Consider the following 57077-nt stretch of genomic DNA (forward strand, 5'->3'; position numbering starts at 1 on the left):
AGCCCGCACCCACCTCCCGCACGAAACCGACCTCGCCCTTGTCCAAGGCGTCCTCACCTTCGCCGACACCCAGATCACCCGCCGCTACACCACCCCCGACAACCGCCCCGCCGCCCACGCCACCCTCACCGACCTCTGCCGCGACCTCATCCGCCGCACCGAGGACGGCGCCAACCCCGGCCTCCGCCTCACCGCCGTACGCCACTACATCGACGCCGCCACCCAACCCGACACCATCCAGGACTGGCTCACCAACGACAGCGTCCCTGGCGGCCCCGAACTCGACCCCGAACTCCGCTGGCGCATCCTCACCCGACTCGCCGTCCTCGGCGCCACCGACGAAACCACCATCGCCACCGAACTCGAACACGACCCCAGCGCCACCGGCCAGGAAGGCGCCGCCCGCTGCCGCGCCGCCCTCCCCACCCCCGAAGCCAAAGCCACCGCCTGGCACAGCCTGTTCAACGACGACACCCTCTCCAACTACCTCTTCAGCGCCACCGCCCAAGGCTTCTGGCAACCCGAACAGGCCGACCTCGTCCACACCTACGTCCCCCGCTACTACCCCGAAGCCACCGCACTCGCCGCCCGCCGCGGCCCCGCCATCGCCGAAGCCGCAGGCCGCTACGCCTTCCCCCACTACGCCATCGACACCGACAACCTCCACCACGGCGAACAAGCCCTGAACGACCCCACCCTCATCCCCGCCCTCCGCCGCAAACTCACCGACCAGATCGACGACCTGCGCCGAGCCCTCGCCGTACGCAACGCCCACTGACCCACCACACCCCACACACCGCAGCACCCGTGCCCGGCGCCACCCCAAGGGGAGACGCCGGGCACACCCATACCACCAGCACCCCCGACAACCCCCCCACCCCCCACCGCCCGTCCCCCTTTCGAGTTCAGATCACCACGCTCACCGGCCGCGCCACCAGAAACCCGGACAAGCTGGCATGTCCACCCATGCGCGCACCCGAAGGGCCCCACCACCCATGCCCACCCCACCCCTCGCCGGATCCACCACCGGACCCGACGCCCTCCGCCCCCTCCTCGACACCGTCCTCACCGCACTCCACGACGGAGCCCACCAACGAAACGGCCCCATCCCCGCCGGCGGACCCCCGACCACCACCACCCGCATACACGCCGCCACCCACCCCGTCATCCCCGACCACGGCACCGGCCCCCACCACGCCCTACGCACCCTCATCACCGCACTCACCCAAGGCTCCGCAGACCCCGCACACCCCCACTGCGCAGCCCACCTCCACACCCCACCCCTCGCCCTCGCCACCGCAGCCGACCTCGCCGCCTCCGCCCTCAACCCCTCCATGGACTCCTGGGACCAAGCACCCGCCGCCTCAACCCTCGAAGCCGCCACCACCACCGCACTCGCCCACGAGATCTACCCCCACCACCCCCACCCCGACGCCCTCATCACCACCGGCGGCACCGAAGCCAACCAACTCGCCCTCCTCCTCGCCCGCGAACGCCACGGCCCCGTACAAACCATCTGCGCCACCAACGCCCACCACAGCATCAACCGCGCCACCTGGCTCCTCGGCCTCCCCGAACCCCTCACCATCCCCGCCCCCACCGGCGTCATGGACCTCACCGCACTCGAAGAAACCCTCACCCGACACCACCACCAGCGCCTCCTCGTCACCGCCACCGCAGGCACCACCGACACCGGCCAGATCGACCCCCTCGACGACATCGCCGACCTCTGCACCACCCACGGAGCCGAACTCCACATCGACGCCGCCTACGGCGGCCCCCTCCTCTTCAGCCCCACCCACCGCACCAAACTCCACGGCCTCCACCGCGCCCACAGCGTCACCCTCGACCTCCACAAACTCGGCTGGCAACCCGCCCCCGCAGGCATCCTCGCCGTCCCCGACCACCACCACCTCCAAGCCCTCCACCACCAAGCCCCCTACCTCAACAGCCACGACGACACCGAAGCCGGCCTCCCCGACCTCCTCGGCCGCTCCCTACGCACCACCCGCCGACCCGACACCCTCAAAATCGCCGTCACCCTCCAAGCCCTCGGCCGCACCGGACTCGCCGACCTCATCGACCGCACCATCAACACCGCCCACCACCTCGCCGACCTCATCACCCACACCCCCACCCTCGACCTCTACGACCGCCCCACCATCACCACCGTCCTCTTCCGCCCCACCCACACCGACGACAACACCGTCGCCACCATCCGCCGCACCCTCCTCACCAACGGCCAAGCCGTCCTCGGCCGCGCCCACACCCACAACGGCCTCTGGCTCAAAGCCACCCTCCTCAACCCCCACACCACCCCCGACGACCTCCAAACCCTCCTCGACCACGTCACCCACCTCACCCACGACCTCAAGAAAGGCAACACACCCCGATGACCGACCGACCCAGCCCCAACCCCGACCAGCCACACGACCTCGTCGGCATCGGCATCGGCCCCTTCAACCTCTCCCTCGCCGCCCTCGCACACGGCATCCCCGGCAACCCCCACCCCCTCGCCGCGACCTTCTACGAACAACGCCCCGCCTTCCACTGGCACCCCGGCCTCCTCATCGACGGCGCCAGCCTCCAAGTCCCCTTCCTCGCCGACCTCGTCACCCTCGCCGACCCCGCAAGCCCCTGGACCTTCCTCAACTACCTACGCAGCCGCGACCGCCTCTTCCCCTTCTACTTCGCCGAGCGCTTCCACATCCAACGAGCCGAATACGACGCCTACTGCCGCTGGGTCACCGACCAACTCCCCGGCCTCCACTTCAGCCACCAGGTCGACGCCGTCCGCTGGAACCCCGAACGCCAACTCTTCGAAGTCGACTTCACCCAACTCGACACCCACGGCGAAGCCGAAGCCCTCGGCCGCGCCTACACCCGCAACATCGCCCTCGGCATCGGCACCGAACCCTTCATCCCCGAACCCCTCAAACCCCTCGCCGACGCCGAAACCGTCCCCGTCATCCACTCCGCCGACTACCTCCACCACCGCCGACAACTCCTCGAAGCCGAACACATCACCGTCATCGGCTCCGGCCAGTCAGGCGCCGAAATCTTCCTCGACCTCCTCCGCGCACGCCCCGCCGGACACGAAAAACTCCACTGGCTCGCCCGTACCCACGCCTTCGCCCCCATGGAGTACTCCAAACTCGGCCTCGAACACTTCACCCCCGACTACAGCCGCTACTTCCACGCACTCCCCGAACACGTACGCGACGAACTCGTCCCCCACCAATGGCAACTCCACAAAGGCATCGACGCCGACACCATCGCCGCCATCCACGACGAGCTCTACCGACGCACCCTCCACGGTGGCTGGCCCGACACCACCCTCACCCCCGGCGTCCACGTACGCACCGCAGGCCGCCTCGCCAACACCCGCGTCGAACTCCACCTCGAACACACCCAACAAGGCACCCGCACCCGCCTCACCACCGACGCAGTCGTCCTCGCCACCGGCTACCGCGAACGCCCCCTCGACCGCATCCTCACCGGCCTCGCCCCCCACATCCGCCGCGACACCGGCGGACGCCCCAGCATCGACGACCAATTCCGCCTCGAACTCGACCCCACCGTCACCGGCAACGTCTACGTACAGAACGCCGAACGCCACACCCACGGAGTCGGCGCCCCCGACCTCGGACTCGCCGCCTGGCGCAGCGCCACCATCCTCAACAACCTCACCGGCACCAACGCCTACCCCCTCCCACAACGCACCGCCTTCACCACCTTCGGCCTCACCCCCCAGAACACCCCCAAAATCCCCCACCAGCACCCCGGCCTCATCCCCCTCGTACAAGGCAACTGACCCACCGCACACAAAAAAGCGGCCGCCTCCCGGAAAGGAGACGGCCGCTCGACCAAAGAACCGCTAGAACACCGGCTTACCGTCCCGCGTCAGCCGCCAGTCCACCGAAGCGAACTGCGAACCATCCACCGAACCCTTCGCCTGCACCCACGCAATGATCGTGTTACGGATCTCCTCCGAATTCGCCCACAACTGCTTCGCACCCGGCACATGCGGGAAGTTGCCGCCACCGCTCGCCCGATAGTTGTTCACCGCCAGCACGAACTGAGCCGCCGGATCGATCGCCTTGCCCTCGAACGACAGATCCACAATCCGCGAACCGTTCGGCTTCGCGATGTCGATGTCATACGTCAGACCCGACACCGCGTCATAGTTGTAGTCCGGCGTATTGTCCGCATTCGTCAACTTCGCCGTATCCACCGGAACATCAGCCGCCGTCTGCACGTAATACCGCGCCGAGAACTCCAGGTAGTCCTTGATCTGCGCACCCGTCAACAGCCGGGCCTCAAGCGTGTTCTCGAACGGATACAGCCCCGCCGCATCCTTGATCGTCACATCGCCGGCCGGAATCTGCGCCGTACGCGAGAAACACGACGCCTGCGACAGCACCGGAAGCGACGCATACTCGCCACCGGCCAGCGCAGCCTTCACCGTCTCCGCCTGAACCACATTGATCAGATCAATGATCGGCTCGTCCTTCCACGCCGCCTCCGCCGTCGTCATCGCCACCGTCGACGAACCGATGACCTGATTGACGTACGCCACGACCTTCTTGTGCTCGTCGGCCAGCAGACCAGTGATCTTCGAGTCCTCGGCCACCGTGTTCGAGTTCAGCACCTGCGAACCCGCACGCTCCACCACCCAGCGGCCCTTCTCCCACACCAGATCGAAGTCGAACAACGTCAACCGCTGCCCCCACTTCAACGGCTCGGAGAGCACCACCTTCTTACCCGTCTCCTTGTTCTCCACGAAGTACTCGGGGATCTCCAGATGGGCATGGCCGACCAGAATCGCATCGATACCCGGCACCTGCTCCGCCACCAGAGCCGCCGCGTTCTCCACATACGGAACCTGATCACCGTACGACGACGTCCCACTGGTCCCCGAATGCGCCGACACGATCACGACATCCGCACCCATGGACCGAAGTCGCGGCACGAACTTCGCCGCCTGCTCCTCCAGCCCCGGGAACACCATCTTGCCGCTGACATTCACCTTGTCCCAGATCGCGATCCCCGGATTCGTCAGACCCAGAATCGCCACCTTGACATCCGGACCGTGCGGCGTACGCATCCGCTTGATCACATACGGAGCGAACGCAGGCCGCAACGTCTTCGCATCCAGCGCATTCGCACCCAGCAGCGGGAAATCACACTGCTCCTCGAACTTCCGCAGCACCGGAATGCCGTAGTTGAACTCATGGTTGCCCAGCGCCGCCGCGTCGTACCCGATCGCGTTCATCGCCTGCGCCATCGGATGCACCGGACCACGCTTCGCCGTGATCGGATCGATCTTCGCGTAGTAGTACGACAGCTGCGTGCCCTGGATCGTGTCACCCGCATCGATCATCAGGGTGTTGTGCCGGCCCTTCTCCGCACGGACCTGGTCCACCAACGTCGAGATCTTCGCCAGACCCACATCGTTGTGCGCCTTGTCGTCGAACTCCTTGTCCGTGAAGTAGTCCCAGTTGAAGACATTCCCGTGCAGATCGGTCGTGCCCATCACCGTGAACGAATACCGCTTCGGCGGACGCCCATGACCACGACCGTGGGCCTCGGCAGGCACAGCCACACCCCCAGCCATCGCCACACCGGCCCCGGCCGCAGCCGATGTGCCCAGGAACGTCCTACGGTTCAGCGGCATCTTGTCTCCCACAGATCAGATCTCGTACTACACAACGCGCGTAGATAATGACCCACCAGCCGCACCTTGCAACACCCCTCGCAGGTTTCTATCTGATGACCACACGTGCCACACCCCGAAGCGACCGCGGACCCCTGCCCCCACACCAGCCCCCAACGGCACCCCGAAACTCTGATCAGAATGCTCATCAGAGCGCCCCCATGCACAATTCAACCCTTGTCAATAACCCTTCACCCAAAGGTTGTTGAGTCGACACGCAGACCCAAATCGCTACCCGTAGGTAAGGTCTAGGCTCAAACCATGCGCCGAGCAAAAATCGTCTGCACCCTGGGCCCAGCCACCGACACATACGACCAGATCAAGGCACTCGTCGAAGCCGGAATGGACATCGCCCGCTTCAACCTCAGCCACGGCTCCTACGCCGAACACGAACAGCGCTACCGCCACGTACGCAAAGCCTCCGACGAAACCGGACGCAGCGTCGGCATCCTCGCCGACCTTCAAGGCCCGAAGATCCGCCTCGGCCGCTTCCGCGAAGGCCCCGTACTCCTTGAACGCGGCGACACCTTCACCATCACCGTCGAACCCACCGAAGGCGACCGCAACACCTGCGGCACCACCTACGAAGGCCTCAACACCGACGTCACCACCGGCGAACGCATCCTCGTCGACGACGGCCGCGTCACCCTCGAAGTCACCCACGTCGACGGCCCCCGCGTCCACACCACCGTCATCGAAGGAGGCATGGTCTCCGACAACAAAGGCCTCAACCTCCCCGGCGTCGCCGTCTCCGTCCCCGCACTCTCCGACAAAGACATCGAAGACCTCCGCTGGGCCCTGCGCACCGGCGCCGACATCATCGCCCTCTCCTTCGTACGCAGCGGACAAGACATCGACGACGTCCACCGCATCATGGACGAAGAAGGCCGCCGCCTCCCCGTCATCGCCAAAGTCGAAAAACCCCAGGCCGTCGAGAACATCGACGACATCGTCGCCGCATTCGACGGCATCATGGTCGCCCGCGGCGACCTCGGCGTCGAAATGCCCCTCGAACAAGTGCCGATCGTCCAGAAGCGCGCCATCAAACTCGCCAAGCGCAACGCCAAACCGGTCATCGTCGCCACCCAGATGCTCGACTCGATGATCGACAACTCCCGGCCCACCCGCGCCGAAGCCTCCGACGTCGCCAACGCCATCATCGACGGCACCGACGCCGTCATGCTCTCCGGCGAGACCAGCGTCGGCAAATACCCCATCGAAACGGTCCGCACGATGTCCCGCATCGTCGAAGCCGCCGAGGAAGACATCCTCGCCAAGGGCCTGCCCCCACTCACCGACCGCAACAAGCCCCGCACCCAGGGCGGCGCGGTCGCCCGAGCAGCCGCAGAGATGGGCGACTTCCTCGGCGCGAAATTCCTCGTCGCCTTCACCCAGAGCGGCGACACCGTCAAGCGACTCTCCCGCTACCGCTCACCCATCCCACTCCTGGCCTTCACCCCCGACCCGGCCACCCGCTCCCAGCTGAACCTCACATGGGGCGTCGAGACCTTCCTCGGCCCGCACGTCGACTCCACGGACGCGATGGTCGCCCAGGTCGATGAGGAACTCCTGCGGATCGGCCGCTGCGAGAAGGGCGACGTCGTGGTCATCACGGCCGGCTCCCCGCCCGGCGTCGCGGGATCGACGAACCTGGTACGCGTGCACCACATCGGCGAGGACGACAGCCCCAAGTAATCCGGTCGTCAGTGCTTCGGCCCGACGTGAGCGTCCATGAGTGCGACGGACGCCCGTCGGGCGACGGAGATGTTGTATTTCCTGCCCGCCCGCGTGCAGTGCTTCCACTCGACGCCCAGCTTGTCGAGGGTGTCGGTATAGAGCTGCCTGATGTCGTCCGAGACGTTGGTGAACCAGTACCTCGGGTACTCGTAGCGCTTCCGCTCGCCACCCACGATGCGGGTTGTCCAGTTCATGTTGCGACACCCGTCGGAATGGATCAGGCCTCGGACGAAGTCCCACGGGTGCGTGTCGATGATTTCTTGCTGCCAGGGTTCGAGGGCGATGAGACGTTCGTGCTTCTTGCCGGGGCCGTGCTGCGGGAAGAGGCACCAAAGGTGTTTCGAGTTCATCTTCACTTCGTGGCAGCCTTTCCGTCTGACTCTGCACACGGAGTTCTCGGGAAAGACGGCGCGCATGGCCTCTTCGCACAGGTCCATGAGGCCAGGCCACGAGTCGGCACAGGTAACGGACAGACTGGGCGTCCGCATCGCCCTGTTCTGGATTATGTGTCCGTCGCCCAGGTAGAGGCCGAGAAGGTAGGCGTACGCCGACTGATCCAGCTGCCCGTCGCATCTGGGGCAGAGTGGGCGATGCGCTCCAGGGCACTCGCCGCGTTTGGCGCGGTCCATGTGCTTCCAGTAGCTGATGGTGCCCGCGGGCACATTCAGCTTCCGTGCAACGTCTGCGTTTTTTGCGCCACCTCGGAGGAGGGCGATTGCTTTGTGTCGAATCTCCGGTCCGTGGAAGTTCATACGGACACCATGAGTTACTGATCGCCACCGAGGGTAGCAAAAAGCGGATGTTCACGAGAACGTGAGCATCCGCTTTTGGGTGTGCCGGGTGCGGGAGTCGAACCCGCACGTCCTTTCGGACAGATGTGTTTGAGACATCAGCGTCTGCCATTCCGCCAACCCGGCTGGCTAACCTCGGGCGAGTCTACCGGGTCACCGCAGGTCCTCGCAGCTAGGTAGGCTGCAGGAGCAGCAGCATCTGCCCGGTCCGCAACGAGGAGCCCCGTGACCACGCCCGAGTCGCCCCAGCCCGTCGCCGACGACGACAAGTCGCACGTCCCGCCGCTGACGACCCGCGTCGTCATCGCCGAGGACGAGGCTCTCATCCGCCTCGACCTCAAAGAGATGCTCGAAGAAGAGGGCTATGCGGTCGTCGGCGAGGCCGGTGACGGTGAGAAGGCGGTCGAGCTCGCCCGGGAGCACCGGCCCGACCTCGTCATCCTCGATGTGAAGATGCCGATCCTCGACGGTATCTCCGCCGCCGAGCGCATTGCCGAGGAGTCCATCGCACCGGTTCTGATGCTCACCGCGTTCTCGCAGCGTGACCTCGTGGAGCGGGCCCGGGATGCCGGGGCGATGGCGTACCTCGTGAAGCCGTTCAGTAAGAGCGACGTGGTGCCGGCCATCGAGATGGCTGTGTCGCGGTTCGCGGAGCTGAAGGCGTTGGAGACCGAGGTCGCGGATCTTTCGCAGCGGCTGGAGACGCGGAAGCTGGTGGATCGGGCGAAGAGCATTCTGCAGACGGATTACGGGCTGTCGGAGCCGGCTGCGTTCCGGTGGATTCAGAAGACGTCGATGGATCGTCGTCTGTCGATGCAGCAGCTTGCCGAGGCGTTGATCGAGGATGCCGAGGAGAAGCGGCGGGCGTCGAAGGACGGCGCGTAGTCGCGCAGGCGCGTACGGAAGAGGCCCGCATCCCGGATCGATCGGGGTGCGGGCCTCTTCGGTGTGCAGGGTGGGTCAGTCCTCGCCGAGGTACGCCTTGCGGACGGATTCGTCGTGGAGGAGGTTCTGGCCGGTGCCGGAGAGGACGATCTTGCCGACCTCCATGACGTGGCCGTGGTCGGCGAGGGAGAGTGCGGCCTGGGCGTTCTGCTCGACGAGCAGGATGGTGGTGCCCTGGGCCTTGAGCTCGACGATGGTCTCCATGATCTTCTGCATCATGATCGGGGAGAGCCCCATGGAGGGTTCGTCGAGCATGAGCAGTTTGGGCTGGGACATGAGGGCGCGGCCCATGGCGAGCATTTGCTGTTCGCCGCCCGAGAGGGTTCCTGCGGCCTGCTTCCTTCGTTCTCCGAGGATGGGGAAGAGGTCGTAGGCGCGCTGGATGTCCTTTTCGATGCCTGCTTTGTCGTTGCGGAGGTAGGCGCCGAGGAGGAGGTTCTCGGTGATCGTCAGCCGGGGGAAGATGTGGCGTCCCTCGGGGGAGTGGGCGAGGCCCAGGGAGACGATCTTGTGGGCGGGGATGTTGGTGAGTGGTTTGCCCTCGAAGAGGATCTGGCCGCCGATGGGCTTGAGGAGGCCGGAGAGGGTGCGCAGGGTGGTGGTTTTTCCTGCGCCGTTGGTGCCGATGAGGGTGACGACCTGGCCGGCTTCGACGGTGAAGGAGATGCCTTTGACGGCTTCGATCTTGCCGTAGGCGACGCGGAGGTCTTCGACCTGGAGCAGTGCGGTCATCGGGTGTCCTCCTCTTCGGTGCGGGTGGTGCTGGTGTCGTCGTCGGTGGCGGTTGCCGCTTCGGCGGGCTCCGCTTCCGTGGTTTCGGCTTCGGCGTGTGCTTCGGCTTCTGCGGCTTCGACTTCGGCGACTTCTTCGGCGCCGGGGGCGCCTTCGAAGGGGGTGCCGAGGTAGGCGGCTACGACGCGTTCGTCGCTCTGGACGACGTCGGAGGTGCCTTCGACGAGTTTTTCGCCTTGTACGAGGACGGCGACTCGGTCGCAGAGGTTGAAGATGAAGCGCATGTCGTGCTCGATGACGAGGACGGCGATGCCTTGGTCCCGGATGGCGAAGATGAGTTCTTCGGTGACGCGGGTTTCCTGGGGGTTCATGCCTGCGGTGGGCTCGTCCAGGAGGAGGAGTCCGGGGTCGCTGGCGAGGGCGCGGGCGATTTCCAGCTTGCGCTGGTCTCCGTAGGGGAGGTTGCGCGCGAGGTGGTCGGCCTTGTCCTGGAGGCCGATGAACTCGAGGAGTTCCATGGCTCGTTCGCGGCTGGCGTTCTCGGCTTTGGTGAAGCCGGGGAGGCGCAGGAGCGCGGACCAGAGGCCTTCTTTGGTGCGGGTGTGGCGTCCGACGAGGACGTTTTCCAGGACGGACATGTTGGCGAAGAGCCGGATGTTCTGGAAGGTGCGGGCGATGCCTGCCTGGGTGACGAGGTGGGGCTTGGGCGGCAGGACGGTGCCCTTGTAGCTGACTTTGCCTTCGGTGGGGACGTAGAGCCCGGTGAGGCAGTTGAAGAAGGTGGTTTTGCCGGCGCCGTTGGGTCCGATGAGGCCGACGATTTCACCTGCGTTGACGGTGAGGTCGACGTTGCGTACGGCGGTGAGCCCGCCGAAGCGCATGGTGACGCCGCTTGCGTCGAGGACGGTGGTGGCGGTTTTTGTGGTGGTGGTCATGGTGGTCACGCCCCCGCCTTGGCGATGCCGGCGCCGGTTTCTTCGGACTGCCGTGGTTCGGGTACGTCGATGGTGTCGTTCTCGTGGAATTCGAGCTGCTTCCTGCGGTCGGCGATCAGGCCTTCGGGGCGGAAGCGCATCAGGAGGATGAGCGCGATGCCGAAGAGGAAGAGCTGGTAGTCCTGCATGAACTGGAGTTTGGCCGGGATGAGGTAGAGCAGTGCGGCGCCGACGAAGGGTCCGCTGAGGGTTCCCATGCCGCCGAGGATGACGGCGGCGAGGAGGAACGCGGAGTTCGGGGGTACGGAGCCGGCGAACTGGTACTGCTCTGGTGTCACGGTGTAGTTGACGTGCGCCTGGACGGTGCCGGCGAGGCCGGCGAGGGTGGCGCCGAGGGCGAAGGCGAGCAGCTTGAGCCGGAAGGCGTTGATGCCCATGGCGGTGGCGGCGGTTTCGTCTTCGCGGATGGCGACCCAGGCGCGGCCGATGCGGGAGTCTCCGGAGCGGCGGAACACGAGGACGACGACGGCGGTGACGACGAGCATCAGCAGGTAGTAGTTGGCGGGCCTGCTGAGGGTGAAGGGGCCGATGTCGTGGCTGAGTCCGAAGTCGATCCCGAAGAGGTTGAGGTCCGGGATGCTGGGGATGCCTTGGGAGCCGTTGGTGAGGTCGGGTCCGCTGTTGCCGTTGAGGTTGTTGACGGTGACGCGGAAGATCTCACCGAAGCCGAGGGTGACGATGGCGAGGTAGTCGCCGCGCAGTCGGAGGGTCGGGGCGCCGATGAGGACGCCGAAGATCAGTGAGACTGCGGCTCCGGTGAGGACGGCGGCCCAGAAGGGGAAGTGGACGCCGATGGCTGAGAGTGGTGCGCCGGAGACGAGGGCCGCGGTGTAGGCGCCGACGCCGAGGAAGGCGACGTAGCCGAGGTCGAGGAGGCCGGCGAGGCCGACGACGACGTTGAGGCCGAGTGCGACGGTGGCGAAGATGAGGATGTTGGCGCCGATGAGGGCGTATTCCGCGGTGTCCTGGGTGAAGGGGAAGCAGAAGGCTGCGACCAGGGCTGCGGCGAGGGTGACGTTGCGGTGCTTCGTGGTCAGCGCGGTGATGCGGGAGATGAGTCCTGCACGGGTGAGCGCGGTGAAGGCGAAGCCTGCGGTGATGAGGAAGCCGATGAACTGTTCGGATTCTTCGGTGGGGATGTCGATGCCGTAGGTGAAGACGTACAGCGCGGCGCCGAAGGAGCCGGCGATGATGAGGATTTCGGCCCAGGCGGGGAGGGTTTTGGCGCGGGTGGCCGCGGGTGCGGTGAGGCTGTTGCGGAAGCGCTGCCAGATGCCCGGCTGGGGTTGGTCCTGGGGGAGTGGGTCGTCGCTCGGGAGTCCGAGTGCGGTGAGGGCGGCGATGAGTGCGCCGATGCCGCTGACCCAGGCTCCGGGTTCGAGGTTGACTGCGCCGCCGAGCTCGTAGGAGATGGCGCCCATGGCGTAGCCGGTGGTGCCGAGGGTGCCGAGGGCGAGGAGTCGGACGGGGCTGTTGGTGCCGCCGGGGGTGAGCCAGCGCAGTCCTCGGATGCCGTATCCGCAGAGTGCGAAGACGAGGGTGAGGATGGCGCCGGTGAGGGTGAGGATCTGGAGGCCGCCGGGGTAGCCGGTGACGGTGAGGTCGCCGGGGAAGTCGGTGGTCCAGGTCCAGGGGAGGAAGGTGCCGGCGAGTGCGATGGCGGCGCCTGCGATGGTGGCGAGGCGGGCGATCGGTGCGGGCAGTGGGATGAGTGTGTTCTGGGTGGTCATCCGTATCACGCCCGATCCGCGACGCGTTCGCCGAGCAGGCCTTGGGGCCGGAGCAGCAGGACGACGATGAGGAGGACGAAGGCCCATACGTCCTTCCAGGCGCCGCCGCCGAAGAGGTCCATGCCGGGGACGTCGCTCATGTAGCCGGTGGCGAGGGATTCGGCGACGCCGAGTACGACTCCGCCGAGCATGGCGCCGTAGATGTTGCCGATGCCGCCGAGTACGGCTGCGGTGAAGGCCTTGAGGCCCATGATGAAGCCCATTTTGAAGCCGATCTGGCCGTTCTTGAGCCCGTAGGCGACGGCGGCGACGGCTGCGAACGCGGCACCGATGGCGAAGGCCATGACGATGATGCGGTCGGTGTTGATGCCCATGAGCTTGGCGGTGTCGGGGTCCTGCGAGGTTGCCTGCATGCCGCGACCGGACCGGGTCTTGGAGACGAAGAGTCCGAGGGCGAGCATGCAGACGGGTGCGGCGATGAGGACGAAGAGGTCACCGCGCTGGATGCTGGCGCCGAAGAGGTCGAATGCTTCGCCCTTGAACTGGGGGAAGGGTCGGTCCTTCGTGGCGTTGGGGTACCACTTCCAGATGGCCTGCTGGAGTGCGAGGGAGAGTCCGATCGCGGTGATCAGCGGGGCGAGTCTGGGGGCGGTGCGCAGCGGCCGGTAGGCGAAGCGTTCGGCTGCGACGCTGACGGCGACGGAGCATATTATGCCGCCGATGATCATGAGGGGGACGATTGCGAGGAGGTTGGAGCCGGCCGGCATCCAGAGGTACACGGTGAGAGCTCCGAAGCCTCCGATCATGAAGATCTCGCCGTGGGCGAAGTTGATGAGCTGGATGATTCCGTAGACCATCGTGTAACCGATCGCGATGAGACCGTACATCGCGCCGAGGATGAGTCCATTGGCCAGCTGTTGCGGCAGTTCGTTCACCGCAGGGCCTCCGTGGAGTGGTTCGGATATGGCACCGCGCGGGAGCGCTGGTAGCGCCCCCGCGCGGCCTGGTTGCTTGCTATGGGTGACCGGTAGGGCTCGTCGGGCCTACTTGTAGGCTTCGCTGAGCTTGGAGACCCACTTGCCGCCGTCGACCTGGTAGGCGGTCATCATGGTGTTGGTGGTGTCGCCGTACTCGTCGAAGGAGACGGGGCCGGTGACGCCGTCGAACTGGACCTTGCTCATGGCGGCGAGGACCTTGGCGCGGGCGTCGTCGGGGAGCTTGCCCTTGTTGTCGGCGACGACGACCTTGACGGCCTCGATGATCGCCCAGGTGGCGTCGTAGGTGCTGCCGCCGTAGGCCTCGTAGGCGTCCTTGTAGCCGGCCGTCTTGTAGTCCGCGATGAACTTCTTGGCGGAGTCGAGCTCCTCGACGGGCTTGCCGACGGAGGTGGCGATGTCGCCCTGGGCCTTCTTGTTGAGCTTGATGAAGTCGGCGCTGTACATGCCGTCGCCGCCCATGAGGGGGATCTTGACGCTGTCCTTGAGCTGCTGGCTCAGGGGTGCGCCGGCGGGGTACTCACCGCCGTAGTAGACGGCCTTGGCGCCGGACTTCTTGACCTTGGTGACGACGGCGTTGAAGTCGCGGTCGTCCGGGTTGACGTGATCGGCGCCGACGATCTTGCCGCCGAGCTCGGTGAACGTCGCCTTGAAGGAGGCGGCGAGGCCGGCTCCGTAGGGCTTCTGGTCGTCGATCAGGTAGACGTCCTTGACCTTGGCGTCGTTGTAGAGGTACTTCGCTGCGAAGGCGCCCTGGATCTGGTCCGTGGTCGCGGTGCGGAAGTACGTCTTGAAGGGGCGCTGCTTGTCGCCGGTCTTCCAGTTGTTGCCCTGGGTCAGCTCGGTGCCGGTGTTGGCCGGGGAGACCTGGGTGAGGCTGGCGTCGTTGAGCGGCTTCTGCATCGACTGGGCCACGCCGGAGTTCAGGGGGCCGACGATGCCGAGGACGCCCTTGTTGTCGATGAACTTGGTGGCGTTCTGCTGGCCGACGGAGGGCTGGGCCTGGTCGTCGAGGGGCTGGAGCTCGAACTTGACGCCGGGGACGGTCTTGTCCTTGTTCGCCGTCTTGACGGCGAGGTCGGCGGAGTTCTTGATGCCGAGGCCCAGGGCGGACAGGTCGCCGGTCAGGGGGGCGTCGAGGCCGATGACGACGGTCTGGGTGTCGCCGCCCCCGCTGCTGTTCTTGCTGTCGTCGCGCGACCCGCAGGCGGTGAGCGTCAGTGCTCCGGTGGTGAGCACTGTGGTGAGGATGAGCAAAGAACGGTGTCGCACGAAAAGTCCTTTCCCTGGCGCGGCCTCCTCTGCTTGAGGTGCCGTGTCGTTCGCCGGGCCGTACTGGGTTGGTACAGGGCCGTGCAGCAGACGCGCCCGGCGGCGCGGTGACTGGCCGTGACTCTAGGCGCAGGTGGCGGGGTCGGGGATGGGTCGGCTGAGGATGTGACTGTCTTGTTATGACGTTGAGGAAGGCTTGAGGTGGCTGTGCGGACATGTACGGCTTTTTACTGGACGGTGAAGTGACCGCATTCTGAGAACGCGCAGCTCTGCTAAGGGGCTTGAAGCGATCTTGGTGCTGTCGCGTCGCGGGGGGCGGTGAGGGCGCGACGAAGTGCCCGGCGGCCGTGGGGCCGGGTCCTGTGTGCCGCCCGGTGGCGCCCGGGTATTGCGTGCTTGTTACGCAGTGTTACGCCGGGGGGCGGTATGGTCCACGCCCCGTGGTGTCCGTGGGGTGCGTGTGACTGTTGAGTGGGCCATACAACGGGTCGCGCGGTCAAGAGCGTTGGGGGTGGAATCCGCTCAACACCGGTTCCTGCGCGGGTGGTTGTGGGCGGATATGGCTCTGCCCGGCCGGGTTTGCGGTCCGGGCCGGGCAGGGGTGTGGTGCGGTGCCGGTGCGTCAGACGGCGGTGGTCTTGGGGACGTCGCGGAGCATGCAGGTGAGGCGTGCGGTGCAGACGCGCTTGTCCTGTTCGTCGGTGATGACGATCTCGTACGTGGCGGTGGAGCGGCCGCGGTGGACGGGGGTGGCGACGCCGGTGACGAGTCCGCTCCGTACCCCTCGGTGATGGGTGCAGTTCAGGTCGACGCCGACGGCGAGCTTGGTGGCGCCGCCGTGGAGCATGCTGCCGACGGAGCCGAGGGTCTCGGCGAGGACGGCGGAGGCGCCGCCGTGCAGGAGTCCGTAGGGCTGGGTGTTGCCTTCGACGGGCATGGTGCCGACGACACGGTCCGCGGAGGCTTCGACGATCTGGACGCCCATGCGTTCGCCGAGGTGGCCGGCGGAGAAGAGGGCGGGCAGGTCGACGCCGAGTGCGGCGTACTCGTCGATGATCTCCTGGGGGAACTTGGGTGCGGTGTGCTCGCCCATGGGGTCCGGCTCCGATCGTCTGCGGTGGTTCATAGCTTTATTGCTGTGTGCATCGTTCTTATCAGACGACTGAGCGAACGCTTAGCGGGCTGTGGGTGCGGATTCTTCCCGAATGTCCTGCTCCTGGACGCTCCGGTTCTGGATGTTCTCGAAGCGGATGACGACGGACTTGCTGGCGGGGGTGTTGCTGGTGTCGGCGGTGGAGTCGAGGGGGACCAGCACGTTGGTCTCGGGGTAGTAGGCGGCGGCGCAGCCGCGGGCGGTGGGGTAGTGGACGATGCGGAAGCCGGGTGCCCGGCGTTCGGCGCCGTCCTTCCATTCGCTGACGAGGTCGGTGTATGCGCCGTCGGTGAGGCCGAGGGCGCGGGCGTCGTCGGGGTTGACCATGACGACGCGGCGGCCGCCCTTGATGCCGCGGTAGCGGTCGTCGAGGCCGTAGATCGTGGTGTTGTACTGGTCGTGGGAGCGCAGGGTCTGCAGCAGCAGCCGGCCTTCGGGGAGTTCGGGGTATTCGACGGGGGCCGCGGTGAAGTTGGCCTTGCCGGTGGTGGTGGGGAAGCGGCGGGAGTCGCGCGGTGGGTGCGGGAGGGTGAAGCCTCCGGGGCGGGCGACGCGGGCGTTGAAGTTCTCGAAGCCGGGGACGACGCGGGAGATGCGGTCGCGGATCGTGGCGTAGTCCTTCTCGAACTCTTCCCAGTCGGTGGTGGATTCGGGGCCGAGGACGGCGCGGGCGAGGCGGGCGACGATGGCGGGTTCGGAGAGCAGGTGGGGGCTTGCGGGGGTGAGGTTGCCGCGTGAGGCGTGGACCTTGCTCATGGAGTCCTCGACGGTGACGAACTGCTTGCCGCTCGCCTGGATGTCCTTGTCGGTGCGGCCGAGGGTGGGCAGGATCAGGGCGCGGCGGCCGGTGACGGCGTGCGAGCGGTTGAGCTTCGTGGAGACGTGGACGGTGAGGCGGGCGTGGCGCATGGCGGCTTCGGTGACGTGGGTGTCGGGGGTCGCCGCGACGAAGTTGCCGCCCATGGCGAAGAAGATCTTTGCGTCGCCGTCGCGCAGGGCCTGGATGGAGCGGACGACGTCGTAGCCGTGGTGGCGCGGTGAGGTGATGCCGAATTCCTTGTCGAGGGCGTCGAGGAATGCGGGTGCGGGGCGTTCGAAGATGCCCATGGTGCGGTCGCCCTGGACGTTGGAGTGGCCGCGGACGGGGCAGACCCCGGCGCCGGGGCGGCCGATGTTGCCGCGCAGCAGAAGGAAGTTGACGACTTCGCGGATGGTGGCCACGGAGTGCTTGTGCTGGGTGAGGCCCATGGCCCAGCACACGATGGTGCGCTTCGAGGCGAGGACCATGGTGAGGGCCTGCTCGATGGTGGCGCGGTCGAGGCCGGTGGCGGTGAGGGTCTCGTCCCAGTCGGCGGCGCGGGCGGCGGCCGCGAACTCTTCGTAGCCGTGGGTGTGTTCGGTCACGAATGTGTCGTCGACGGCGCCTTCGGTCTCCAGGATCATCTTGTTGAGGAGCCGGAAGAGGGCCTGGTCGCCGCCGATGCGGATCTGCAGGAACAGGTCGTTGAGGGCGGTGCCCTTGATCATGCCCTGGGGGGTCTGGGGGTTCTTGAACCGCTCCAGTCCGGCTTCGGGCAGCGGGTTCACCGAGATGATCCTGGCGCCCGCGGCTTTGGCCTTCTCCAGGGCGGAGAGCATCCGGGGGTGGTTGGTGCCGGGGTTCTGTCCGGCGACGATGATCAGGTCGGCGTGGTGGACGTCCTCGAGGGAGACGCTGCCCTTGCCGACGCCGATGGTTTCCATGAGTGCGGAGCCGGAGGACTCGTGGCACATGTTGGAGCAGTCCGGCAGGTTGTTGGTGCCGAATTCGCGGGCGAACAGCTGGAGCAGGAACGCGGCCTCGTTGCTGGTGCGGCCGGAGGTGTAGAAGAGCGCTTCGTCGGGGGAGTCGAGGGCGCGCAGTTCCTCGGCCATGATGTCGAAGGCGCGTTCCCAGGTCACCGCTTCGTACCGGTCGGCGCCTTCGGGCAGGTACATCGGCTGGGTGATGCGGCCCTGCTGGCCGAGCCAGTACCCGCTGCGGCCGGCGAGGTCGGCGACGGGGTGCGCGGCGAAGAAGTCCGGGGTGACGCGGCGCAGGGTGGCTTCCTCGGCGACGGCCTTGGCGCCGTTCTCGCAGAATTCGGCGGTGTGCCGTTTGTCGCCCTCGGGCCAGGCGCAGCCGGGGCAGTCGAAGCCGTCCTTCTGGTTGACCTTGAGGAGGGTCCGGGCGGTGCGGCGGATGCCCATCTGCTGCTGGGCGATGCGCAGGCTGTGGGCGACGGCGGGAATTCCTGCGGCCGAGCGCCGGGCCGGTTCGACGTGCGGCGCGTCCTGGACCGGGTCACCGGTGGGCGGCTTGGTGGCCATTGTGCTCCCCTTCGAGCCAGCTGCGAACCTGCGCGGTGTCGCTGCATGCGTTCCTGTGGTCGTTCCTGTCGTCGATCGTGTCACGCGGCGCGGAGCGTGTGCCGGGCGAGTGGTCTGCGGTCCGCATTGTCAGTGGTCCGTGGCAGGATCGGGGGCGTGGCTGAGACGGCATCGAAGAAGACGGCAGACAACCGACCGCGCCTGCTCCTCATGGACGGGCACTCCCTGGCGTACCGGGCGTTCTTTGCGCTGCCTGCGGAGAATTTCACGACGGGGGCGGGCCAGCCGACGAACGCGGTGTACGGCTTCGCGTCGATGCTGGCGAACACGTTGCGTGATGAGGCGCCCACGCATTTCGCGGTGGCGTTCGACGTTTCGCGCCGGACGTGGCGGTCGCAGGAGTTCCCCGAGTACAAGGCGAATCGTTCGAAGACGCCGGACGAGTTCAAGGGGCAGGTCGAGCTGATCGGCGAGCTGCTGGACGCGATGCACGCCGATCGTTTCGCGGTCGACGGCTTCGAGGCGGACGATGTGATCGCCACGCTGGCGACGCAGGCTGAGGCGGCCGGGTTCGAGGTGCTGATCGTCACCGGTGACCGGGATTCGTTCCAGCTGATCACGGACAACGTCACGGTGCTGTACCCGACGAAGGGCGTCTCGGAGCTGACGCGGTTCACCCCGGAGAAGGTCGAGGAGAAGTACGGGCTGACGCCGCAGCAGTACCCGGACTTCGCGGCGCTGCGCGGAGACCCGTCGGACAACCTGCCGGGTATCCCGGGCGTCGGGGAGAAGACGGCGGCGAAGTGGATCAACCAGTTCGGTTCGTTCGACGACCTCGTCGCGCGTGCGGACGAGGTCAAGGGGAAGGCCGGGCAGAACTTCCGGGAGCACCTGGAGTCCGTGAAGCTGAACCGTCGACTGACCGAGATGGTCCGTGACGTGGAGCTGACGAAGACCCCGCAGGACCTGGAGCGCGCGCCGTACGACCGCTCGGCGGTCACGGGTGTGCTGGATGTGCTGGAGATCCGTAATCCGAGCCTGCGCGAGCGGCTGCTCGCCGTGGATCCGGGGGCTGCAGAGGACGAGGCTCCGGCGCCTGCCGCGGGCATCGAGCTGGACGGTGCGGTGCTGGCTGCGGGCGAGCTCGCGCCGTGGCTGGCCGAGCACGGCGGGCAGCCGCTGGGTGTCGCCACGGTCGACACGTGGGCGCTGGGCGCCGGCAGTGTCACGGAGATCGCACTGGCCGCGGCCGACGGGGCGGCGGCGTGGTTCGACCCGGCGCGGCTCGACGAGGCGGACGAGCGGGCGTTCGCCGCGTGGATCGCGGACGCCGGGCAGCCGAAGGTCATGCACAACGCGAAGAGTGCGATGCGGGTGTTCCCCGAGCACGGCTGGCAGGTCGAGGGCGTCACGATGGACACGGCGCTGGCCGCCTATCTGGTCAAGCCCGGCCGCCGTTCGTTCGCGCTGGACGCGCTGGCGGTGGAGTACCTGGGCCGGGAGCTGGCCCCCGCGGCGGCGGACGGGCAGCTGGCGTTCGGTGCGGACGACCAGGCGGAGGCCGATGCGCTGATGGCGCAGGCCCGCGCGGTCCTGGACCTCGGGGAGGCGTTCACCGCCCGGCTGAAGGAGGTCGGTGCGGCCGAGCTGCTCCACGACATGGAGCTGCCGACGTCCGCGCTGCTGGCCCGGCTGGAGCGGCACGGCATCGCGGCCGACCGGGAGCACCTCGAATCGATGGAGCAGCAGTTCGCCGGCGCCGTGCAGCAGGCGGTGAAGGAGGCGCACGCGGCGGTGGGCCGCGAGTTCAACCTGGGCTCGCCCAAGCAGCTCCAGGAGGTCCTCTTCGGTGAGCTGGGCCTGCCCAGGACGAAGAAGACGAAGACCGGTTACACGACGGACGCGGACGCGCTAGCGTGGCTGGCCGCGCAGACGGAGCACGAGCTGCCGGTCATCATGCTCCGCCACCGCGAGCAGGCGAAGCTGCGGGTCACGGTCGAGGGCCTGGTCAAGACGATCGCGGCGGACGGCCGTATCCACACCACGTTCAACCAGACGGTGGCGGCGACCGGCCGGCTCTCGTCGACCGACCCCAATCTGCAGAACATCCCGGTCCGCACCGACGAGGGCCGGGCGATCCGGCGCGGCTTCGTCGTCGGCGACGGGTTCGAGACGCTGATGACGGCCGACTACAGCCAGATCGAACTGCGGGTGATGGCCCACCTGTCGGAGGACGCGGGCCTGATCGAGGCGTTCACGTCCGGCGAGGACCTGCACACCACGGTCGCGTCGCAGGTCTTCGGCGTCGACAAGTCCGCCGTCGACCCGGAGATGCGCCGCAAGATCAAGGCCATGAGTTACGGACTGGCGTACGGGCTCTCCGCGTTCGGCCTCTCGCAGCAGCTGAACATCGAGGCGGGCGAGGCGCGCGGCCTGATGGACACGTACTTCGAGCGGTTCGGCGGTGTCCGTGACTACCTGCGCCGGGTGGTGGAGGAGGCCCGGGCCACCGGCTACACGGAGACGGTGTTCGGTCGCCGCCGCTACCTCCCGGACCTGAACAGCGACAACCGGCAGCGCCGCGAGACGGCCGAGCGGATGGCGCTCAACGCACCGATCCAGGGCACGGCGGCGGACATCGTCAAGGTCGCCATGCTCCACGTCGACCGGGCGCTGACCGACGCGAAGCTGACGTCGCGGATGCTGCTCCAGGTCCACGACGAAATCGTGCTGGAGATCGCCAAGGGCGAGCGCGAGCAGGTCGAGGAGATTTTGCGCCACGAGATGTCGACGGCGGTGCAGTTGCGTGCCCCGCTGGACGTCTCGGTCGGTGTCGGCGCGGACTGGGAGTCCGCGGCGCACTGACGCGGCAGTGACGCGGCGCCCGCACGAGCACAGGGGTTCCCAGAGGTGTCCGGCCGGACCGGCCGGACACCCTCAGGGGCTGTCCGGCGGGCTTGTCATCAGGTCTGTCCGATGGCCGGGTGGTGCGGTGGCGGTGGGCGGCTCGTCCCGGGGCCGGGCTCGGAGCCGTATCCACGTTCCGTACAGCACCAGGCCGACCGCAAGGCCTGCTCCGGCGCCGAAGCAGGCGGTCGGGATGATGTCCAGCGGTGTGTCGATGTGCCCGAAGTACGCGTACCAGCGGGCGCACCGGTGGACGATGCCGAGCAGTACGCAGACGCTCAGCAGGGCGCCCGCGCACCACCGTGCCCGGCGGTCGAGGTCCGGTACGGACGGCGGGACGGGCCGCGCCCCGGTCCGTCGCAGCCCGGACGCGGTGAACCAGGCGAGCACGGTCAGTGCCACCGCCGAACTGCCGTACTGCACGCACTGGAACACCGGAAAACCGCCGACGTTCTCATTGAGGACCGGCACCAGCCGGGTGCCCCACCGGTCGTGATGGGTGAACGCGTCCCACACCACGTGCGTGCCCGCCCCGATGACCGCCGACACGACGAACCACGCACCGTCCCGCACCCCCCACGGGCCCTGCCGCTCTCCGCGTACGAAGGTGTGCACGCGCCCCTGCCACGCTCCCGGCAACAGCGCCACCAGCGGTTCGCGCAGCAGCAGCCACAGCGCCACCACGGCCGCGGTGATCAGGACGTCCACCGTGAACACCCCCCACACGGCATGCGTGACCTGACCGAACTCCATCGCGCCCGGGACAGCCGTGTCCGCGTAGTACGTCATGTCGGGGGCGAACGAACCCGCGACGAGCGCCGAAGCGAAGAGCGGCCCGCGCGCGGTGCCGTTGCGTCGGACGACCGGCAGTACGGCAGCGGCATGGCTGAGGGTGAACGGCATGGCCGCAAGTATGCGCGAGGACGGTTGTGCGGATCCGGTGGACACCCGACGCCTGCCGTTCAACTTGCGGTCCGGAACGTGAAATACCAATAAAAATCGGTCAGGCCACTGTGTTCGGGCGGCGCAAGTTGCCGTAGGGTCGCCTGAGTCCTCGCGCTGGGGAGCGCGGGCAGCCGTCGATGGGGAGGGACCAGACGTATGGCAGCGCAATTCGGTCGCCGACTGCGCCGAGGGGCGACCACCACTGCGGTGGCCGCAGTTGCTGTGGCGGCGCTCTCCGCGTCACAGGGGCCCGGCGCGGTGCTCGCTTCGGACGGTGGCGGCGGTGACCAGCGCACAGCCGGGTCCGCACCGTCCGACGACAACGCGGCAACCGGCAACTCGCCGTACTACACGGACCTGCCGCCGCTGGTCACCCCCAACAAGCCCGGTACGTCGACAAATCTGCCGATCACCGGCAGTGCGGAGTCCGGCATACCGGCCTCGGTCCTGGCTGCGTACAAGAAGGCCCAGCAGTCCATCGCGAGCAGCGACGCCGCCTGCCGGCTGCCGTGGCAACTCCTCGCCGCGATCGGCAAGGTGGAGTCCGGCCAGGCCCGCGGTGGCCGGGTCGACGCGAACGGCACCACGTTCTCCCCGATCCTCGGCCCGGTCCTGAACGGCCAGGGCTTCGCGATGATCAAGGACACCGACAACGGGGCGTACGACGGGGACTCGACGCACGACCGTGCGGTCGGCCCGATGCAGTTCATCCCGTCGACATGGGCGACCTGGGGCCAGGACGGCAACGACGACGGCCGCAAGGACCCCAACAACATCTATGACGCGGCGCTCGCCGCCGGGCACTACCTCTGCGCCGGCTCCCGCGATCTGGCGCTCGCGGCCGATCTCGACCGGGCGGTCCTCAGCTACAACCACTCGAACGAATACCTGCGTACGGTCCGCTCCTGGTTCGACTACTACAAGCGCGGCACGCACGAGGTCCCCGACGGCACCGGCGTCGTCCCGCCGCCCCTCGACGGTGGTTCGGACGCGAGCCCGGACCCCGGCACCTCGCCGTCCCCGACCCCGCCCGCGAAGCCGGACCCGGACCCGGACCCGGAGCCGTCGAAACCGGGCGGCGGTTCGACCGACCCGAAGCCCCCCACGCCCCCGGCCACCCAGCCCCCCAAGCCGTCCCAGACCCTCGCCGATCTGGAGAACGCGGGCACCGGTGCGCTGACCGCCACCGCGGGCGACGCGTTCGCCGAGCGGATCAAGGTGCGGGCGAAGAACAGCCTCGGCGGGCCGCTCGCCAAGGTGTCCGTGACGTTCACCATCGCCGGTGACACGGACACCCGCTTCGACGGCGGGAAGAGCGCGGTCACCCTGACCACCGGATCCGACGGCACGGTGACCGCACCGGTGCTGCAGGCGGGCGAGACGACGGGGGAGTTCACGGTCCGGGCCATCGCCACCGGCCGCTCGCTGCCGGCCGTCGCCTACACCGCGACCGTCACCGCCCGGCAGGCCGACGCCATCGCCAGGACCGACGACAAGGCACTGACCGCGGCGCCCGGCGCCGAGTTCGCCGACGCCGTCGAGGTCAAGGCCACCTACAAGGGCGCGATCGCGTCCGGTGTCGCCGTCACCGCCACGATGATCACCGACGGGGACACTCCGGCCGAGAACGACAAGGGCCCGTACTTCAAGGACGCCGACGGCAACACGGTCCGCACCCTGACGGAGCTGAAGACCGACGCCGACGGCACGCTGCTGCTCCCGAAGATCTACGCCGACGACACCGCGGGCACGTACAAGCTCCGCCTGACCACCGAGGGCGGCGCCACAGTCGTCATCGAGCTCACGGTCGAGGCTCCCGCCGCCTGACGCCTCCGCACCGCGTTCACCGAGCAGCCCCTGTGCCATCACCCGGCACAGGGGCTGCTCCACGTGTTCTCATCTCGCGCCCGCGTTGCTACGGTGCCCCAACCCTGACGACCCATCAGATAAGCGCTCTCCGGGAGGCCGAGCATGCGTGCCGTCATCGCCGCCGCCATCGGGCTGGCCGCAGCCCTCGCCCTCGTGTTCACCATCAGCGCGATCGGCGCACCCCCCGGCGAGACCTCGCCCCAACCCCTGCTGACCACCGTTCCCGGCCCCAAGAAGTAGAGGGAGGGCGCCATGCGCCGCCGAGCCGGCCTCGTACTCCTGGCCTTCGCCGTGTTCTTCGCCGCCCTGTCACCCCTGCTGCGCTGGTACGCCTTCCCGAGGCTGGCGAAGATCCCCCCGAGCCAGTACCAGGAGATGGTGCTGGAGGCGAAGCCCGCCACCCTCCTCGACTACAACGACGGCATGAAGGTCAAGCAGGTCCCCAAGGTCACCATCGTGCAGACGCTCAAGGGCAATGTGGAGGCGTCCGAGAAGATCGAGCGCAGCGCCGGCCGCGACGTCGTCGTCTGGGACGGACTCAGCTACGTCGTCGATCCGAACGGCAAGATGGTCTCGGAGATCCCCGAGCGCTACATCTTCGACGCGCACAGCCAGGCACCCGTCCACGCCACCGGCGAGATGGTCGACGGCGACCCGGTCGAGCGCCAGGGCATCGAGTTCAAGTGGCCGTTCCTGACCCAGAAACGCGACTACGAGTACTTCGACGCCCAGAGCCGCACCACCTCGCCCATCCACTACAAGGGCACCCGGAAGTTCCGCGGCATGGACGTCTACTACTTCGAGCAGACCATCCCGTGGACCGAGGTCCCGATGCCGAAGAAGATGCCGATCAAGGGCGTCACCGCCGAGCAGGTCGCGAAGACGGGCATGACCCGCTGGTACACCACCAAGCGGATGTTCTGGGTCGACCCGGTCACCGGCGCGCCCGTCAACGGCGAGGAGATCCACAAGGAGGAGCTGCGCAACGCGAAGGCGATGGGCATGCCCCAGGACACGGTCACCGCGTTCGCCGGGCACGTGAAGATGCGCGAGGACTACATCGAGTACACCGTCGCCCTGGTGAAGTCCCAGCGGGTGCTGGTCCTGCTGCTCACCTCGTACCTGCCATGGGGCTTCCTGGCGCTCGCCGCCGGGCTGCTCGCGCTCGCGCTGTGGCTGGAGGCGCGGTCCCGGCGGCCGGGCGGCCGGCAGCCGGAGCCCGCCGCCTCTCCCGCCCCGGATCCGGCGCCTACTCCCGCCTGAGCCGCGCCGACGTGAACCGGGTCGCCTCCACCGTCGTCGGGTCCTCGGGCCACGGATGCTTCGGGTAGCGGCCGCGCAGCTCCGCCCGCACCGCCCGGTATCCGTCCCGCCAGAACGACGCGAGATCCGCGGTGACCGCCGCCGGGCGGCCCGCGGGGGAGAGCAGATGGACGAGGACGGGCACCCCGGCCACCTTCGGTGTCTCGGTGAGACCGAACAGTTCCTGGAGCTTCACCGCAAGTACGGGCTGCTCGGCGCCGTACTCCACCCGGATCCGCGAACCGCTCGGCACCTCGATGCGCTCGGGTGCCAGCTCGTCCAGCCGGGCCGCCTCGCCGGTCGCCCACGGCAGGAGCCGCCGCAGCGCCTGCCCGGCGTCGATCCTCGCCAGGTCGGAGCGGCGGCGGGCCCGGGACAGCTCGGGCTCCAGCCACTCCTCGGTACGGGCCAGCAGCGCACCGTCGGACACATCCGGCCACGGGGTGCCCAGCTCCCGGTGCAGAAAGGCGAGCCGCTCACGCAGCTGTCCGGTCTCCCGGGTCCAGCGCAGCAGCCCGAGCCCGTCGCGCCCGAGCCCGTCCACCAGCGCCGCCCGCACCAGCTCGGGCCTCGGCTGCTTCAGCGCGCGCACCGACAGTTCGACGGCGCCCAGCCGTTCCACCGAGCGCGCCACCACGTCGCCGTCCACCCAGCGGACCTCCTCACCGGAGAACCGCAGATGCCCGGCCGCCAGCCGCGCCGTGTCCTCGTCGACGACGGCGGCGAGCCGCACCCTGGCGGACGCCGCGTGCGCCGGCCGGTCCGCGACCGCGACGGCCAGCCACGGCGCACTGCGCAGCCGCGACCCGTCCCGCAGCTCCGCGCCAGTCCCCGAGGCCATCAGGAAGGCCCCTTCGCCGCGGGCCCGTGCCACCCGTTCCGGGAACGCCAGCGCCGCCACCAGGCCGACGGCCGCATCGTCCGAACCACCCCGGCCGGAACCCTCGCCCCTGCTTTCGATGGACGACGACAGCCGCCGTACCTCCTGCCGCCAGCGCGCCGCATAGCCGTCCCCGCCCCGTCGTGCGGTACGTAGTGCGGCCGCCAGATCGTCCCCGTACTCCCGCGGCGGCTCCTCGCTCAGCAGCGCCACCACCTCGGCCGCCCGACGGCCGCCGACCTCGGCCGCACCGTCCAGGAGTGCCCGCGCGAGCCTCGGATGCAGACCCAGCCGGGACATCCGTACACCCCGGTCGGTCACCCGGCCGTCCGCGTCCACCGCGCCGACCGCCGTCAGCGTCTCGCGGGCCGCGCCCATCGCGCCGGCCGGCGGCGGATCCAGGAGTGCCAGACCCGACGCGTCCGGATCGCCCCAGCAGGCCGCCTGCAGCGCGAACGCAGCCAGATCGGCCACCTTGATCTCCGGCGACGGGAACCGGGCCAGCCGCCCGTCCTCCCCCTGCTCCCAGCACCGGTACACCGCCCCCGGTGCCTCACGCCCCGCCCGTCCCGCCCGCTGCCTCCCCGCCGCCTGCGAGGCCCGTACGGTCGTCAGCGCGCTCAGCCCCCGCGCATGATCGGTACGCGGCTCCCTGGCCAGGCCCGAGTCGACGACGATCCGCACCCCCGGCACCGTCAGCGACGACTCGGCGACGGAGGTCGCGAGCACCACCCGGCGGCCCTCCGACGAACCCGCCAGCACGGCGTCCTGAACCGCCGCCGGAGCCCGCCCGTGCACCTGAAGAACCTCTGCGGGTACCCCCGCCAGCTGTCCCGCGACGCGGCCGATCTCACCGACGCCCGGCAGGAAACACAGCACATCGCCGTCCCGCTCGGCGAGCGCCCGGCGCACCACCGAGGCGACATGGGTCAGCAGTGCCGGGTCGACCCGCATCCCGTGCGGCGGCCTGACCGGTCTCACCGGCGGGGCCCACACCACCTCCACCGGGTGCGACACGCCCTGCGCCTCGACCACCGGTGCGTCGCCGAGCAGCCGGGCCCAGCCCTGCGCGTCCGTCGTCGCCGACGCGGCGACCAGCCGCAGATCGGGCCGGATCGCCTCCCGTACATCGAGGAGGAACGCGGCGACCGTGTCAGCGTCCAGATGACGTTCGTGGCACTCGTCGATGATCACCGCATCGACCCCGGCGAGCTCCTGGTCGCGCTGGAGCCGTTGCAGGAGCACGCCGGTGGTCACGACCTCCACCACCGTGTCGCGCCCCACGACACGCTCCCCGCGCACGGTGAACCCGACGCGCCGCCCGGTCTGCTCCCCGAGGAGCCACGCCATCCGCCGCGCCGCCGCCCGGGCCGCGATCCGGCGCGGCTCGGCGACCACCACACGGCGCGCCGGGCCGCCGCCGACCAGGCCCGCGAGGACCAGCGGGACCAGCGTCGTCTTGCCGGTGCCGGGCGGTGCGCAGAGCACCGCGACACCCCGGTCGTCGAGCGCCTGCCGGAGCGCGGGCACGGCGGTACGGACGGGCAGCCGGTCGAGGGCGTCGGTACGGATCACGCCCCCAGTCTCGTACGACCGGCGCCCGGTACCGCACGGCGGGCGCTCAGTCCCGTACGACCCGGCCGGCGCACGGTCCCGTACGCCGTACGGCAGGAGTGCTCAGTCGCGTACGCAGACGAAGATCGCCGTGCCCGGGATCAGGTTTCCGCGCAGCGGGGACCAGCCGCCCCATTCCTGGTCGTTCCAGGCCGGCCACTCCGGCTCGACCAGGTCGACCAGCCGGAACCCGCCGGCCACCACGTCCCGCACCCGGTCGCCCACCGTCCGGTGGTGCTCGACGTACACGGCGTTGCCCTGCTCGTCCTGCTCGACGTACGGAGTGCGGTCGAAGTAGGAGGCGGCGACCGACAGGCCCTCGGGGCCCGGCTCGTCGGGGAACGCCCAGCGGATCGGGTGCGTCACCGAGAAGACCCAGCGGCCCCCCGGGCGCAGCACCCGGTGCACCTCGCGGAAGACCTGGACCGGGTCGGCGACGAACGGCACCGCGCCGTAGGCGGAGCAGGCCAGGTCGAAGGAGCCGTCCCGGAACGGCAGCGTCCCGGCGTCCGCCTCCACGAGCGGCACCCCGCCGCCGATCCGCAGCGCGTGCTGGAGCTGGCGGTGGGAGAGGTCGAGGGCGACGGGGCGGGCGCCGCGGGCCGCCAGCCAGCGCGAGCACTGCGCCGCGCCCGCACCGATTTCCAGGACGGCCAGGCCGCTCAGCGACTCGGCGGGGCCGAGCAGGCCCGCGTCGGCCTCGTCGAGACCCTCCGGACCCCAGACGAAACGGTCGTCGCCGAGGAAGGCGCCGTGGTCGCTCTGGTACTCGTCGGCGTGCCGGTCCCACCAGCCGCGACTGGCCCGGCTGCTCTCCGCTTTCCCGGCGCTGCGGCGTGTCGCTTCCGGTTCGGCGGTGTAGATCTCTTGGCTCATCGTGTCCGTCGTTGTAGTTTGCCTTCACCCCGTTGCACGCGGTACGTACCTTGGGGGTACCTGTGAGTACGGAACCGTACTCACGCACCACGGCCGGGGCCGATGTGGCCTCGGAGAACAAGAATTGTGTCGGGTTTGGGCCTTTGTGCCCCGGGTGTGCGCCTTCGCGCATTGACCCTGCCCGGCTGCCCCCGTATGCTACAAGTTGCGCTGCGAGCCTGCGCGCCTCAGACCTAGCAGGCCGCGCTTGCGTCTGTTGCATGTCCCCTCGGTTCACGAGGCGCCTCCCGCTGGCGGGTCGGGCGCTTCCCAGGCTGTCCGGCTTCTGCAGAGGCGATACGGGCTCACGGCGTAGCAGTACCTACGACTCACTGTCCGTACCGGAGCCCTTTCCCACATGACGAGCAGCACCGAGACCACCGCCACCACTCCGCAGGTTGCGGTCAACGACATCGGCGACGCGGACGCGTTCCTCGCGGCGATCGACGAGACGATCAAGTACTTCAACGACGGCGACATCGTTGACGGTGTCATCGTCAAGGTTGACCGGGACGAGGTTCTCCTCGACATCGGTTACAAGACCGAAGGCGTCATCCCGAGCCGCGAGCTCTCGATCAAGCACGACGTCGACCCGAACGAGGTCGTCAAGGTCGGCGACGAGATCGAGGCCCTGGTTCTCCAGAAGGAGGACAAGGAAGGCCGCCTGATCCTCTCGAAGAAGCGCGCTCAGTACGAGCGTGCCTGGGGCACCATCGAGAAGATCAAGGAAGAAGACGGCATCGTCACCGGTACCGTCATCGAGGTCGTCAAGGGTGGTCTCATCCTCGACATCGGCCTCCGCGGCTTCCTCCCGGCGTCGCTCGTCGAGATGCGTCGTGTCCGCGACCTTCAGCCCTACGTGGGCAAGGAGCTCGAGGCGAAGATCATCGAGCTGGACAAGAACCGCAACAACGTGGTCCTGTCCCGCCGTGCCTGGCTCGAGCAGACCCAGAGCGAGGTCCGTCAGACCTTCCTCACGACCCTGCAGAAGGGCCAGGTCCGCTCCGGCGTCGTTTCCTCGATCGTCAACTTCGGTGCGTTCGTGGACCTCGGTGGCGTCGACGGTCTCGTGCACGTCTCCGAGCTCTCCTGGAAGCACATCGACCACCCCTCCGAGGTTGTCGAGGTCGGCCAGGAAGTCACCGTCGAGGTTCTCGACGTCGACATGGACCGCGAGCGCGTCTCGCTGTCGCTCAAGGCGACGCAGGAAGACCCGTGGCAGCAGTTCGCCCGTACGCACCAGATCGGGCAGGTCGTTCCCGGTAAGGTCACGAAGCTCGTTCCGTTCGGTGCGTTCGTGCGCGTCGACGAGGGCATCGAGGGTCTGGTCCACATCTCCGAGCTGGCCGAGCGCCACGTGGAGATCCCGGAGCAGGTCGTCCAGGTCAACGACGAGATCTTCGTCAAGGTCATCGACATCGACCTCGAGCGTCGTCGCATCAGCCTCTCGCTGAAGCAGGCCAACGAGTCCTTCGGTGCCGACCCGGCGTCGGTCGAGTTCGACCCGACCCTGTACGGCATGGCCGCGTCCTACGACGACCAGGGCAACTACATCTACCCCGAGGGCTTCGACCCCGAGACCAACGACTGGCTCGAGGGCTACGAGACCCAGCGCGAGGCGTGGGAGACGCAGTACGCCGAGGCGCAGCAGCGCTTCGAGCAGCACCAGGCCCAGGTCATCAAGTCCCGCGAGGCCGACGAGGCCGCTGCGGCCGAGGGCGCTGCTGCCCCGGCCGGCGGTGCCCCGGCTGCCTCCGGTGGCACCGGTGGCGGCTCGTACTCCTCGGAGTCCGCGGACAACTCCGGCGCCCTGGCGTCGGACGAGGCCCTGGCTGCCCTGCGCGAGAAGCTGGCGGGCGGCCAGAGCTGACGCTCTGACCCTCCGGTCGGTCATCGACTGCAGTAGCTGACAAGTGAGGCCCGCTCCCTTCGGGGGGCGGGCCTCACTCGTTTCCGCGGCCGGGGTTACGGCGTGACCGTGATGTTGGTCAGGCCGTTGCCGCCGGTGACAGTGTTGCTGCTGTAGACGGTGGTCGGGCAGCTCGCGCTGTAGTTGGTGACGTTGATGGCGATCCGCTTGTCGCCCGTGGAGCCGGACAGATCCGAGGTGTTGTCACGGAACACGGTGCCGCAGCCCCAGCCGCTCTGCTGGGTGTGGGTCTCGTAGCCGTTGTTGGTCGTGCGGGTGCCCCTGTTGCCCTCGACCAGGACGTCATTGCCCTTCACGTCGACCCAGGAGTCGTCGTAGTTGGCGCCGGTCAGCCCGCTGCCGTCGAAGGTGTTGCCGATGATCTTCGCTCCGGTGGTGCCTTCCTTGATGTCGACGTTCTCGCCCCCGACGCCCGGCCCGATCGTGTTGTTCAGGATCTGCACCTGGTCGCTCCGGTCGGTGAGATCACCGGCCGTGCCGACGTAGACGCCTTCGCCCATACCGCGGCCGTCGTGCCCGGTGTCGTAGATCCGCGAGTTCTTGATGACGCCGTTCGCGCTGGACGTGCGGAAGTGCACGCCCTCCATGTCCAGGTCGTGCACGGTCACCGAGTCGATGACGACGCCGTGGGCGGCGTCGGCCATGATGCCCTTCTGGCCGCCGGTGACGGTGACGCCCTGGACGGTCCAGTAGGAGGCGCCGTTGAGGTGGAGGCCGTAGCCGCCGCCTGCGGTGAGGACCGCTGCGGCCGAGCCGGTGAGGGTGATCCTGGCGGAGGCGGTGCCGGGGACGGTCGCCTTGAAGTTGCCGGTGTACGTGCCGTCGGCGAGCCGGATCGTGTCGCCGGGGACCGCGGCGGCCAGGGCCGTCTTGAGCTGGGCGGCGGTGCTCACGTCGATGACCGTGGCGGCGTCGGCGGCGCCGGCGGAGACGAGAGCCAGGCCTCCGGTGGCGAGCGTCGTGGCCAGCAGGGCGGGGAGCAGCGTGCGGGTGCGCATGGGGGTGCCTTCCCGTCGAAAGGATGCGAGCCGTTCTTGTACATGAACGTGGGGCGTATGTCTGAACGTACTGCCCAGCGACGGTAAGGATGGGGCGTGCCCCTGTCAAGGTCTGGACCATTGTTCGCCGACCGTCGTCGCGCGGTGAACAGAGAGAAACGTGCGGGATACACGAGTAACTGACGAGCCGTAACACGCGCTTGCCAGGATCCCGGCAACGTCAAGATCTGAACGGGAGCCGGGACATGACGCACACTTCGAACACCTCGTCCGTGGCGACGGGCGCGAGCCGTCGCAGCTTTCTGCGCCAGGTCGGGATCACCGGTGGGGCGGGCGCGATGTTCGCGACCATGGGGGCCCTCGGCCTCGCCCCCACGGCCCAGGCCGCACAACGCGAACCCGCCTTCCATGCCCCCAGCAAGGGCGACTTCACGCTGACGGGGAAGGGGGCGGCCAAGGTCGTCGTCGTCGGCGGTGGGATCGCCGGACTCGCCGCCGCGTACGAGCTGGGCAAGGCCGGCTACGACTGTACGGTCCTGGAGGCGCGGAGCCGTACGGGCGGCCGCAACTTCACCGTACGCAACGGGGATTCCACCACCGATCTGTACGGCAACACGCAGACCGCACGGTTCAGCGATGGTCAGTACATGAACTGCGGCCCGGGCCGGATCCCGCAGTGGATGGTCACCCTCGACTACTGCCGCGAACTCGGTGTCCCCATCGAGATGTTCACCAACGTGAACGCCAACGCCTACATCTTCAACGAGAAGACCGGCATGAAGGCCCCGGTGCGCTACCGCACCGCCAAGGCCGATGTGTACGGCTACGTCGCCGAACTCCTCTCCAAGGCCACCGACAAGGGCGCCCTCGACCGTCAGATCACCGCCGAGGACCAGGAACGACTCCTCGAATTCCTCAAGGACTTCGGCGACATCGGCGACACCCTCGACTACACCGGTAGCCCCCGCCGCGGCTACCGCATCGACCCCGCCGCCGCCGGAACCCCCGGCGAGGAAATCGGCTCCGTGCCGTCCGCCTCCGAGGTCTTCGCCAGCGGCGTCGGACGCTACTTCTCCTTCGAGTTCGAGTACGACCAGGCCATGCTGATGTTCCAGCCGGTCGGCGGCATGGACCGGATACCCGCGGCGCTCACCCGGGCGATAGGTGAGCGCAGGATCCGTACCGGCGCCGCCGTCAGCAAGATCACCGACACGGCCCATGGTGTGACCGTCACGTACACCCAGGGCGGACGCACCCACACCGTCGAGGCGGACTACTGCATCGCCGCCCTGCCGCCCAACATCCTCGCCAAGACCGCCCACAACCTCGGCCCGGCCGTCCAGAGCGCCCTGGAGGCCTGCAAGCCGTCCTCGGCCGGCAAGATCGGGCTGGAGTACAAGAGCCGCTGGTGGGAGACCGACCACCAGATCTACGGCGGCATCACCGAGACCGACATGGACCTCTCCCACATCTGGTACCCGTCCTACGGTCACCAGGGCCGGCGCGGCACCATCATCGGCTACTACAACACCGGTTCCAACGCCGATGCGTACGCCGCTCTCACCCCGCGCGAGAGGGAGGCACGGGCCATCGCCCAGGGCGTGAAGATCCACGGCGACAAGTACCGTACGGAACTCGCCACGTCGTTCTCCCACCACTGGCGGCAGACCCCGTACCTGGAGGCCTCCTGGCACTCCCTGTCGGGAGGGCCCGACGCGCCGGCCTTCGCGCCGCTCAACCAGGCCGCCGGACGCGTCTACTTCGCCGGTGACTACCTGAGCTACGCGGATGCCTGGCAGCACGGCGCCTTCACCTCCGCACGGAAGGCGGTCACCGCACTGCACGCGCGGGTTCTGGCGTAACCACCCCCGTGAAGGGGCACAGGCAGGGAATGCCTGTGCCCCGGCGGGCGTTCTTCCCATCGAATACGAGGAGGAGCGGTAACCGTGCCTGATCCGCAGAGTTTGTACGAATGGGAGCCGAAGGGCCTGGCCGTCGTCGACATGGCGCTCGCGCAGGAGTCGGCCGGACTGGTCATGCTCTACCACTTCGAGGGATACATCGACGCGGGTGAGACGGGCGAGCAGATCGTGGACGGCCTGCTCGAATCGCTGCCGCACCAGGTCGTGGCCCGTTTCGACCACGACAGGCTCGTCGACTACCGCGCACGGCGCCCGCTGCTGACGTTCAAGCGCGACCGCTGGTCGGCGTACGAGACCCCGACGCTGGACGTCCGGGTGGTCCAGGACGCCACCGGGGCGCCTTTCCTGCTGCTGTCCGGGCCCGAGCCGGACGTGGAGTGGGAGAGGTTCGCCGCAGCCGTCGAGCAGATCGTCGAACGTCTGGGCGTCCGCCTCGCCGTCAACTTCCATGGCATCCCGATGGGCGTCCCGCACACCCGCCCGGTCGGCATCACCCCGCACGGCAACCGCACGGACCTGATGCCGGGCCACCGCAGCCCGTTCGACGAGGCGCAGGTCCCCGGCTCCGCCGAAGCCCTGGTGGAGTACCGGCTGATGCAGGCCGGGCATGACGTCCTCGGTGTCGCCGCCCATGTGCCGCACTACGTCGCCCGCTCCGCCTACCCGGACGCCGCGCTCACCGCGCTGGAGGCGATCACGGCCGCGACCGGACTGGTGCTGCCGAGCATCGCCCACTCGCTGCGCACGGAGGCGCACCGCACACAGACCGAGATCGATCGCCAGATCGACCAGGGCGACGAGGAGCTCGTCTCGCTCGTCGAGGGACTCGAGCACCAGTACGACGCGATCGCGGGCTCCGAGACGCGCGGCAACCTGGTCGCGGAATCGGTCGAGCTGCCGTCCGCCGACGAGATCGGCCTCGAATTCGAGCGGTTCCTCGCCGAGCGGGAGGGCGACGCCTGACGGACCGGCGCCTGCGATGCCGTGGGTGGCCGGTGGGTGCGCCGTGACCGGGCCATGACCGGCCGGGAGTCGCGCACTAGGCTGCCGAGCATGCTGAAAGTGGGCCTGACCGGCGGCATCGGCGCCGGCAAGAGCGAAGTGTCACGGCTGCTGGTGTCGTACGGGGCCGTGCTGATCGACGCCGACAGGATCGCGCGCGAGGTGGTCGAGCCCGGGACCCCCGGACTCGCGGCCGTCGTCGACGCGTTCGGCTCAGGGATCCTCACCGCCGACGGCACCCTGGACCGGCCGAAGCTCGGCTCGATCGTCTTCTCCGACGCCGACCGGCTCGCCACCCTCAATGCGATCGTCCACCCGCTGGTCGGTGCCCGCTCCGCCGAACTGGAGCGGGCCGCAGGCCCCGACTCGGTCGTCGTCCATGACGTCCCCCTTCTCACCGAGAACGGCCTCGCCCCCCACTACGACCTGGTCGTGGTCGTGGACGCCACCCCGGAGACCCAGCTCGACCGGCTTGTACGGCTGCGCGGAATGACGGAGTCCGAGGCCCGCGCCAGGATGGCCGCGCAGGCCACCCGCGAGCAGCGACGCGCCGTCGCCGATCTGATCATCGACAACGACGGGCCGCTCGAGGCGTTGGAGCCGCAGGTCCGCAAGGTCTGGGCGGAGCTGGCCCGACGGGCGGCCGCCGGCTGACCACCGGACCGGAATACCGGTACCCGGCCGGACGTTGGAAAGCCGGAAGCTATGGGAAGGATGCGAGCGTGCCCGAGAGGACCCCGGAAACCCACGTCATCGACTTCCGCGCGGCCGAACGCCTGCTGGCCGCGCGCGATCCACGGGGTGCGGTCAAGCTCCTGGACTCGGTGATCGCAGCCCATCCGGAGAACACGGCCGCCCGTCTGCTGCGAGCCCGCGCCTTCTTCGCCGCCGCCCAACTACGCCCCGCCGAACTCGAATTCGAACTCGTCCTGGAGCGCGAACCGGACAACGCGTTCGCACACTTCGCGCTGGCCCGCACCTTTCAGCGCTCCGGCCGCTCGGAAGCGGCCGTTCGCCACTTCCGGCTGGCCGCCGCCCTCGACCCGAACCCGGAGTACCTGCGGGCGGCCCGCTTCGACCCGGGCGCCTGACCGCCCCGGCCCGTCGCGCGTACCTGCGCCGGAACCGACGCGTACGCGGGCCGGAACCGGACCGAGGCGTCAGTGTCCGTACCGGCCGCGTCCGCCGTGGTCCGGTTCGTACGGGGGGACGTTGCGGCCCGGCTGGTAGTGCGGGCCCTGGTGGATGTGGTGGACGATCACCACGAGATCCACCAGTGTCAGCAGAAGCAGCAGTCCGCAGGCCACGGCCCAGCCCGGACGGTCGACCAGGGAGAAGGCCGTCAGGCCGAAAACGGCCCAGGCCATGCCCCACAGACTCAGGCACAGCCGCAGTCGCAAGGGGCTGCGTGCAGTCATCGGTTCGTTACCGGTACGCATGGCGATCGCCTCTCCTACCAGGATGGACCCACGGCTGCGGTTTTGAGGCACGTCGAGACAGATTGTGGGGGACCGTCCGTGAACGGCACACCATGGCGGAACAGCGCCGCCCGCAGGGCCCGGGTGCGAGGGTCGCTGCTGGGCGGTGCGATCGGTGACGCACTGGGCAACCCGGTGGAGTTCCTCTCGCTCGCCGGCATCCGCAGGGCGTACGGTGAAGACGGTGTCCGGGGACTCGTCGCGGACGCGGACGGGGCCGTCGGCCGGATCACCGACGACACGCAGATGACCCTGTTCACCGCCGAAGGGCTGATCAGGGCGCACTCCCGGGCGATGTCGAAGGGCATAGGCGGCGCCGAGACCGCCCTCGTACGGAACGCCTACCTGCGCTGGCTCGACACCCAGAACCACCCCGCGCCACCGGCCCGTGGTGGGGACGACCCGGTACGGACCGGGTGGCTGCGGCAGCAGCGCTTCCTGTACGCGCGCCGGGCCCCCGGCAACGCCTGCCTGACCGGGCTCGCGGCCGAGCACATCCCCGACCCCACGGGTCCGCTCGGCCGGCCCGGGCCGGTCAACACCGGGTCCAAGGGATGCGGCACGGTGATGCGGTCCGCGCCCTTCGGGCTGATCGGTGAGGGAGCGGAGACCGGCTTCGGGCTGGCGTACCGGTGCGCGCAGATCACCCACGGGCACCTGACCGGTGCGTACGCGGCCGGTGCGTTCGCCGCGATCATCGCCCATCTGATGGAGGGCGACTCGATGGCGGGCGCCGTGCTCCGGGCCATGGAGCTGCTGGCCCGCCACCCGGGACACGAGGAGACGACGGTGGCGCTGCGCGCGGCCGTCGACCTGGCCGCGCAGGGCGCGCCGACCGCCGAGACGGTGGAGTCACTGGGCGCGGGCTGGGTGGCCGAGGAGGCCCTCGCTATTGCCGTCTACTGCGCTCTGGTGCTGCCGGGCGCCGATCAGGTGGCTCGGGCGCTGCTGCTCTCGGTCAACCACTCGGGCGACAGCGACTCCACCGGTTCGATCTGCGGGAATCTGCTCGGCGCCCGCCACGCAGACGTGCAACTACCGCCGTCCTGGCTGGTGCTGACGGAGGGGCGGGCAGTGATCGCCGAGCTGGCCGACGATCTGTGTCTGGAGTTCGAGCACGCGGTGGAGTGGCCGCAGGAGCGCTATCCGGTGTGCTGACAGATCTTTCCCGGGACCGCCCCGCCGATACCGGGAACGGTGCCCAACGGCCGTTCGTTCGGCTGTACATGAGCGGATCAGTGGTGCGTGAAGGGTATTCGGGGACGGGGCCCGGCTCGATCACGCCGGACGGCTGCGCGGTCGAGCTGTACGTGCGGCTGTCCGCCGGGGCCGAACCGGACGTGATCGAGGCGGCGGTGCCCGCCGGTGCGAGCATTCTGGAGCTCGGCTGCGGGGCGGGCCGGGTGACCCATCCGCTGGTCGCACGCGGCTTCGAGGTGACGGCCGTGGACGAGTCGGCCCAGATGCTGGAACACATTCGGGGCGCGCGCACGGTGCGGAGCCCCATCGAGTCGCTCGAGCTCGGCGACGAGACGTTCGACGTGGTGATGCTGGCGTCGTTCCTGGTGCACACGAGCGAGCACCGGGTGCGCGACGCCATGCTGCGGACCTGCCGGAGATACGTCAGGGACGGCGGCGTCGTACTCCTTCAGCGCGAGGGCGCCGACTACCACACCGAGCTGCCGCGGGAGCGGGTCGATCCGGCTGGATACACCGTGCGGATCGTCTCGGCGGACCCCGTCGGCGACGGGGTGAACTCGGTGCACGCGGAGTACATCTTCGACGATGCGCGATGGACCCAGACGTTCCTGTCCCGGGAGCTGACGAAGGAACAGTTCGAGGGACACCTGGAGACGGCGGGACTCGCCGTCGACCGCTACCTGACGGACGACGGGGTGTGGGTACGGGCCGTGCCCAGGTAGTCGTCGGGCGACCGGAACCGAGAAGATCGGCCGTCCGGGATGCGATGAGTTCCGGACCGCTGTGGGGTCTTTCCTTGCGTACGCAACACCACGCGACGCCTCCCGAGGAGACCCAGATGTCCGAGACCATGACGAACACCGCCACCGGGGCGACCGCGGCACGCAGCCGTGGTGCGGTCGTGCTCACCGTCGCACGGGTCGTGCTCGCACTGTTCTTCGCGTTCAGTGCATTCGCCAAGCTGATCGCCCATGAGTCCGCGATCGAGACCTTCGACCGGATGGGCTGGAGCCATGGCGCGATGTACCTCATCGGGGCCCTGGAGATGGCGGGCGCCGTCGCCCTGCTGGTGCCCCTGCTCGCCGGGGTGGCGGCGATGGCTTTCGTCGGGCTGCTGGCCGGAGCGTCCATCGTCCAGCTCACGCTGCTCGACCCGGTGAACGCGATCATGCCGGCGCTGCTCATCGTGCTGGTCGTCCTGATCGCCCGGGACCGGCAGGACGGTACGGCACAGCTGATCGCGCTCGTGCGTCGGCGCGCCCGGTGACATCGGCGGGGCGTGCGCCCCGCGCCCGTCAGTGGACCGTGCTGAAGCTGCGCCAGGGGAGAGCGCTCGGAGGATTGACATCGGCGAGCGTCGTGGCGACATACGTCGTCCCCGGACCCGTGCAGTCGGGCGTGCGGTACAGGATGATGTCGATCATGGTCCCGTTCAGCACTTCCTTGGCGCCCGCCGGAGCGAGCTGGTGGCAACCCTTCACCGAGGGGCTGTTCACCATGATCACGGCGTCCCGCTCGGTGACGTAGGTGACCGGCCCGACCGCGGTGCGGCCGAGGCCGGAACAGCCCGCGACGGTGACGGTCAGGAGCGCGGTCCCGGCGGCGATGCCGAAACGGCGGCGTCGGTGATCGATCACAGGCATGGGCGGGTCCTCGTCTGTCTCGTCCGGCTCATCTACACAGTCACGCTGCCCGTTACCGGCCGCCCCGGCATCCCGTGCGCGGCCTGCCGGGTGACCGTGGAGCGGACCCGTGTTCGCCCGGTGTTCATATGGGGCATACCGTGGTAATAGCGGTAAGAAGCGCATGTATCCGGCTGGCAGGGGGCCGTCATGGTCCAAGAACTGGTGGTCGCCCTGGTGGCGGCGACGTCCGTGGGTGTGGTCTACGTGGTGGCGGCTGCGAAGATCGTCAAGCAGTACGAACGGGGCGTCGTGCTGAGGCTGGGCAGGCTGCGCAACGATGTGCGCGGACCGGGATTCACCATGGTGCTTCCCGGTGTCGAGCGGCTGCGCAAGGTCAACATGCAGATCGTGACGATGCCGGTGCCCGCACAGGACGGCATCACACGGGACAACGTGACGGTGCGGGTGGACGCGGTCATCTACTTCAAGGTGGTCGACGCGGCCAGTGCGGTCGTGGAGGTGGAGGACTACCGGTTCGCTGTGTGTCAGATGGCGCAGACATCCTTGCGCTCGATCATCGGCAAGAGCGATTTGGATGATCTGCTGTCCAACCGGGAGAAGCTGAACCAGGGGCTGGAGCTCATGATCGACAGTCCGGCCGTGGGGTGGGGCGTCCAGATCGACCGGGTGGAGATCAAGGACGTATCGCTGCCGGAGACGATGAAACGCTCGATGGCGCGTCAGGCCGAGGCCGACCGGGAGCGGCGCGCGCGTGTCATCAACGCGGACGCTGAGCTCCAGGCGTCGAAGAAGCTGGCCGAAGCGGCGAAGGAGATGTCCTCCCAGCCGGCCGCGCTCCAGCTGCGACTGCTGCAGACCGTGGTCGCGGTCGCTGCGGAGAAGAACTCCACGCTGGTGCTGCCGTTCCCGGTGGAGCTGCTCCGCTTCCTGGAGCGGGCGCAGCAGCCCGCATCGACGGAGCAGCAAGCGCAGCTTCAGCCTCAGCAACAGCAGCCTCAGCAAGAACAGTCGCTGCAGCCTCAGCCCGAGCAACAGAAGTCGCAGCAACCGCAACAGCAGCCGCCCGTGACGCCTGCGCCCGCCCCTGCGCCCGCCCCCTCCGGGCCCGCGCGGGTCACTCGCTCCAAGCCGCTGGCCAGGCACTGACCTGCGCGAATACCGGTGCGAGACCGGTTGTCGGACCCCCCGCCTAGACTCGCAGAGACAGAGAGATCGAGAGGATCGGACGATCAAGGGCGGGACGGGAGGGGAGCGATGACCTCGGCAGCGTACGTACAGCAACAGACGCAGGACGCGGCAACTGCCCGCCTCCTGCGTTGTGCTGCCGTCTTCCTGCCCGCTCCACTGCCGAGAGAGGGACGCGTCGCCTTCTGGGACCCGGACGGCGGGCCGCTGCCGGCGATCGTCGGCGCCCAGGAACGGACCGCGGCCGAGACCACCGAGATCACGGTGGTGCGACGCCATGGACAGCAGGACGACGTCCGCCGGCGGACGGTACCCGCCGTGCTGCTGCCCGTCGCCGATGCCGTGCCCCTGCTGGCCCGCGCCCGGCAGCAGCAGTCCGCCCACCCGGCCGCGCGCTGCTGGGGCGCGGCCGCACTCCATGCGCTCAACCTGGTGGCGCGCGGCAGGCTGGTCCCCGGCCTGACGGCCGACGACCACGACGCCTGGCGGGCCGGACCGCGCGACGCCGAGGACATCGCCCATCTGCGGGCGGTCGCCGCCGCCATGCCGCCCGAGGCCTACGCCGTTCCGCTACCGGACCGCACACCGCTCCGGCTCCCCGACCCCGAGTCGCTGCTCGGCGCCTTCCTCGACGCGGTCGCCGACACCCTGCCCCGGACGCCCGCCGCGGCATACGCGACGGGTGCCCCCTTCGCGGCCCGCGAGGCCCAGCATCTGCCCCGGGCCCGCGACTGGGCCGTCGAGGTCGCGGCCGGTCTGGACGCGGGGGTGCGGGTGTCGCTCCGCCTCGACCTCTCGGCGTACGAACTCTTCGACACCGCCGACACCTACCGCAACCCCGACGCCGGGGACGCGGCCGACGAAACCGCTGCCGGCACCGACGGGCCCGAGGCCTCCGGCAGCTCCGCGGACGTCCGCCCGGGCGCCGCCCGGCACGCCGCCGCGGCGATCACGCAGGTGCACAGCCTGGCCGACCCGACGTACGTCATCGACGCCGCCACACTGTGGAACGGCGGCGGAGGAGAGCCGTTCGGTCCCCGGGCCAGGATCGACGCCGTGCTCGCGCTGCGTCGTGCCGCCCGCGTCTGGGCGCCGTTGGACCGGCTGCTGGACCAGCCGGTCCCCGATGTGCTCGCACTGACCGAGGACGAGTTGTACGAGCTGCTGAGCGACGCCGGGGCGCGGTTGGCGCAGGCCGGGGTGAGCGTCCACTGGCCGCGCGAACTCGTCCGTTCGCTGACCGCCGCCGCCGTGGTCCGGCCCGCACCCGGCTCGGCCACCGACGGCACCTCGTTCTTCGACGCCGAGCAGCTCTTCGCCTTCAACTGGCAGTTGTCCCTCGGCGACGAACAGCTCACCGAGCGGGAGATGGACATCCTCGCGGAGGCCCACCGGCCGGTGGTGCGCCTGCGGGACCAGTGGGTCGTCGTCGACCCCGCGCTCGTACGGAAGGCGCGCAAGCGGGAGCTCGGGCTGCTCGACCCGGTGGACGCCCTCGCCGTCGTGCTCACCGGCAGCGCGGAGGTGGACGGCCAGCAGGTCGAGGCGGTGCCGGCCGGTGCCCTCGCCGAGCTCCGTACCCGCATCCTCGCCGACGACACGGCCATCGCGCCGCCCCCCGGGCTCGACGCCACGCTCCGCGACTACCAACTGCGCGGCCTGGCCTGGCTGGACCGCATGACATCGCTGGGCCTCGGCGGCTGCCTCGCCGACGACATGGGACTCGGCAAGACCATCACGGTCATCGCCCTCCATCTGCACCGCGCGCACCCGGCACCCACCCTGGTGATCTGCCCCGCCTCCCTCCTCGGCAACTGGCACCGTGAGATCAACCGCTTCGCCCCCGGTGTCCCCGTGCGCCGCTTCCACGGCACCGGCCGCACGCTCGACGACCCCGACGGCGGCTTCGTCCTCACCACGTACGGCACGATGCGCTCCAGCGCGACCCAACTCGCCGCCCACAGTTGGGGACTTGTCGTCGCCGACGAGGCGCAGCATGTGAAGAATCCGCACTCCTCCACGGCGAAGGCGCTCCGCACCATCCCGGCGCCGGCCAGGATCGCCCTCACCGGCACCCCCGTGGAGAACAACCTCTCCGAGCTCTGGGCCCTGCTCGACTGGACCACCCCCGGACTGCTCGGCCCGCTCAAGGCGTTCCGCGCCCGGCACGCCCGGATCGTCGAGAACACCGGCACCGCGGCAGGACTCGGTAACGACGACGCGGTCGAGCGCCTTTCCCGGCTGGTCAGGCCGTTCCTCCTGCGCCGCAAGAAGTCCGACCCGGGCATCGCCCCGGAGCTGCCGCCCAAGACGCAGACCGACCACCCCGTCTTCCTCACCCGCGAACAGGCCACGCTCTACGAGGCGGCGGTGCGCGAGACCATGGCGTTCATCGAAGCCTCGGAGGGAATCGCCCGCCGCGGTCTGATCATGAAGCTGCTGGCCTCGCTCAAGCAGATCTGCAACCACCCGGCGCAGTATCTGAAGGAGGAACCGACCCGCCTCGTCGGCCGCTCCGGCAAGCTCGCCCTGCTCGACGAGCTGCTCGACACGATCCTCGCCGAGGACGGCTCCGTGCTGATCTTCACCCAGTACGTGACGATGGCCCGCATCCTCTCCGCGCACCTCGCCTCGCGCGCCGTCCCCTCCCAGCTCCTGCACGGCGGTACGCCGGTGGCCGAGCGGGAACGGATGGTGGACCGCTTCCAGTCCGGCGAGGTACCCGTCTTCCTGCTCTCCCTCAAGGCCGCCGGCACCGGGCTGAACCTCACCCGCGCCGCCCACGTGATCCACTACGACCGCTGGTGGAACCCCGCCGTCGAGGAACAGGCCACGGACCGTGCGTACCGCATCGGGCAGACACAGCCCGTCCAGGTGCACCGGCTGATCGCGGAAGGCACCGTCGAGGACCGGATCGGCGAGATGCTGGCGGCCAAGCAGGCCCTGGCCGACGCGGTCCTCGGCACCGGAGAGACCGCGCTGACCGAACTCAGCGACCGCGACCTCGCCGATCTCGTCTCGCTCCGGAGGCCCTCATGAGCCCCCGCTCCCAGCCCTCGTCCCCGTCGTACGTCAGGGCCCGCCCCGGCCCCGACGACCTGCGGCGCACCTTCGAGGCGGTTCCGCCCCGCACGTCCCACGGAGACGAACCGTTCGCGGACACCTGGTGGGGGCGGTCCTGGGTGGCGGCGCTGGAGTCCCTGTCGATGGACGAGGGCCGGCTCGCCCGCGGCCGTACCTACGCCGACAGCGGCCATGTCGCCGCGATCACCGTCACCCCCGGACGCGTCGTCGCCTACGTCCAGGGCAGCCGCCCCCGTCCGTACCGTGCCGAGCTGCGGCTTCGCCCTCTCACCGACACCGGCTGGGACACCTTCCTCGACGCCGTCGCCGCCCGCCCCGACCATCTCGCCGCGCTGCTCGCCAAGGAGATGCCGCACACCCTCGTCGACACGGCGGCCGAGACGGGCACCGGGCTGCTCCCGGCCGCGAACGACCTCGACCCGAGCTGCTCCTGTCCCGACCACGGCTGGCCCTGCAAGCACGTCGCCGCCCTCTGCTACCAGATGGCCCGCCTGCTGGACACCGACCCGTTCGTCCTCCTGCTGCTGCGCGGCCGCGGTGAGCGCGAACTCGTCGAGGAGCTGGGCCGGCGCAGCGCGGCGCACGGTGCCCGGGAACGCCCCACGGCCCCCACCGCTCCTTCCGTACCGGCGCGCGAAGCCCTGGCCGACCGCTTCCTCCCGCCGCTGCCCGCCCCGCTCCCGGCGCCGTCGCAGCCCGGCCAGCCACCTTCGTACCCGCAGCTGCCCGGCGCCCGCGACCCGCTCTCCCTCGACCACCTCGCCACGGACGCGGCCGCCCGCGCGCACGCCCTCCTCACCACCGGCCAGGACCCCCTCTCCGGGCTCACACCCTGGCAGGACGCCGTCCGGCTGGCCGCGGCCCGCCCCACCGCCGGACTCACCGCCACCACCCGCGCCCTCTACCGGGAACTGGCCTTCGCCACCGGCCGTACCACCACCGACCTGGCCCGCGCCGTCGCCGCCTGGCGCCAGGGCGGCGCCGAGGGCCTGGAGGTCCTGGAAACACCGTGGGACCCCCCGGCCGGCCCCTTCGACCGGGCCCGCCCCGCCCTCGCGGCTGCCGACTTCCCCCGTTTCCAGCCCTGGCGCAACCACCTCACCCACCCCGTCGGCACATTCCAGCTCCGCTTCGGCCACGACGGCCGCTGGTACGGCTATGAATCGGACCGGGACAAGGACGACTGGTGGCCCCGTGCCATGCCGGATGTGGACCCGGTGGGCGCACTCACGGCGCTGCTCGGCCGCTGACCGTATCGGTCCTCGACCCCGGCTGTCGCTCCGCAGATGCCCGGGGGCCGTTCACCCCGGAAAGCAGCCGGCGTGCAGGTGGGCGGCGGCCCGCGGGGCCGGCTCGGGTCTCGTCAGAAGTCGGCCGTCGTGCGCTCTTCCAGCCGGGCCACCGAGTCCTGGGCGTACGCGTTCTCGTACGCGTTGCGGATCCGCTCGATCTGCGCGTCGCGCAGGCGTGCCTCGGTCGCCGGGTAGAGCAGGATCAGTTCGTAGCTGCGCTCCCGCTCGATCTCCCCGTGGGAGTCCCGCCACTGACCGCGGCCGTCCTGGATGGTCAGGCCCCTCGGGAAGCGCGGGGTGACCTCCTCGTCGACGAAGGCCAGGAACTGCTGGTCCGTCACATCGGGGCCGCCGTCCGGGCGTTCCGTACCGAAGAACAGCCTGGTCTCGACATAGGCCTTGCCGCGGGCGGCGACGCCCGATGGAGCGGACTGCGAGGCGGTGGGCGAACCGTTGCCCAGTGTGGCGTAGGCGACGGGTGTGCCCACGGCCAGTACGGCGAGGACGGCGGCCGCCGTGGTCAGCGCGGTGTGCTGCTTCAGGCGGCGCCGGCTGTCACCGGCGTCAGCGCCGTCGTTGCAGCGGTGGCCGGCCGAGTGGGGGAGGAGCGGCAACGGAGGGGCCTTTCGGAGGGGGCGGCGCGGACTGTGCGCGGCTCACTGTGGCAAGCGGCCCCCGCCGGAGAGCAGCGGGACATGGGCATCGGGTGGAAACCACCCGTACCGGTGAAGGCAGGTGTGTGAGGGGCGGAGTACCGCCGCAAAAACCCTTCGTACGGGGCGGATCGGCGGTGCTAACTTCCTCGACGTGGCGAAACTCAATCAGATCATCGCAGTGGAGAAAGGCGTCAAGTCCAAGGCTCACCAGGACCTGACGGCGGCGCATCACGGCCTCCAGAAGGCCGGGCTGCTGGCCGGGATCTCCCGGACCTATCAGCCGAAGGACGAAGAGGGTGAGCAGCTTCCGCCGGAGTCGACACTGGTGCAGATCAAGGCCGAGGACGTGCTGCGGGACACCGCGGCGACGCTGACCCGGCTTTTCGATGTGACCGCCACGAAGGACTGGGCGAACTGTGCGGCCCGCGCGGATGTGAAGGTCGACGGCCGGGTGCTCGTCGCCGATGTCCCGGTGTCGTATCTGCTCTTCCTGGAGAAGCAACTGACGGACATCAACACGTTCGTGCGCAAGCTGCCGGTGCTCGACGCCGCCGAAGCGTGGACGCAGGACCCGTCGACGGACTCCTGGAAGACCGAGCCGGTCCGGACGCTGCGTACGAAGAAGGTGCCCCGCAACCATGTGAAGGCGGAGGCCACCGAGAAGCACCCGGCGCAGGTCGAGGTGTACTACGAGGACATTCCGATCGGTTACTGGACGACCGTGAAGTTCTCCGGGGCTCTTCCCGCGCGGCGTATCAATGAACTCCTGGACCGGGTGGAGAAGCTCCAGCAGGCCGTGAAGTTCGCCCGCGAGGAGGCCAACGGCGTGGAGGTCACCGACCAGCGGGTGGGTGATGCGGTATTCGGCTACCTCTTCGGGTAGCCGACCATGGATTCCCCGGCCACATTGTCACGGCCGGGGTGCGCGAGGAGCGCAAGCTGAAACTGAAGCTTGTCGTGACGACGCGGTTCCAGTGGAGGTTCGAGTCCTCCCCCCGGCATTCGGGCCGCACCGATTCGGTCGGTGCGGCCACACGGGCCGGGGTGGCCCAAATGGCAGAGGCAGACCGCGATCAATCTCAGACTCTTGCTCCAGACTCAGCATTCGCCGCCGATCGCCGGATCAAACGGGCTCGGGCCCATGCGCGTCGAGATGTTGGTTCGACTCCAACCCGCGGAGCTTCGATCTGCGGTCGTCTAAAGGAAGGACGCGGCGACATTACGACTGACCCGGGCTCTTAAAAGTGCCGGCGTGCCGAATGGGCGGCATCAATCAGGGCCCGGGGGCCGGCTACGCCCCCGGGTCCGCTCCCGTTTCCGGCCCCTGCCGCGTGTCGCCGGTGAGCGATACCCCGCGTCCGGCGAAGAATCCTTCGAAGTCCGTCAGGGGCAGTTCCGCGGCCCGAGTCGTGGCCGTCGTGCCCGACGGGTTGTGGAAGTGGACGCCGTTGCCGTCCGGTGAACGGGACGTCACCAGCACCAGATGCCCGCCCCGGCCCGGAGCAGGCAGCTCCGGATGCCGGATCCCGTAGTGCACCGACGCCATCACCGTCCGCCCCTCGTCCAGCAGGGCCATGATCTCGTCCGTCGACAGGTGGCGGTGGACGGTGGCTTCGAGGCCGTGCGCCTCCCGCACGTACTCCGCGAAGGGTGCGTAGACCAGGCCCCGGATCGCCCCCTCCGCATCCTCCGTGTACGCGCCGTACTTGAGCGCCCCGTCACGCAGGGCGAACAGCGGCGGAGCGCCGGCGCCGAGCGCCATACGCAGACAGGTCACACCGCACAGGTGACCTGCCCAGCGCGCGTACTCGGCGGGTGAGTCCGCCCCGGAGTCCGCCCAGCCCGGGTCGTCGGCCGGATCGAGTCCGCCCTCGACGATCGCGCCGACGAGCCCGGGCGAGGCGAACTGCGTATGGACGGGCAGCCGGCAGGCGGGGCAGGTCACTGACGGTATCCGTTCAGGAAGCGGCCGATGCGGCTGATCGCCGCGTCGAGATCGTCAGCGTACGGGAGGGTCAGGATCCGGAAGTGGTCGGGACGCGGCCAGTTGAAGCCGGTGCCCTGCACCACCTGGATCTTCTCGCGCAGCAGCAGATCGAGGACGAACTTCTCGTCGTCGACGATGTTGTGCACCTTCGGATCGATGCGCGGGAACGCGTACAGCGCCCCCTTCGGCTTCACGCACGACACCCCAGGGATCTCGTTCAGCTTCTCCCAGGCCCGGTTGCGCTGTTCGTACAGCCTGCCGCCCGGCGCCACCAGCTCGCGGATGGACTGCCGGCCGCCGAGCGCGGCCTGAATGGCGTACTGGGCGGGCGCGTTCGGGCACAGCCGCATGGAGGCGAGCATGGTCAGGCCCTCCAGATAGTTGCCGGCGTGCTGCTGCGGACCCGACACCACCATCCAGCCGGAGCGGAACCCTGCCACCCGGTACGTCTTGGACAGACCGCTGAAGGTGAGGCAGACCAGGTCGGGGGCGAGGACCGCCACACTGTGGTGCTCGGCGTCGTCGTACAGGATCTGGTCGTAGATCTCGTCGGCGAGGACCAGCAGACCGTGCCGGCGCGCCAGGTCGAGGATGCCTTCGAGGATCTCGCGCGGATAGACGGCGCCGGTCGGGTTGTTCGGGTTGATGATCACGACGGCCTTGGTGCGGTCGGTGATCTTCGATGCCATGTCGGCGAGGTCCGGGTTCCAGTCCGACGCCTCGTCGCAGGTGTAGTGCACGGCCTTGCCGCCCGCCAGGGTGACCACCGCGGTCCACAGCGGATAGTCGGGCGACGGGATCAGCACCTCGTCGCCGTCCTCCAGCAGGGCCTGTACGGACATGGAGATCAGCTCGGACACCCCGTTGCCGAGGAAGATGTCGTCCACCCCGACATCGGCCAGGCCCATTGCCTGGTAGCGCTGCGCCACCGCGCGGCGGGCGGAGAGGATGCCGCGCGAATCGCTGTAGCCGTGGGCCTGCGGGAGCATCCGGATCATGTCCTGGACGATCTCCTCCGGCGCCTCGAAGCCGAAGAGCGCGGGGTTGCCCGTGTTGAGACGGAGCACGCTGTGGCCCGCCTCCTCCAGGGCGTTGGCGTGCTCGATGACCGGGCCCCGGATCTCGTAACAGACCTCGTTGAGCTTGCTGGACTGCCGGAATTCCATGCGGTGGCCTCCCCGACCTGATTGCGTACTTGGTTTTACCAAGCTCGGGCTTGGAAAGTCCAACAACATGTCTAGACTGCGTCGCATGCCACGTCAGCAGCAGCCGCCCGCACGCTCCGCGCGCCGCCGAAGTTACGACCAGTTCTGCGCCACCGCCCGGGCCCTCGACGCCGTCGGAGACCGGTGGACCCTGCTGATAGTCCGTGAACTGCTGGCCGGACCGCGCCGCTACACCGATCTGCACGCCGACCTTCCCGGCGTCAGTACGGACGTCCTCGCCTCACGCCTCAAGGACATGGAACAGAGCGGCCTGGCCACCCGCCGGCGGCTGCCGCCGCCCGCCGCCGCCTCGGTGTACGAACTGACCGAGCGCGGCCACGGGTTGCTGCCGGTCCTCGCCGCGCTCGCCGAGTGGGGCGCGCCCGCGATCGGCGAACGGCGGCCGACCGATGCGGTGCGGGCCCACTGGTTCGCGCTTCCGCTGTTGCGGGTGCTGGACGGGCCGGCTCACGAAGGAGTCGTCGAAGTCCACCTCGATGAGGGCGAGTTCCACGTGCGGGTGGGTGGGCCCGCCGACGGTGCGGGGGTGTACGGGGACGGACCCGCCGCTCACGCCGACGCCCGGATCATGCTCGACGTCGAGGTCTGTCTCGCGCTCGGGCGGGGCGAGTGCACGCTCGCCGAGGCCGTGAAGGACGGACGCGTCGAGGTCGTGGGCGAGGGGCCGCTGGCCGGAGAGCTTCGGGGCGAATGACCATCATGCGACTGTCGTATGACCGTCGTGTCCGGATGATTCCGCGTGTCAACTCCCGGGTAGCGTGGGGGCATTTGGGATGTCCTTGACGTCGAGGCGGAGAGGGTTCGCATGAGAATAGGCAGACAACAGGAACGGCGGGAACGGCAGGACCAGCACGGGCAACAGGTGCGATTCGGCAAGGCCTTGGTCGGCGGTGGCTGTGTGGCCGCCCTCGGCTTCGGACCCTCGGCGGCCATGGCCGCGCCCGGCAGCGGGGTGAGCGGCACGGTGGTCGCGAAGGGCACGTCGACCGGGAAGCTGAAGGTCAAGACGCCGAAGGGCCGGACAGATGTGACCTTCCGGACGATCACCGTGGAACCCGGCGGCTCCACCGGCTGGCACACCCACAGCGGTCAGGTGATCGCCGTCGTCCAGTCGGGGACGCTGACCCGCATACTGGACGACTGCTCGGTCGAGGTGATGGCCGCGGGCACGTCGTTCATCGAGCCGGCCGGCGCCCACCGCCCCCACATCGGACGTAACCTGGGCACCGAGTCGGTCGTGCTCTGGGTGACCTATCTGCTGCCCGAGGGCAGTGCACTCTCCGACGACGCCGATGCGGTGGACTGCGGCGCGAAGAAGTGACGTGGCGCGAGAGGCTCGCCCACCGCCGTCGCCGGCCGTCGGTCGGCGAGCGTCTCCCCGTACGTCTCCGGAACCGGGGCGGCTGCGCGCGCTCGGCGCCCACCGCTCCGGAACCCGGGCGGAACCCAGGGGCCCTCGCCCGAGGAACGGCGGAGCAACGCGACATCGACATCGTCCGGTCCGTGCCCGACGACCGCTTCGCCGCCTGAGTCGCCGCCGCCGACGAACCCGACGAGCGAGCACCCCGTCGGCGGGACGGCCGGCGCCGACGCACGGGCGCCGGGAGCGATGATGGACGGGTGCGACTTGAACCGATCACCTGGGAACGGCTGGCCGAAGCGTTTGCCGCGCATGCCGACGGACTGAGGCCGGCCGACGGCGGGCCGTGGCTCAAGGTCGCTGTCGACGGCGCTCCGGCCGCCCGCACCGGGGAGCTGGCGGAGCGTGTCGCCGAGGCGCTGCGGATCCGCGGCCGTGCGGTGTTCGTCGTGTCCACCCAGGGGTTCCTGCGCCCGGCGAGCCTGCGGTACGAGTACGGCAAGGAGGACCCCGACTCGTACTTCGACAGCTGGTTCGACACGGGTGCGCTCTGGCGCGAGGTCTTCGGGCCGCTGGAGGCGGGTGGCAGCGGGCGCGTGCTGCCCGATCTGTGGGACCCGGCGACGGACCGGGCCACCCGCAGTCCCTACCAGCGGCTCCCGGAGGGCGGTGTGCTGGTGGTGCATGGGCCGTTGCTGCTCGGGCACTGGTTCCCGTTCGACGCGAGCGTCCACCTGCGGCTCTCGCCGGGTGCGTTGCGGCGGCGTACCGAGGAGAGCGAGCGGTGGACCCTGCCCGCCTTCGCGCGGTACGAGGACGAGGCGGCGCCCGCCGGGCGCGCGGACGCGGTCGTCCGGGCCGACGATCCGCTCCACCCGGCCTGGACCGGTCTGCCCCAGGAGAGTTAGAGGCCGGCCCGTCGGAAAAGGCCTCGAGGTCACATACCGGGGCGGCCCCCGACCGTCGTGACCGCCTCGGCCCCCGACCGGCAGCCCGCCGCCGCGGCCGTGGCATCGTCCGCCCCGGCCAGCCGCGCCGCAAGGAACCCTCCGGTGAAGGCGTCGCCGGCCCCCGTCGAGTCCACCGCTCCTCGCACCGGGACGGCCGGAATGCGCCCGGTCACCGTCCCTCCGGCGGCCAGCAGGGCTCCCTCCTCGCCCAGGGTGACGACGACCTTCGGAACCAGAAGGCTCAACTTGGCCGCGGCATCGGCTGTTTCGGGGAGGCCGGTGAGCAGCCGGGCCTCGTCCGCGTTCGGCAGCAGCAGCTCCGTCCCCTCCACGGCCGTCAGGAACGGGCCGACGCCGAGCTCGGCGAGGAAGCCCGCGGAGGCGGGGTCCACGCTCGCCGGGATGGACCGCCGCCGGGCCTCCCGCAGGGCGAGCAGGGCCGTGGCGCGACTCGTGGCGGCGAAGAGGAGGTAACCGGAGACATGAAGATGTGCGATGCCGTCGAGCATCGAAGGCGACCAGTTGTCGGGGGACAGACGCAGTACGGCGCCGCTGTCGGTGAGGAAGGTGCGCTCGGCGGCGGAGTCGACGAGCGCGACGACGGTGGCGGTCGGCGCCTCGTCGTCCACGGCCAGCAGCGGACGTACCCCCGCCCGGCGCAGCACGTCCTCGTGCCAGGCGGCGGAGTCGGCGCCCACCCGTGCCAGCAGCCTTACGTCCCGGCAGCCCGAACGCACCGCCCAGCAGGCGACATTGGCACCGGCCCCACCCGGCAGCGTGCTGATCCGGGCCACCGTGTCCGTGCCGTGCACGAGAGGCCCCCCGTGCCGCGCCACCACATCCGTGACCACGTCCCCGACGACGAGAAGACCGCCGTCGGTCATTGCGCGGCCGCCGCCTTCGGCCCGGCTGTTGCGTGTCCCGCCGCGGACCGGGCAACCGCGATCCGCGCAGCAAGGGATACATTTCCGCGCACGGCCGCCAGGTTGGCCTCCAGTGAGGCCCCTCCGGTGTGCTGCATCAGGTGGTCCAGCAGGAACGGCGTGACGGCCTGCCCCACGATGCCGCGCTCCCGGCACGCGTCCAGCGCCTGGGCCAGCACCCGGTCGTGCAGGGCGGGATCCAGCTGATCCTCCTGCGGCACGGGGTTGGCGACGATCAGCGCCGTGCCGGGGCCGCCCAGGGTCTCCCTGGCCCGGATCACCTCCACGACCTCCTCCGGCGCACGCACCGTCCAGTCGACGGGTTCGCCCGAACTGCTCAGATAGAAGCCGGGGAAGTGCTCCGTGCCGTAGCCGAGCACCCCGACCCCGAGCGTCTCCAGGCGCTGCAGCGTGGCCGGGACGTCCAGGATCGACTTCACGCCGGCGCACACCACCGTGATGTCGGTGCGGGCGAGCAGCCGGAGATCCGCGGACTCGTCCTGGGTCGCGGTCCAGTCCCGGTGTACGCCGCCGAGGCCGCCGGTCGCGAAGACGCGCAGGCCCGCGCGGGCCGCGAGGAACGCGGTCGCGGACACGGTCGTCGCCCCGCTCGCACCGGCCGCCAGCGCCGGCGCCAGGTCGCGGTGCCCGAGCTTCCGCATCGCCGGATCCTCGGCAACCCTTTCCAACTGATCCTTGTCCAGGCCGATATGGGCCCGTCCGTCCAGTACGGCGATGGTCGCGGGAACGGCACCAGCGGATCGCACGAGCTCCTCCAGCTCTTCCGCGACCCGTCGATTCCGGGGGCGCGGCAGTCCGTGCGCGATGATCGTCGACTCCAGGGCCACGGCGGGGCGGTGCGCGGCGAGGGCTTCCTGTACCTCGGCGGAGAGGACCGGTACGTACGGGTGGGCGCTGTCCGGCGCGTTCAGTGACATGTCCACATCCCTGTCGCGGCCGGACTTCCCTCAAACGTGACCCGGGACCCGAACAGCCGCTGGACCGTGTGGCACGAGCCGGACCGGTCCGGCTCCATCCGGCCGGTCCTGATCGCGAGACGTCCGGCGGCGGTCGCTAGGGTGACCGGCCATGACCACATTTGATCAAGCGCCCGCCTCCTTCGCCGTGCACATCCCCGACGCCGAGCTCGAACCGGAGCCGCTCGACCCCGCGCAGATCGTGTCGGGCGAGCCCGTGGTGACCGGCAAGGTGCTGTGGGAGTCCGCCGACGGCAAGCAGGTGCGGGGCATCTGGCAGATCACGCCGGGCGTGGTCACCGACACCGAGGCCGACGAACTGTTCGTGGTCGTCAGCGGGCGCGCGACCGTCGCGGTCGAAAACGGCGCGACACTGCAGATCGGTCCCGGTGACGCCTGCGTCCTGCGCGAGGGCGACCGTACGACCTGGACCGTGCACGAGACGCTGCGCAAGGCGTACCACATCAGCCTCTGAGGACCCGGGGTCTGTCGCTGCCCTGGCCGGGGCTGCCTTGCTCTGCGGACCTGGCCCCGCGATGTCCGTCCTGTGGATCCCGCCCGGTCAGGCGGTGGCGGGCCGGGTCAGCGCGCGGCGCAGCGCCAGTGCCGCCATCGGCAGCAACAGGCACGCGCCGACCGCGTTCAGCCAGCCGTAGCTCGCCTGGGAGACGATCACCCCGGCGACCGCACCGCCGATGCCCGCCGCCGTGTTCATGGTCAGGTCCGACAGGCCCTGCACGGCGGCGCGGGCGGGCTGCGGTACGGAGTCGGTGAGGAGCGCCGAACCGGCGACCAACCCCGCCGACCAGCCGAGACCGAGCACGAACAGGCCGACGGCCGTCCGGCCGTGGCTGGGGCCGGCGGTGCCGGCCAGCAGCGCGGCGCACGACAGCAGCCCGGCCGCCAGTCCGATCACGGTGAGCCGTCCGAACCTGTCGGCGAGCCAGCCCATCACCGGCGAGAACGCGTACATACCCGCGATATGACCGCTGATGACCAGGCCGATCAGCTCGAGGTCCGCACCGTGGTGGCCCAGGTGGACCGGGGTCATCACCATGATCGAGACCATCGCGGTGTGCGACACGGCGACCGTCAGCAGCGCCAGCCGGGCCATCGGCGAGGCCCGCACCGCCGCCAGACCCGCACGCAGCGAACGGCCGGCTGCGGACCGGCTGTCCTGCGGCGCCAGCGCACGTGCGGTGAGCAGCGGATCGGGCCGCAGCAGCACCCCGACCACCACTGCGGCGAGCAGGAAGATGGCCGCAGCCATGAGGAACGGTCCGGCCGTCTCGGATATGGATGTGCCACGGAAGACATGGCCCGCCGGAGCCGCGATGTTCGGCCCGAGGACCGAACCGATCGTGGTGGCCCAGATGACGGTGGAGATCGCCCGTCCTCGGCGGTCCGGCTCGGCCAGATCGGCGGCGGCGAACCGGGCCTGCAGATTGGCCGACGAACCGGCACCGAACCCGGCCATGCCGAGCAGCAGCAACGGGAAACTGCCCACGACGGTGGCCAGGACCACCAGGGTGGCGCCGAGCGCACCGATCAGATAAGCCAGTACGAGGCCGGGGCGCCGGCCCCGCGAGGTCATCAGCGCGGCCAGCGGCAGCGACAGTAGCGCCGTACCGGTCACCGACGCCGTCGGGGCGAGACCGGACAGCGCCTCCGAGCCGCTCACCTCCGTCGCCAGTACGGGAGCCAGGGCGATACCGATGGGCACGCCGAGCCCGCCGAGTATCTGGCTGGCGATGAGCACCGCCGACGTTCGGCGCCGCAGGGCGGGGAGTTCCGCCGCGGTGACGGGACGGCCGTGCCCGGCGGGGGTGTCAGGTGCGTCGAGGGCGTTGGTCACTGACAGAGTGTGCCAGCTCGCATGCAGGTGCGAAAACGGTCCGGGGGCGGCTGTGGCGAGCGGCCTCAGAACAGCGGCTGCGGCAGGACCCCCTCCAGCGCCAGCAGCTGCCGCTTGGTCTCCAGGCCGCCTCCGAAGCCGCCGAGCCCGCCGTCGCTCTCCACCACCCGGTGGCACGGAACCACCACCGGCAGCGGATTGGACCCCATGGCCGCCCCGACCGCCTGGGCCGCTCCCGGCTGGCCCACACGCCTGGCGAGATCCCCGTACCCGACGACCGTTCCGTACGGCACACCCGCCGCGAGCTCGCGGAGCACCTGACGGTTGAAGCCGGACGTCAGCGACCAGTCCAACGGGAGGGAGAACTCCCGCAACGAACCCGTGAAGTACTCCGCGAGCTGGCGTATCGGCTCGGTGAGGCGGGCGGAGCCAGGTGTCTCGACCGGCTCCGCACCGAGCCGGGCCCGCAGCTGTCCGACCGCCCCGTCCCGCACCGCGGGGCCGGCGTGGAAGACGACGCTCACCAGCCCCGCGCCCGTCGCGGCGAGCAGCAGCGGCCCGATGTCGCTGCCGACGACGGCCCACTCGACATTCCCACCGGTGCCACCGCCGGCATCCCCGTTGCTGTTCATGGAAACCACCGTACGGCCGACCACTGACAGCGGGGGAGGAGATGTTCCGGCCGGCCGTCAGTCGGTGGCCCTGCGCACCACGTCAGGAGTGTTGGTGATGATCCCGTCGACGTGGAACCCGTCCACCTTCCTGGCGGTGGCCGCGTCGTCGACCGTCCATGTGTTGACCCGGAGCTTCCTGCCGTGCGCACCCTTCAGTGCGTGCGCGGCCGCCACATAGCGGGTGCTGATCGACGCGTACGACGGGTTGATCTGGTCGGTGAACGCCGCGTACGCCTTCAGCTCGGCAACCGCGGGGGTGCCGAGGAAACCGGTGGTGACGTCCGGACGCTGCTGGTGCACCTTCTTGATGCTGCTCGCGCTGAAGCTCTGGATCACCAGCCGGTACCTGACGTGACCGGGGTCCAGCCACCCCTTCTGGCGCAGCACCTGCAGCGTCTCCTTCTCGATGCCCGGGTAGATCTGCGGGCTCTTGATCTCCAGCAGCAGGTTCTGGTCGTTGCGCTCGATCCGGTCCAGGTATTGCTTGAGCGTGGGGATCCGGGTCCCGGCGTACCTGGCGCCGAACCAGCTGCCCGCGTCCAGCCGGGCGATCTCCGCGGCCGTGAAGTCCTTGACCGCCCACGGTGCGCGCTTCGGGAAGACCTTCTCGACGTTGGTGGTCCGCTTCAGGTCGGGGTCGTGGATGACGACCAGCACTCCGTCCTTGGTGCGCTGGACGTCGTTCTCCACCCAGTCGAAGCCGAGGTGGTTGGCCCGGTCGACAGCGGCCAGGGTGTTCTCCGGCGCGTACGCGGATGCGCCCCGGTGGGCGAGGACGACCGGGGCACCGGGCGTCGGAATGGCCCGCGTGTTCACGACGGTCCGGATGACTTTCTCCGTGCTTGTGCGCGTACCCGCAGCCGTGTCCGTTCCGGAGTCCGTGGTCTGCGAGTGGGGGATCAGCAGCAGCGCGCCGGCGCCCAGCAGGGCGGCGGTGGCGAGGGAGGCGGTAGCGGTGCGTGCGTACACGTGTACTCCTTGCGTCAGAGTTCCGTCCGCGCCGAGAGTGACAGCCGCCCCCGAACGACGGACCGGCGAAGGATGGCCACCACATGAACGGAAGAGCCGAGACCGGGTCTCTGGCCGATTGAGCTGCCGATAAAATGCAGGTTCTTCTGTTTGTTTGCCGGGCAATGCGCCTTAAGGTCACCCCGAACCCGGGCTTCACTCGAAGGGCGTACGAGCATGCAGGGCACAATCGACGGCTTCAGCTATGGGATGGTGACGCCCGCTGCGGCCTTCCTCATGTCGTGCCTCGGCGCGGCCCTGGGGTTGCGCTGCACGACGCGGTCGCTGCGGACCGAGCGTTCCTTCAAGGCCGGCTGGCTGGCTCTCGGGGCGACGTCCATAGGCTCCGGCATCTGGACGATGCACTTCATCGCGATGATGGGATTCAGCGTCGACGAGGCGCCGATCGGGTACGACGTCCCGATCACCTTCGCCAGCCTGGCCGTCGCGATCGTCATGGTCGGCATCGGCATCTTCATCGTCGGGTACCAGGGCGCGACCTGGATGGCCATGGTCACCGGCGGCACCATCACCGGTCTCGGTGTGGCCACCATGCACTACCTCGGCATGGCAGGAATGCGCCTCCGGGGGCAGTTCGAGTACGACACGCTCACCGTCGCGCTCTCCGTCGTCATCGCCGTCGTCGCCGCGACGGTCGCACTCTGGGCGGCCGTCTCCATCCGCGGCTTCCTGCCCAGCCTCGGTGCCAGCGTGTTGATGGGCGTGGCAGTGAGCGGGATGCACTACACGGGCATGGCAGCGCTCAGTGTCCATCTGCACCCCGCCGTCACCGGCAACGCGGCCGACGGCCCGCCGACCGCACCCCTGATCCCGCTGCTGATCGGCCCCGGCTGCTTCCTCCTGCTCGCCGCGGTGG

At 69.5% G+C, this 57077-nt stretch carries 49 protein-coding genes, 1 tRNA gene and 1 pseudogene (2 of these 51 only partly in view); 27 read left to right on the top strand and 24 right to left on the bottom strand.

Annotation, left to right across the window (positions count from 1 at the left end; genetic code table 11):
* From pepN to OHB49_RS31210, 3 genes are all read left to right on the top strand, one after another.
* Positions 1-778: the 3' portion of an aminopeptidase N gene (gene pepN / locus OHB49_RS31200; RefSeq protein WP_329164277.1), read on the top strand. It extends 1727 nt beyond the left edge of the window; the window shows 778 of its 2505 coding nt (coding positions 1728-2505); the start codon falls outside the window, past its left edge; it ends in the stop codon at positions 776-778.
* A 217-nt stretch (positions 779-995) separates the two neighbouring features.
* Positions 996-2396 carry a pyridoxal phosphate-dependent decarboxylase family protein gene (locus tag OHB49_RS31205; RefSeq protein ID WP_329164279.1) on the top strand — a complete coding sequence of 467 codons (1401 nt, stop codon included), beginning with the start codon at positions 996-998 and terminating at the stop codon, positions 2394-2396.
* Positions 2393-3814: a lysine N(6)-hydroxylase/L-ornithine N(5)-oxygenase family protein gene (locus OHB49_RS31210; protein WP_329164280.1), complete on the top strand. Its 1422-nt coding sequence runs from the start codon at positions 2393-2395 to the stop codon at positions 3812-3814. The genes OHB49_RS31205 and OHB49_RS31210 overlap by 4 nt, the downstream gene beginning before the upstream one ends.
* A gap of 63 nt (positions 3815-3877) precedes the next feature.
* Here OHB49_RS31210 and OHB49_RS31215 read toward each other — a convergent pair whose 3' ends face one another.
* Entirely contained in the window at positions 3878-5677 is a 1800-nt protein-coding gene (locus OHB49_RS31215) for a bifunctional metallophosphatase/5'-nucleotidase (RefSeq protein ID WP_329164282.1), read from the bottom strand.
* 300 nt (positions 5678-5977) lie between these two features.
* On the opposite strand from OHB49_RS31215, the gene pyk reads away from it, so the two are divergent.
* On the top strand, positions 5978-7411 hold the full coding sequence (pyk, locus tag OHB49_RS31220) for a pyruvate kinase (protein WP_030974792.1): 1434 nt from the start codon (positions 5978-5980) through the stop codon (positions 7409-7411).
* Positions 7412-7419: 8 nt separating this feature from the next.
* On the opposite strand, the gene OHB49_RS31225 is transcribed toward pyk, so the two are convergent.
* Both OHB49_RS31225 and OHB49_RS31230 read right to left on the bottom strand, forming a co-directional pair.
* On the bottom strand, positions 7420-8205 hold the full coding sequence (locus OHB49_RS31225) for a helix-turn-helix domain-containing protein (RefSeq protein WP_329164283.1): 786 nt from the start codon (positions 8203-8205) through the stop codon (positions 7420-7422).
* Positions 8206-8287: 82 nt separating this feature from the next.
* Positions 8288-8370: transfer RNA gene (locus OHB49_RS31230), tRNA-Leu, on the bottom strand.
* Between the two features lie 99 nt (positions 8371-8469).
* Between OHB49_RS31230 and OHB49_RS31235 the strand changes: the two genes are divergently transcribed.
* Positions 8470-9129 carry an ANTAR domain-containing response regulator gene (locus OHB49_RS31235; RefSeq protein WP_327124381.1) on the top strand — a complete coding sequence of 220 codons (660 nt, stop codon included), beginning with the start codon at positions 8470-8472 and terminating at the stop codon, positions 9127-9129.
* 75 nt (positions 9130-9204) lie between these two features.
* On the opposite strand, the gene OHB49_RS31240 is transcribed toward OHB49_RS31235, so the two are convergent.
* The 7 genes from OHB49_RS31240 to OHB49_RS31270 form a co-directional block, all read right to left on the bottom strand.
* Entirely contained in the window at positions 9205-9921 is a 717-nt protein-coding gene (locus OHB49_RS31240; RefSeq protein ID WP_326603082.1) for an ABC transporter ATP-binding protein, read from the bottom strand.
* Positions 9918-10856: an ABC transporter ATP-binding protein gene (locus OHB49_RS31245; RefSeq protein WP_329166681.1), complete on the bottom strand. Its 939-nt coding sequence runs from the start codon at positions 10854-10856 to the stop codon at positions 9918-9920. Before OHB49_RS31245 ends, OHB49_RS31240 begins: the two co-directional genes overlap by 4 nt.
* A gap of 5 nt (positions 10857-10861) precedes the next feature.
* Positions 10862-12646: a branched-chain amino acid ABC transporter permease gene (locus tag OHB49_RS31250; RefSeq protein ID WP_329164285.1), complete on the bottom strand. Its 1785-nt coding sequence runs from the start codon at positions 12644-12646 to the stop codon at positions 10862-10864.
* 5 nt (positions 12647-12651) lie between these two features.
* Positions 12652-13581, bottom strand: a complete 930-nt coding sequence (locus tag OHB49_RS31255) for a branched-chain amino acid ABC transporter permease (RefSeq protein WP_329164286.1) — start codon at positions 13579-13581, stop codon at positions 12652-12654.
* A gap of 108 nt (positions 13582-13689) precedes the next feature.
* Positions 13690-14898 (bottom strand): branched-chain amino acid ABC transporter substrate-binding protein, encoded by a 1209-nt coding sequence (locus OHB49_RS31260; RefSeq protein WP_327129018.1) that lies wholly within the window; start codon positions 14896-14898, stop codon positions 13690-13692.
* A gap of 637 nt (positions 14899-15535) precedes the next feature.
* Complete coding sequence (locus OHB49_RS31265; protein WP_329164288.1) at positions 15536-16006, bottom strand: PaaI family thioesterase; 471 nt, start codon at positions 16004-16006, stop codon at positions 15536-15538.
* Between the two features lie 81 nt (positions 16007-16087).
* On the bottom strand, positions 16088-18415 hold the full coding sequence (locus tag OHB49_RS31270) for an FdhF/YdeP family oxidoreductase (protein WP_329164289.1): 2328 nt from the start codon (positions 18413-18415) through the stop codon (positions 16088-16090).
* Between the two features lie 156 nt (positions 18416-18571).
* Between OHB49_RS31270 and polA the strand changes: the two genes are divergently transcribed.
* Complete coding sequence (gene polA / locus OHB49_RS31275; protein ID WP_329164290.1) at positions 18572-21280, top strand: DNA polymerase I; 2709 nt, start codon at positions 18572-18574, stop codon at positions 21278-21280.
* A 72-nt stretch (positions 21281-21352) separates the two neighbouring features.
* On the opposite strand, the gene OHB49_RS31280 is transcribed toward polA, so the two are convergent.
* Positions 21353-22225, bottom strand: a complete 873-nt coding sequence (locus tag OHB49_RS31280; RefSeq protein WP_329164291.1) for a DUF4184 family protein — start codon at positions 22223-22225, stop codon at positions 21353-21355.
* Between the two features lie 198 nt (positions 22226-22423).
* Between OHB49_RS31280 and OHB49_RS31285 the strand changes: the two genes are divergently transcribed.
* From OHB49_RS31285 to OHB49_RS31295, 3 genes are all read left to right on the top strand, one after another.
* Complete coding sequence (locus OHB49_RS31285; RefSeq protein ID WP_329164292.1) at positions 22424-24094, top strand: lytic transglycosylase domain-containing protein; 1671 nt, start codon at positions 22424-22426, stop codon at positions 24092-24094.
* Positions 24095-24238: 144 nt separating this feature from the next.
* A complete protein-coding gene (locus tag OHB49_RS31290) occupies positions 24239-24376 on the top strand; it encodes an SPW_0924 family protein (protein WP_107055348.1) in 138 nt (45 codons plus the stop codon).
* Between the two features lie 12 nt (positions 24377-24388).
* On the top strand, positions 24389-25399 hold the full coding sequence (locus OHB49_RS31295; RefSeq protein WP_329164294.1) for a DUF3068 domain-containing protein: 1011 nt from the start codon (positions 24389-24391) through the stop codon (positions 25397-25399).
* Here OHB49_RS31295 and hrpB read toward each other — a convergent pair.
* Together hrpB and OHB49_RS31305 are read right to left on the bottom strand one after the other, a co-directional pair.
* A complete protein-coding gene (gene hrpB / locus OHB49_RS31300; protein WP_329164295.1) occupies positions 25386-27893 on the bottom strand; it encodes an ATP-dependent helicase HrpB in 2508 nt (835 codons plus the stop codon). The two genes, OHB49_RS31295 and hrpB, sit on opposite strands and share 14 nt — an antisense overlap.
* Before the next feature lie 102 nt (positions 27894-27995).
* A complete protein-coding gene (locus OHB49_RS31305; RefSeq protein WP_329164296.1) occupies positions 27996-28808 on the bottom strand; it encodes a class I SAM-dependent methyltransferase in 813 nt (270 codons plus the stop codon).
* Positions 28809-29205: 397 nt separating this feature from the next.
* Between OHB49_RS31305 and rpsA the strand changes: the two genes are divergently transcribed.
* The gene (rpsA, locus tag OHB49_RS31310) at positions 29206-30717 is read left to right on the top strand and encodes a 30S ribosomal protein S1 (protein WP_030919647.1); all 1512 of its coding nucleotides are present in this window, start codon (positions 29206-29208) and stop codon (positions 30715-30717) included.
* 95 nt (positions 30718-30812) lie between these two features.
* Here rpsA and OHB49_RS31315 read toward each other — a convergent pair whose 3' ends face one another.
* Complete coding sequence (locus tag OHB49_RS31315; protein ID WP_329164297.1) at positions 30813-31775, bottom strand: right-handed parallel beta-helix repeat-containing protein; 963 nt, start codon at positions 31773-31775, stop codon at positions 30813-30815.
* A gap of 338 nt (positions 31776-32113) precedes the next feature.
* On the opposite strand from OHB49_RS31315, the gene OHB49_RS31320 reads away from it, so the two are divergent.
* The 4 genes from OHB49_RS31320 (at position 32114) to OHB49_RS31335 (ending at position 35790) form a co-directional block, all read left to right on the top strand.
* A complete protein-coding gene (locus OHB49_RS31320; RefSeq protein WP_329166683.1) occupies positions 32114-33637 on the top strand; it encodes a flavin monoamine oxidase family protein in 1524 nt (507 codons plus the stop codon).
* An 84-nt stretch (positions 33638-33721) separates the two neighbouring features.
* The gene (locus OHB49_RS31325) at positions 33722-34660 is read left to right on the top strand and encodes a PAC2 family protein (RefSeq protein WP_030974765.1); all 939 of its coding nucleotides are present in this window, start codon (positions 33722-33724) and stop codon (positions 34658-34660) included.
* A gap of 90 nt (positions 34661-34750) precedes the next feature.
* Positions 34751-35353, top strand: a complete 603-nt coding sequence (gene coaE / locus OHB49_RS31330; protein WP_329164298.1) for a dephospho-CoA kinase — start codon at positions 34751-34753, stop codon at positions 35351-35353.
* 68 nt (positions 35354-35421) lie between these two features.
* Positions 35422-35790, top strand: a complete 369-nt coding sequence (locus tag OHB49_RS31335) for a tetratricopeptide repeat protein (RefSeq protein WP_030919659.1) — start codon at positions 35422-35424, stop codon at positions 35788-35790.
* A 69-nt stretch (positions 35791-35859) separates the two neighbouring features.
* Here OHB49_RS31335 and OHB49_RS31340 read toward each other — a convergent pair whose 3' ends face one another.
* The gene (locus OHB49_RS31340; protein ID WP_329164301.1) at positions 35860-36138 is read right to left on the bottom strand and encodes a DUF6343 family protein; all 279 of its coding nucleotides are present in this window, start codon (positions 36136-36138) and stop codon (positions 35860-35862) included.
* Between the two features lie 78 nt (positions 36139-36216).
* Here OHB49_RS31340 and OHB49_RS31345 point away from each other — a divergent pair, with 78 nt between their 5' ends.
* The 3 genes from OHB49_RS31345 (at position 36217) to OHB49_RS31355 (ending at position 38644) form a co-directional block, all read left to right on the top strand.
* Positions 36217-37335 carry an ADP-ribosylglycohydrolase family protein gene (locus OHB49_RS31345; RefSeq protein ID WP_329164302.1) on the top strand — a complete coding sequence of 373 codons (1119 nt, stop codon included), beginning with the start codon at positions 36217-36219 and terminating at the stop codon, positions 37333-37335.
* Positions 37336-37403: 68 nt separating this feature from the next.
* Complete coding sequence (locus tag OHB49_RS31350; RefSeq protein WP_329164303.1) at positions 37404-38099, top strand: class I SAM-dependent methyltransferase; 696 nt, start codon at positions 37404-37406, stop codon at positions 38097-38099.
* Between the two features lie 116 nt (positions 38100-38215).
* A complete protein-coding gene (locus tag OHB49_RS31355) occupies positions 38216-38644 on the top strand; it encodes a DoxX family protein (protein WP_329164305.1) in 429 nt (142 codons plus the stop codon).
* A 28-nt stretch (positions 38645-38672) separates the two neighbouring features.
* On the opposite strand, the gene OHB49_RS31360 is transcribed toward OHB49_RS31355, so the two are convergent.
* Positions 38673-39020 (bottom strand): hypothetical protein, encoded by a 348-nt coding sequence (locus OHB49_RS31360; RefSeq protein WP_030974754.1) that lies wholly within the window; start codon positions 39018-39020, stop codon positions 38673-38675.
* A gap of 189 nt (positions 39021-39209) precedes the next feature.
* Here OHB49_RS31360 and OHB49_RS31365 point away from each other — a divergent pair, with 189 nt between their 5' ends.
* The 3 genes from OHB49_RS31365 (at position 39210) to OHB49_RS31375 (ending at position 44542) form a co-directional block, all read left to right on the top strand.
* Positions 39210-40169, top strand: coding sequence for a slipin family protein (locus tag OHB49_RS31365; RefSeq protein ID WP_329164309.1), 960 nt, complete (start codon positions 39210-39212; stop codon positions 40167-40169).
* Between the two features lie 108 nt (positions 40170-40277).
* Positions 40278-43247, top strand: a complete 2970-nt coding sequence (locus OHB49_RS31370) for a DEAD/DEAH box helicase (RefSeq protein ID WP_329164310.1) — start codon at positions 40278-40280, stop codon at positions 43245-43247.
* Complete coding sequence (locus OHB49_RS31375; RefSeq protein WP_329164312.1) at positions 43244-44542, top strand: SWIM zinc finger family protein; 1299 nt, start codon at positions 43244-43246, stop codon at positions 44540-44542. Before OHB49_RS31370 ends, OHB49_RS31375 begins: the two co-directional genes overlap by 4 nt.
* A gap of 113 nt (positions 44543-44655) precedes the next feature.
* Here the strand turns inward: OHB49_RS31375 and OHB49_RS31380 are convergent, their stop codons facing one another.
* Positions 44656-45198 carry a DUF3574 domain-containing protein gene (locus tag OHB49_RS31380; RefSeq protein ID WP_443079584.1) on the bottom strand — a complete coding sequence of 181 codons (543 nt, stop codon included), beginning with the start codon at positions 45196-45198 and terminating at the stop codon, positions 44656-44658.
* Between the two features lie 193 nt (positions 45199-45391).
* Here OHB49_RS31380 and OHB49_RS31385 point away from each other — a divergent pair, with 193 nt between their 5' ends.
* Positions 45392-46123: a DUF7873 family protein gene (locus tag OHB49_RS31385; RefSeq protein WP_329164314.1), complete on the top strand. Its 732-nt coding sequence runs from the start codon at positions 45392-45394 to the stop codon at positions 46121-46123.
* 32 nt (positions 46124-46155) lie between these two features.
* Positions 46156-46241: pseudogene (locus tag OHB49_RS31390) on the top strand.
* Positions 46242-46531: 290 nt separating this feature from the next.
* On the opposite strand, the gene OHB49_RS31395 reads toward OHB49_RS31390, so the two are convergent.
* Together OHB49_RS31395 and OHB49_RS31400 are read right to left on the bottom strand one after the other, a co-directional pair.
* On the bottom strand, positions 46532-47185 hold the full coding sequence (locus OHB49_RS31395) for a C39 family peptidase (protein WP_329164315.1): 654 nt from the start codon (positions 47183-47185) through the stop codon (positions 46532-46534).
* Positions 47182-48393, bottom strand: coding sequence for a pyridoxal phosphate-dependent aminotransferase (locus OHB49_RS31400; protein ID WP_030974746.1), 1212 nt, complete (start codon positions 48391-48393; stop codon positions 47182-47184). Before OHB49_RS31400 ends, OHB49_RS31395 begins: the two co-directional genes overlap by 4 nt.
* A gap of 85 nt (positions 48394-48478) precedes the next feature.
* Between OHB49_RS31400 and OHB49_RS31405 the strand changes: the two genes are divergently transcribed.
* The 3 genes from OHB49_RS31405 to OHB49_RS31415 all read left to right on the top strand — a co-directional run bounded on the left by OHB49_RS31405 (position 48479) and on the right by OHB49_RS31415 (position 50721).
* Complete coding sequence (locus tag OHB49_RS31405; protein ID WP_329164316.1) at positions 48479-49147, top strand: winged helix-turn-helix transcriptional regulator; 669 nt, start codon at positions 48479-48481, stop codon at positions 49145-49147.
* A 111-nt stretch (positions 49148-49258) separates the two neighbouring features.
* Complete coding sequence (locus OHB49_RS31410) at positions 49259-49774, top strand: cupin domain-containing protein (RefSeq protein WP_052189838.1); 516 nt, start codon at positions 49259-49261, stop codon at positions 49772-49774.
* Positions 49775-50073: 299 nt separating this feature from the next.
* Positions 50074-50721, top strand: coding sequence for a uridine kinase (locus OHB49_RS31415; protein ID WP_329164317.1), 648 nt, complete (start codon positions 50074-50076; stop codon positions 50719-50721).
* Positions 50722-50750: 29 nt separating this feature from the next.
* On the opposite strand, the gene OHB49_RS31420 is transcribed toward OHB49_RS31415, so the two are convergent.
* Together OHB49_RS31420 and OHB49_RS31425 are read right to left on the bottom strand one after the other, a co-directional pair.
* A complete protein-coding gene (locus tag OHB49_RS31420; protein ID WP_030974741.1) occupies positions 50751-51647 on the bottom strand; it encodes a carbohydrate kinase family protein in 897 nt (298 codons plus the stop codon).
* The gene (locus OHB49_RS31425) at positions 51644-52624 is read right to left on the bottom strand and encodes a pseudouridine-5'-phosphate glycosidase (RefSeq protein WP_329164320.1); all 981 of its coding nucleotides are present in this window, start codon (positions 52622-52624) and stop codon (positions 51644-51646) included. Before OHB49_RS31425 ends, OHB49_RS31420 begins: the two co-directional genes overlap by 4 nt.
* Positions 52625-52775: 151 nt before the next feature.
* On the opposite strand from OHB49_RS31425, the gene OHB49_RS31430 reads away from it, so the two are divergent.
* Positions 52776-53138: a cupin domain-containing protein gene (locus OHB49_RS31430; RefSeq protein WP_030974737.1), complete on the top strand. Its 363-nt coding sequence runs from the start codon at positions 52776-52778 to the stop codon at positions 53136-53138.
* Positions 53139-53225: 87 nt separating this feature from the next.
* On the opposite strand, the gene OHB49_RS31435 is transcribed toward OHB49_RS31430, so the two are convergent.
* The 3 genes from OHB49_RS31435 to OHB49_RS31445 all read right to left on the bottom strand — a co-directional run bounded on the left by OHB49_RS31435 (position 53226) and on the right by OHB49_RS31445 (position 56161).
* On the bottom strand, positions 53226-54518 hold the full coding sequence (locus OHB49_RS31435; protein ID WP_030974736.1) for an MFS transporter: 1293 nt from the start codon (positions 54516-54518) through the stop codon (positions 53226-53228).
* Between the two features lie 65 nt (positions 54519-54583).
* Positions 54584-55150 (bottom strand): methylated-DNA--[protein]-cysteine S-methyltransferase, encoded by a 567-nt coding sequence (locus OHB49_RS31440; RefSeq protein WP_329164321.1) that lies wholly within the window; start codon positions 55148-55150, stop codon positions 54584-54586.
* Between the two features lie 57 nt (positions 55151-55207).
* Entirely contained in the window at positions 55208-56161 is a 954-nt protein-coding gene (locus OHB49_RS31445; protein ID WP_329164322.1) for a glycerophosphodiester phosphodiesterase, read from the bottom strand.
* A 216-nt stretch (positions 56162-56377) separates the two neighbouring features.
* On the opposite strand from OHB49_RS31445, the gene OHB49_RS31450 reads away from it, so the two are divergent.
* Positions 56378-57077, top strand: the 5' portion of a protein-coding gene (locus OHB49_RS31450; protein ID WP_329164324.1) for an MHYT domain-containing protein. Its footprint extends 188 nt past the window's final position; the window shows 700 of its 888 coding nt (coding positions 1-700); it begins with the start codon at positions 56378-56380; its stop codon lies beyond the right edge, outside the window.

The organism is Streptomyces sp. NBC_01717 (assembly GCF_036248255.1).
Lineage (GTDB): Bacteria > Actinomycetota > Actinomycetes > Streptomycetales > Streptomycetaceae > Streptomyces.

What these genes read in the sequence shown, in the direction of transcription:
- OHB49_RS31205 (WP_329164279.1), top strand. Translation starts at nt 996, where the DNA reads ATGCCCACCCCACCCCTCGCCGGATCCACCACCGGACCCGACGCCCTC.
- OHB49_RS31210 (WP_329164280.1), top strand. Translation starts at nt 2,393, where the DNA reads ATGACCGACCGACCCAGCCCCAACCCCGACCAGCCACACGACCTCGTC.
- OHB49_RS31215 (WP_329164282.1), bottom strand. Translation starts at nt 5,677, where the DNA reads ATGCCGCTGAACCGTAGGACGTTCCTGGGCACATCGGCTGCGGCCGGG.
- pyk (WP_030974792.1), top strand. Translation starts at nt 5,978, where the DNA reads ATGCGCCGAGCAAAAATCGTCTGCACCCTGGGCCCAGCCACCGACACA.
- OHB49_RS31225 (WP_329164283.1), bottom strand. Translation starts at nt 8,205, where the DNA reads ATGAACTTCCACGGACCGGAGATTCGACACAAAGCAATCGCCCTCCTC.
- OHB49_RS31240 (WP_326603082.1), bottom strand. Translation starts at nt 9,921, where the DNA reads ATGACCGCACTGCTCCAGGTCGAAGACCTCCGCGTCGCCTACGGCAAG.
- OHB49_RS31245 (WP_329166681.1), bottom strand. Translation starts at nt 10,856, where the DNA reads ATGACCACCACCACAAAAACCGCCACCACCGTCCTCGACGCAAGCGGC.
- OHB49_RS31250 (WP_329164285.1), bottom strand. Translation starts at nt 12,646, where the DNA reads ATGACCACCCAGAACACACTCATCCCACTGCCCGCACCGATCGCCCGC.
- OHB49_RS31265 (WP_329164288.1), bottom strand. Translation starts at nt 16,006, where the DNA reads ATGGGCGAGCACACCGCACCCAAGTTCCCCCAGGAGATCATCGACGAG.
- OHB49_RS31270 (WP_329164289.1), bottom strand. Translation starts at nt 18,415, where the DNA reads ATGGCCACCAAGCCGCCCACCGGTGACCCGGTCCAGGACGCGCCGCAC.
- OHB49_RS31280 (WP_329164291.1), bottom strand. Translation starts at nt 22,225, where the DNA reads ATGCCGTTCACCCTCAGCCATGCCGCTGCCGTACTGCCGGTCGTCCGA.
- OHB49_RS31285 (WP_329164292.1), top strand. Translation starts at nt 22,424, where the DNA reads ATGGCAGCGCAATTCGGTCGCCGACTGCGCCGAGGGGCGACCACCACT.
- OHB49_RS31290 (WP_107055348.1), top strand. Translation starts at nt 24,239, where the DNA reads ATGCGTGCCGTCATCGCCGCCGCCATCGGGCTGGCCGCAGCCCTCGCC.
- OHB49_RS31295 (WP_329164294.1), top strand. Translation starts at nt 24,389, where the DNA reads ATGCGCCGCCGAGCCGGCCTCGTACTCCTGGCCTTCGCCGTGTTCTTC.
- OHB49_RS31305 (WP_329164296.1), bottom strand. Translation starts at nt 28,808, where the DNA reads ATGAGCCAAGAGATCTACACCGCCGAACCGGAAGCGACACGCCGCAGC.
- rpsA (WP_030919647.1), top strand. Translation starts at nt 29,206, where the DNA reads ATGACGAGCAGCACCGAGACCACCGCCACCACTCCGCAGGTTGCGGTC.
- OHB49_RS31315 (WP_329164297.1), bottom strand. Translation starts at nt 31,775, where the DNA reads ATGCGCACCCGCACGCTGCTCCCCGCCCTGCTGGCCACGACGCTCGCC.
- OHB49_RS31320 (WP_329166683.1), top strand. Translation starts at nt 32,114, where the DNA reads ATGTTCGCGACCATGGGGGCCCTCGGCCTCGCCCCCACGGCCCAGGCC.
- coaE (WP_329164298.1), top strand. Translation starts at nt 34,751, where the DNA reads ATGCTGAAAGTGGGCCTGACCGGCGGCATCGGCGCCGGCAAGAGCGAA.
- OHB49_RS31340 (WP_329164301.1), bottom strand. Translation starts at nt 36,138, where the DNA reads ATGCGTACCGGTAACGAACCGATGACTGCACGCAGCCCCTTGCGACTG.
- OHB49_RS31350 (WP_329164303.1), top strand. Translation starts at nt 37,404, where the DNA reads ATGAGCGGATCAGTGGTGCGTGAAGGGTATTCGGGGACGGGGCCCGGC.
- OHB49_RS31355 (WP_329164305.1), top strand. Translation starts at nt 38,216, where the DNA reads ATGTCCGAGACCATGACGAACACCGCCACCGGGGCGACCGCGGCACGC.
- OHB49_RS31360 (WP_030974754.1), bottom strand. Translation starts at nt 39,020, where the DNA reads ATGCCTGTGATCGATCACCGACGCCGCCGTTTCGGCATCGCCGCCGGG.
- OHB49_RS31365 (WP_329164309.1), top strand. Translation starts at nt 39,210, where the DNA reads ATGGTCCAAGAACTGGTGGTCGCCCTGGTGGCGGCGACGTCCGTGGGT.
- OHB49_RS31370 (WP_329164310.1), top strand. Translation starts at nt 40,278, where the DNA reads ATGACCTCGGCAGCGTACGTACAGCAACAGACGCAGGACGCGGCAACT.
- OHB49_RS31375 (WP_329164312.1), top strand. Translation starts at nt 43,244, where the DNA reads ATGAGCCCCCGCTCCCAGCCCTCGTCCCCGTCGTACGTCAGGGCCCGC.
- OHB49_RS31400 (WP_030974746.1), bottom strand. Translation starts at nt 48,393, where the DNA reads ATGGAATTCCGGCAGTCCAGCAAGCTCAACGAGGTCTGTTACGAGATC.
- OHB49_RS31405 (WP_329164316.1), top strand. Translation starts at nt 48,479, where the DNA reads ATGCCACGTCAGCAGCAGCCGCCCGCACGCTCCGCGCGCCGCCGAAGT.
- OHB49_RS31410 (WP_052189838.1), top strand. Translation starts at nt 49,259, where the DNA reads ATGAGAATAGGCAGACAACAGGAACGGCGGGAACGGCAGGACCAGCAC.
- OHB49_RS31420 (WP_030974741.1), bottom strand. Translation starts at nt 51,647, where the DNA reads ATGACCGACGGCGGTCTTCTCGTCGTCGGGGACGTGGTCACGGATGTG.
- OHB49_RS31425 (WP_329164320.1), bottom strand. Translation starts at nt 52,624, where the DNA reads ATGTCACTGAACGCGCCGGACAGCGCCCACCCGTACGTACCGGTCCTC.
- OHB49_RS31430 (WP_030974737.1), top strand. Translation starts at nt 52,776, where the DNA reads ATGACCACATTTGATCAAGCGCCCGCCTCCTTCGCCGTGCACATCCCC.
- OHB49_RS31440 (WP_329164321.1), bottom strand. Translation starts at nt 55,150, where the DNA reads ATGAACAGCAACGGGGATGCCGGCGGTGGCACCGGTGGGAATGTCGAG.